Consider the following 56,145-nt stretch of genomic DNA (forward strand, 5'->3'; position numbering starts at 1 on the left):
CAGCAAACCGCAAAGCGCGGTGGTCAATGGCGTCAATGTGCTGGTCTACGGCATGCCGCGTTCGTATCAGCTGGATTACGACCAGGGTGGTGAAGTCGAGGGCTATTGGGGAACCTGCGGCGAGACCAGCGTGGCCAACGTGACCTTGATGGGCGGCCATGCGGTTTCCGAAAAGGAAGTGGTCCAGCGCGCCATCAAGGAAAACCTCTGCGACACCGCCGCCGAGTCCGCCGATACGCGCGGCGCCACCTCCGAAGACGACCGGCAGGCCTTGCTGCAGGACTTCGGTTTTGCGGCCAGCGTCGAGGAGGAACTCGATCTCAAGGCGGTGGCTCAGAGCATCAAGGACGGCAAGGGCGTCATCATCAGCGTGAGCGCCAGCAAGCTCTGGGATCTGCACGAAGAGAACGAGGACGCCAGCGACCACGCCATCACGGTCACCGGCGTCGCCTGTTCAGCTGCCAGCGGCAAGATCGTCGGCTTCTATATCGCCGACTCCGGGCGCGGCCTGGCCAGCGACATGTGCCGCTTCGTCTCGCTGCAACGCTTGCGCGCGGCCACCAACGTCTACGGGGCCGATACCGTCACCACCGATGACCCCATCAAACTGCGCAACCAGAACCTGGACGCCACCGGCAATGAACTGGACAACATCCTGGTCGGCAATCGCGGCAACAACGCCCTCACCGGCGGCAAGGGCAACGATCTGCTCATCGGCGGCGCCGGCAACGATACCTATGCCTTTGCCAAGGGCGACGGGCAGGATGTGCTCTACGACCACGATGCGACCAAGGGCAACCTGGACACCCTGAGCTTCAGCGACGTCAAACAGACCAACCTCTGGCTCAGCAAGGCGGGCAATGACCTGCGCATCGATGTGCTGGGCACGACGGATCAGGTGCTGGTCAAGGACTGGTATGTGGGCGGTGACAGCGGCAGCGACAACCATGTCGAACGCATCAAGACCGCCGATGGCAAGACCCTCTACGACAGCGACGTGGACAAGCTGGTGCAGGCCATGGCCAGCTTTGCCCCGCCTGCGGCCACCCAGACCAGTTGGCCGGAGACCGCAGGCGGCAATGGCAAGGTCTTGCTGACGATCAGCCACTGAGCCCGAGCGTCGGCCGCCAAGCCGCGTACTGCCTCAGCTGCAGGCGCTCCGGGTGCTGCTCTCGGGCAGCACCCGTGGTTGGCTGACACCAGTCACTTCACCGCGCTGTTGCCGCCATCGGCGTAGAGCGCCGTACCGGTGACGAAGCTGGCCATGGGACTAGCCAGGAACAGCGCCGCCGCGGCGATCTCCTCGGGCTGCGCGATGCGCTTCATGGCGTGCAATCCGGCGGCCCACTGCTTCTGCTGCGGGTCGCCGCCCATGTCGGTGTCCACCCCGCCAGGCAGCAAGGCATTGGCGCGGATTCCCTGGACGGCGTAGTCGGCGGCAATGCCCTTGACCAGGCCCATCAGGCCGGCCTTGGCCGCACCATAGGCCGCCATGCCCGGAAGGCCAGCGCTGCTGCCCACGAAACTGGAGGTAAAGACGATGGCGCCTGCCCCGCGCGCCAGCATGGCGGGGATCTGGCAGCGCGCGCCCAGGAAGGCCGACGTCAGATTGGCGTGCAAGGTGTCCTGCCATTGCTGCGGCGATATCTCCGCCAAGGGCTTGCAGGCCCCCACCGCGCCCGCATTGTTGATGGCGATATCGAGGCCGCCAAATTCGTCCAGGGCCATGGCCACGCCACGCTCGTGCGTGGCCGCCTCGCCCACATCGCCGGCCACTACGCTGGCCCGGCCTCCCTGCGCACAGATGAGGGCGGCGACTTGCTCCAGCGCGTCTTGCCGCCTGGCCGTGAGGATGAGCGCAGCCCCGTGCCGGGCGAACAACAGGGCCGTAGCTCTTCCTATCCCGGCAGAGGCTCCCGTGATGAGGGCGACTTTTCCTTGCAGCGTGTTCATGAGTGCATCTCCTGATGTTGACGTTCAAGCCCACATCCTGAGGCCGCCGGCGATGCCCTGCACTCCGCTTCTTGCTTTCGATGACGGCGGCCATCGCCAGTCTTAGCTGCTACAATCCGCGCCTTTGCTGGCCATCGCGTCCCGCATCCCACTGACAAACTGACAAGGCCCCGCCATGCCCACCCAGGAAGAATTCGACGCCCTGAAACAAAGCCACAACGCCCTCCTGAACAAGTTCATCGAGAACAATACGGCCGACCAGATCCTGTTCTCCACCCTCTTCACGGCGGCGGCCGTCCTGTCCAAGGATGGCAAGCAGTTCACCGAAGGCGCCATGGGCATCGCCCGCTCGCTGGCGGCCCAGCTCGGCGCCGGCGGGGCCATGCCCAAGGCGCTGCTGGAGACCGTGGAAACCCGCATCGCCACCATCGAGGCGCTGCTCAAGGACAAGTTCGACTGATCCCCGCCACCGCCCTCACGCAGGAGCCGCCCTCATGGCCGTGGACCATTACGAGAACTTCCCCGTCGCATCGCTGCTGCTGCCGGCCCGCCTGCGCCCGGCCGTAACGGACATCTATGCCTTTGCCCGCAGCGCCGATGACATCGCCGACGAAGGCGACGCCGCCCCTGAAGAACGCCTGGCCGGTCTGCACGCCTACGAGGCGCAGCTGGACCTGATCGCCCGGCAGCAGCCCTGCGCCACCCCCATGTTCGAACGGTTGCGGCACACCATCGCCCGCCACGAGCTGCCGCTGCAACCCTTGCGCGACCTGCTGTCGGCCTTCCGCCAGGATGTGGTGACCACGCGCTATGAGCACTACACCGATCTGCTCGACTATTGCCGGCGCTCGGCCAATCCGGTCGGAACGCTCATGCTGCATCTGTACGGCGCGGCCAGTGAGGAGAACCTGCGCGACTCGGACGCCATCTGCAGCGCGCTGCAATTGATCAACTTCTGGCAAGACATTGCCATCGACTGGCAAAAGCAACGCATCTACCTGCCATTGGAAGATCTGGCGCGGTTCGGCGTGACGCCAGAGGATATTGCCGCCGGTCGCTGTGACGGTCGCTGGCAGCAGTTGATGCGCTTTGAAGTCGAACGCGCCCGCGCACTCATGCTCGCCGGCGCGCCGCTGGCCAAGCGCCTGCCAGGCCGCATCGGCTGGGAACTGCGTCTGGTGGTGCAAGGCGGATTGCGCATCCTGGCGCGCATCGAGCGCGTCCAGGGTGATGTGTTCGGCCATCGCCCCAAGCTGGGCAAGGCCGATTGGCTGGCGGTAGGCGGGCGCGCCCTGACGATGTAGAACAGCGTCGCAGGCGCGCAGCCCGCGCCGGGCGCTTAGACCAGCAGGGCCGCCGTGAGGCTGCGGATCTGCTCTTCGGAATCGTCCAGCAGTTCGCGCAGGGAATGATCGCCGATGTAGTCATCCACCAGGTTCTCGCCCCCCACGCCGGCCTCGGCCACGACGCTGCGCTGCAGGGGCGAAGGCACGGGAGAAAGCTCCTTGGCCAGCAACAGCACGTCGCCGATGGTCTGCGGCGGCAGCACGCGCACCCCATGCCACAGCGATTCGATGGCGTCGACCACCGGCTGGGGCACGCCCAGCTTCTTGAGCACGGCGCGGCCGATCATCTTTTCGCCGTATTCCATCCAGTCCTCGGTACCGCCGTCGAGCAGCCCCGGGAAATCGTCGGTGCGCGACAGCAGGTAGAAGCCCCCGACCTCGTGCACGATGCCCGCGAACATGGCGGTCTCGGGGTCAGCTTTGGTCAGCTTGGCGGTAAGCACGTAGGCAGTGGCGGCCACGTGGGCGCAATGCTCCCACAACTGGGCCGACTTGATCCGCATGCCGGGATTGTTGATGGTGCGGCCGAGCTGGCGCACGATGACCGACGTGGTGATGGTGTTGAGGGTGCGGAAGCCCAGCCGCATCACGGCCGCCCGCACATTGTTGATCTCGCCGCCGGAGCGGTTGTAGGCCGCCGAATTGGCAATGGCCACCGTGCGCGCCGACACCAGCGGCTCGGCCATCACCAGCTTGGCCGCCAGTTCGAGGTGGCAGTCCGGATCAGCCAGCGCCTTCTGCAGCTTGATCGAGGCGCTGACGTTGGCGGGGAATACCAGCTCCCCACGACCGGCCTGTGAGGCGATATTGCGAAAGATTTCCAGTCTGTCCATGATGTCTCCAGCCTCCAATGCACCTGTGGTTTGCCAATCCGGATGATTTTGCTGCACTGCATCGTCCGGCGGCCGCGCTGTTACGGTCCTGCTCTACTGCAAGCCTGCTTGGGTCTTGTTGCGGTCTTGTTCCGCTGTTGTTCCGCTGTTTGCTCCGCTGTTTGCTCCATTATCGGCATGGTTCACCTCTTTTTGATGCCATGCGACTTTGTTTTCTGCAATCCGGCTGCTCTGAGCTTAATGGACAACGCGGGTAGCTGCAATACGGCAATCTGTCACCGGCCTGACACATTTGCCCTGCCGGGTACACTCGGCTAGCATAGCGCCTTTGCCGGACTTTGCCGCCCAGTCAGCTCCGGCCACGCATCCACCGCAGCCACGCCACCCATGTCTCCAGACGAATATTGCCAGCAGAAGGCCGCCGCCAGCGGTTCCAGTTTCTATTACAGCTTCCTGTTCCTGCCGCCGCAGCGCCGGCTGGCGATCACGGCCCTGTATGCCTTTTGCCGCGAGGTCGACGACACCGTCGATGAAATCGAGGACACCATGGTGGCGCGCACCAAGCTGATGTGGTGGCGCAAGGAGATCGCCGCCATGCTGGAAGGCCAGCCCACCCACCCGGTCACCAAGGCGCTGCATCCGCATGTGGCGACCTATGGGCTCAAGGGCGAGCACCTGCAGGCCATCATCGACGGCATGGAAATGGACCTCGACCAGAGCCGCTACCTCGACTATCCGGGGCTGCAGCGCTATTGCTGGCACGTGGCCGGCGTGGTGGGCGTGCTCTCGGCCAGCATCTTCGGGCATACCCAGCCCGGCACCCTGCTCTTTGCCGAAAAGCTGGGCCTGGCTTTCCAGCTCACCAACATCATCCGCGACGTCGGCGAAGATGGCCGCAAGGGCCGCATCTACCTGCCCGTCAACGAACTGCAGCAATTCAATGTGACCGCAGCCGACATCCTCAACGCCCGCCACAGTGAGCGTTTCGAGGCACTGATGAAGTTCCAGGTCGAGCGCGCCCAAGCCGTCTATGACGAAGCCTTCGCCTTGCTGCCCAGGGAAGATCGCCGGGCCCAGCGCCCCGGCCTGATGATGGCGGCCATCTACCGCACCCTGCTGGACGAAATCGCCCGTGACGGCTACCACGTCCTCCACCAGCGTATTTCGCTCACCCCCATCCGCAAGCTCTGGCTGGCCTGGAAGACCTATGTCTTCGGCTGACCAGCCTTTCGTCCGATGAGCAACGCCCCGCGCCACTACGCCGTCATCGGCGCCGGCTGGGCCGGCTGCGCCGCCGCCGTGGCGCTGGCGGCCGGCGGCCACCGGGTCAGCCTGTTCGAGGCCGCGCGCACCCTGGGCGGCCGCGCGCGCCGGGTCGAACTGGAGGAGCGGGTGGTGGACAATGGCCAGCACATCCTGCTGGGCGCCTATCGCGCTACCCTGGCGCTGATGAAGCAGGTCGGTGTGGATTCCGCCAGCGCCTTGCTGCGCCTGCCCCTGCAGATGCGCTATCCACTGCAAGGCAACGCCGAGGGCATGGACTTCGTGGCGCCGCGCCTGCCTGCGCCCTGGCATGTGGCCGTGGCCCTGCTGCGCGCCAAGGGCCTCACGCGGGAAGACAAGATGGCGCTGGCGCGCTTTTCGACCACGGCGCGCTGGATGGGCTGGCAGTTGCACCAGGACTGCAGCGTGAGCGAACTGCTGGCGCGCTTTGATCAGACGCCGCGAGTGATCCGCCTGATGTGGCGGCCGCTCTGCATCGCCGCCCTGAACACGCCGCCTGAACGGGCCTCGGCGCAGGTCTTCCTGAACGTGCTGCGCGACAGCCTGGGCGCGCGCCGCGCCGCCTCCGACATGCTCATCCCCCGGCTGGACCTGAGCGCCCTGCTGCCCGACGCCGCCGCCGCCTACCTCGCCAAGCGCGGTGGCCTGGTACAGGCCGGCGTGGCCGTGGCGCACCTGCTGCCGGGCCAGCAGGACACCACCTGGCGGCTGCAAGACCGCGCCGGTGAAAGCCTGGGCGAATTCGCCGGTGTGGTGCTGGCCACCGGCCCCGAGGCAGCGGCGCAGCTGCTGCAGGGCCTGCATGACACCAGCCGGCTGGAGAGCCTGCAGCACGAACCGATCACGACCTGTTACCTGCATTACCCGCAGGGCGCGCGCCTGCCGGCCCCCTTCCTGGCGCTGGCCGACGACCCGCAGCGCCAGGCCTGGGGCCAGTTCGTCTTCGACCGCGGGCAACTGGGCGGCGAGGCGGGTTTGCTGGCCGTGGTGGTCAGCGCTGCCGGGCAAGCCATCGCCGATGGCCAGGCCGCGCTCACCGAGGGCGTCACCCGCCAGCTGGCCAGCGACTTTGCCGATCCGACCCTGGCGACGCCCGGCTGGAGCCGGGTCATCACCGAAAAGCGCGCCACCTTCGCCTGCACGCCCGGCCTGGTCCGTCCCGACAGCGCCGACCTGCCCGCCGGGCTGGCGCTGGCAGGCGATTATGTCGCCGGCGACTACCCAGCCACACTGGAAGGTGCGGTGCGCAGCGCCATGGCGGCGGCGCGGCGGGTGGCGGGCTGAAGCCTGCGCGCCCACAAAATTTTCATGGATGGCGGCAAAGGGATTCACCCCATCTGTGGCGGTGATGCACTACGATACTGGGCAATCTGCAATGCTCAGCAGCCCCGATTCCGGTTCGTGCCTGCCCGACCATCGCCCGGCGGCATCCAGCCGCGTTTGATATCTACGGAGAAAATAATATGCCGGTCATGACCTGTGTCGAAGACTTCCGCCTGCTCGCCAAGAAACGGGTCCCCAAAGCGTTTTACGACTACGCCGACAGCGGCTCCTACACCGAGAGCACCTATCGCGCCAACAGCAAGGATCTGGCGGCGCTGAAACTGCGCCAGCGGGTGGCCATCAATGTCGATGAACGCAGCACCCGCACCACCATGATCGGCCATGACGTCACCATGCCGGTAGCCATCGCTCCCACCGGCCTGACCGGCATGCAATGGGCCAACGGTGAAATGCTGGGCGCCATTGCCGCCGAGAAGTTCGGCATTCCCTTTACGCTCTCGACCATGAGCATCTGCTCCATCGAGGACGTGGCCAGCGTGACCACCAAGCCATTCTGGTTCCAGCTCTACGTGATGCGCGACCGTGGTTTCGTGAAATCGCTGATCGAACGCGCCAAGGCGGCCAAGTGCTCGGCCCTGGTGCTGACGCTGGACCTGCAGATCCTCGGCCAGCGCCACAAGGACCTGAAAAACGGCATGTCGGTGCCTCCCAAGCTGACCCTGGAAACCCTGCTGGACCTGGCCAGCAAGCCCGGCTGGGCGCTGCGCGCGCTGGGCGGTCGCAAGACCTTCGGCAACCTGGCCGGCCACATCAAGGGCGGCGAAGGCGCCGGTGGTGTGCAGACCCTCTCCAAGTGGACCGCCAGCCAGTTCGATCCCACGCTGAACTGGGACGACGTGGCCTGGATCAAGCAGCAATGGGGCGGCAAGCTGATCCTCAAGGGCATCCTCGACGTGGAAGACGCCAAGCTGGCCGTGCAAAGCGGGGCCGACGCCATCGTGGTGTCCAACCACGGCGGCCGCCAGCTCGATGGCGCGATGTCGTCCATCGAAGCCCTGCCGGCCATCGCCCAGGCCGTGGGCGACCAGATCGAAGTCTGGTTCGACGGGGGCATCCGCTCCGGCCAGGACGTGCTCAAGGCCGTGGCCCTGGGCGCGCGCGGCACCATGATCGGCCGCGCCTTCCTCTACAGCCTGGGCGCCATGGGCGGCGAAGGCGTTTCGCAGATGCTGGAGATCATGCGCAAGGAACTCGATGTCAGCATGGCCCTGACCGGCACCAAGGACATCAAGGACGTCGGCCCGCAGATCCTGATCCCTTGATTCCCTGATCGGCCGTCAGACCGATCAGGCCCATCAGCCCCATCAGACACAAGGTCCCGGTCCACCGCGAGGTGGCCGGGACCTTGTCATTGAGGCCGCTGCCAGGACGCCGCTGGCGGCCTGCGGCACAGCTTACTGACGGGGCTTCTGGTTGAGCACGTCGATCACGCCATCCTGGCCGTAGCGCTTGGCCAGGTCCATGGCGGTCAGGCCATCCTTGTTCTTCAGGCTCAGGTCGGCGCCATTGTCGCGCAGCACCTCCACGGCGGCCACACGCCCGCGCATGGCGGCCAGCATGACCGGGGTCATCTTGTCATCGGGCGACTCGCAGTCCACATAGGCCGAGGCATCCAGCAAAAGCTTGACGATCTCGGAACTGCCATTGATGGCGGCGTAGTGCAAAGCCGTCCAGCCGGGCCGGTTGACCTCGACCTCACGCGCCAGCAGCAGCTTGACGACCGGTGCATTGCCGTAGAACGAGGCCAGCATCAGCGGGGTATCGCCATTGGTGGCCTGGGCTTCGAGATTGACGTCGGGCGCATTGACCAGCACGTCGAAGGCTTTCATCGAATCTTCGCGGATGGCCAGCATCAGGCCGGTGTAGCCGCGCTTGGGCTCGATCAGGTTGGGCCCCATGCCGCGCTGCATCAGTTGCTTGAGGAAATAGACATTGTCCATGCGGATGGCCTGGAAGTATTCCTCATAGGCCCCGGCCCGGGCTGCACCCGGCAACAGCAGCGAGGTGTAGAGAACGATGCGGCCGAGGCCGCGGCAACGCAGGCGTAGCTTTTCCAGCAGGGTCATGGCTTGATTCCGAACAGCTTGAAGAAATTCTCAGAAGTCTGGCGCGCCACCTCGGCCGCCGACGTGCCGCGCAGGTCGGCGATGAACTCGCCCACATGTCGCACATAGCCCGGCTCATTGGTCTTGCCGCGGAAGGGCACCGGCGCCAGGTAAGGGGAATCGGTCTCGATGAGCATGCGCTCCAGCGGGATCGCGCGGGCCACCTGTTGCAGGTCCTTGGCCGACTTGAAGGTCACGATGCCCGAGAACGAGATATAGAAGCCCAGCTCGATGGCGGCGTCGGCCACTTCCTGGGATTCCGTGAAGCAATGCATCACGCCAGCCGCACCGCCGGCTTGCGGGCTTGCGCCCTCTTCGCGCAGGATGCGGATGGTGTCCTCGGAGGCGGCGCGCGTGTGGATGATGAGCGGCTTGCCCGTGGCGCGGGAGGCGCGGATATGGGTGCGGAAACGCTCGCGCTGCCACTCCAGGTCACCTTGCAGGCGGTAGTAGTCCAGCCCGGTCTCGCCGATGGCGACGATGCGCGGATGGTCGGCCAGGCGCACCAGCTCATCCACGCTGGGCTCGGGCGTATCCTCGTAATCAGGATGCACGCCCACCGAGGCATAGACATGGGGATACTGCTCGGCCAGCGCCAACACCTGCGGGAAGTCGGGCAGGTCCACCGACACGCACAGGGCGTGGCTGACCTGGTTCTCGGCCATCTTGCCGAAGATTTCCGGCAGACGCGCCGCCAGGTCGGGAAAATTGATGTGGCAATGGGAATCGATATACATGGCCGCTATTGTAAAGCCATGCCGTCCGGCTGTCCTGCCTCAGCCCACCTCAGCCCACCTCAGCGCGCCACGGGGCGCTTGGCGAGCTTGCGCTGCAAGGTGCGCCGGTGCATGTTCAGCGCCCGCGCCGTGGACGAGATATTACCCTCGTGCTCGGCCAGCACCCGCTGGATGTGCTCCCACTCCAGCCGCTCCAGCGACAGCGGCGAGGCCTCCTCCACCGGCAGCGGCGTCTCGGCGGCTTGCTCGCCGTTGCCGCTGTGGCTGAGCGCCGAGAGGATGGAATCCACATTGGCTGGCTTGGCCAGGTAGTTGTCGGCCCCTGACTTGATCGCCTGCACCGTGGTGGCAATGCTGGCGTAACCGGTCAGCACCAGCAGGCGCGCATGAGGCAGCGCCTGGCGCAGCGGCGAGACCCACTGCAGACCGGAATCCTTTTCCAGTTGCAGGTCGATGGTGGCGTAATCGAAACGCTCGCGGCGGGCCGCTTCCAGCGCCGCTTCGCCGCTGTGCGCCACGGTCGCACGAAAACCGCGCCGCGCCAGCGAGCGGGCCAGGGTGCCGGCAAAGACGTCGTTGTCGTCGAGGATCAGGAAAGCTGCGCTCATCGTCAAATCTGCAAATGATATAAAGAATATAAAACTCAATCAGCCGGCCCCGGACTCGGCATGGCGCTCAGTGGCAGGCGCAACTCCGCACAAGTCCCCTGCCCCGGCGTGGAATAGAGGCGCAGCTTGCCGCCCAGATGGGCGGCGCTGGCAAAGGCCAGCATCAGGCCGATCCCCGAACCGCCCGAACTGCTGGCCACCGGGGCGCGGCCCAGGCGCTGCAACAGCTCGGGAGCGATCCCGCTGCCGTTGTCGGCGATCTCAATGATAGCCGCCTTTTGCGCCGGCCTGCCCGCGGGCTCATCGGCGGCGCGCATGCGGATGCTGACCCGGCCCTCAGACCCGCGCTCGCGCACCGCATGCGCGGCATTGTCCAGCAAGGTCAGCAATATCTGCGACAGGTCTTCCAGGCGCGCCGCTACCCAACCGGGCTGGTGCACCTCGGCGCTGAGCAGGACGGCCGGATGGCGCAATCGCCATCCCTCCAGCAAGGTCGTCAGCCACGGCGTGATGGGCGCGCTGTCCTCATTGCGGGTCTGGGCGTCGGCGTCCTGGCGCATGCTTTCCAGCGCCGCCTTGCAGACGGCGATCTGCTCCTCGACCACGCGCAGCTCTTCGTCATAGGCGGCCAGCGCCGGCTGGGTGGCCATGTCGCGCCGCAGTTCTCCGGCGATCACCGCGACCGTGGACAAGGGCGTATTGAGTGCATGCGCCGCGCCGGCCGCCTGGGTCCCCAGCGCCAGGATGCGCTGGCTCTGCAATTGCCGCTCGCGGGCGCGCGCCAGCTCGGTCTCGCGGGAACGCACCGCAGCAGCGATACGGCTGACGAACCAGGTGATGAGCAGTGCCGAAATCGAGAAATTGATCCACATTCCGGCCAGGTGGTAGGCCATGGCCTGCCCCTGGTCGTGGATGTGCAAGGGTTCATAGACATAGACCAGCCCGGAATACGCCCCCAGCGCGCACAGCGCCAGCAACAGTGCGTACGGCCAGGCCAGGCTGGCCGCCCCGGCCGCCAGTGCAGGCAGGTAGAACGAGACGAAGGGATTGGTCGACCCGCCCGAAAAATACAGCAAGGCGGTCAGCACCGCCAGATCCAGCAGCAACTGCAGGAACAACTCGCGCTGTTCAGCCGGCCGTGTCCAGCGCAGCCGTAGCCAGGTTGCCCCGTTGAGCAGGGCCTGCAGGCCGATCAGCGCCAGCAGTTGCGGCACCGGCAACGCGATGTGCAGCCAGCCATGCGCCCCCGCCAGCACCAGCAATTCGCCGGCCACCATCGCCCAGCGCAGCCAGAACAGGCGCGACAGCAGCACATGCTGGGTCGGGAACGGCGAGGCAGGCGAACGCAGGCGGGGAGAAGAAAACATGCGGAGATTATACGACCCACGCAGTGAGGCAACTATCTCTTCGGGTAAGCGCCGGATTCTCAAAAGTAACGTAAAATTGCCAAATTAATGCCAATGATAATCATTAGTATTTACCATTTTTTACGTTCCCCTCCTGTTGTTGAAATTTCCTTAGCCTTCCATGACTTCCTCTACCCCGCTCACGCTTCATCCCCTGGCCGCCGCTGTGGCGCTGATCTTCCTCGCCCCGCTGCCAGCCCTGGCTCAGGCCCAGGCCACCGCCCCGGACCAGCAAACCTTGCCCACTGTCACCGTCAATGCCTCGGCCGACGCCTCCGCCGATGGCCTGCCCGCCGAATTCGCCGGCGGCCAGGTCGCACGCGGCAGCCGCCTGGGCGTACTGGGCAACGTCGACAACCTCGACAGCCCGGTGCGCTCGGTCGCCTACACCCAGCAACTGATCGCCGACCAGCAGGCCCATGGCGTGGGCGACGTGCTCAAGAACGATCCGGTGGTGCGCACCACACGCGGCTTCGGCAACTTCCAGGAGTCGTACATGATCCGCGGCTTCATCGCCAACTCGGACGACCTGATGTACAACGGCCTGTTCGGCATCCTGCCGCGCCAGTATGTGGCCTCCGAGATGATGGAACGGGTCGAGGTGCAGTATGGCGCCAGCGCCTTTCTCAACGGTGCAACGCCCGGCGACGCCGGCCTGGGCGGGACCATCAACATCGTCCCCAAGCGTGCGGCCAATGAACCCTTGACCGACCTCACCCTGGGCTATGAATCAGGCAACAGCCAATACGCAGCCCTGGATGTGTCGCGCCGCTTCGGCCCGCAAGAGCGGCTGGGCGTGCGCATCAATGCCGCGCGCCATGCCGGCGGCACGGGTGTGGCCAATGAAAGGCGCGAGACCAACCTGTTCTCGCTGGGCGTGGATTACCGGGGCAATGATTTCCGCCTCTCGGCCGACCTGGGGCTGCAGGAAAACAACCTGTCCAACGTGCGCCCCAGCGTCACCATCGGCGCCGGCCTGACCAGCCTGCCCGTAGCGCCCAGCGGCTCTGCCAATTACGGCCAGCCCTGGTCATATTCCAATGCGCGCGACCTCTTCGGCACCGTACGCGGCGAGTGGGATCTCTCGTCCAGCACGACCGCCTGGGCAGCCTTTGGCGCACGCCAGGGAACGGAAAACAATTCACTGTCGGGCGTGCGGGTGACCAATGCCAGCACCGGCGCCGCCGCCACCTACCGCTTCGACAATGCCCGCCAGGACGACGTGGCCACCGGCGAAGTGGGCGTGCGCACCCACCTCCAGACCGGGGCGGTCTCGCACAAGCTGGTCGCCGCCGCCTCAGCCTATTCGCTCAACTCGCGCAATGCCTACGGGCTCTCCCCATCCTACGCGTTGGCCACCAATCTCTACAACCCGACCAACTACGCCCAGCCTGCGCTGACCTCGCTGGGCAACAGCCTGGCCGATCCGCAGACCACCATCAAGACCAATCTGCTCAGCGCCGTGGTCTCCGACACCCTGGGCTTCTACGATGACCGTGTGCTGGTCACGGTAGGGGTGCGCCAGCAGCAGCTCAAGTCGGACACCTACGCCTACAACACCCAGGCCAACACGGCCCACTACGACCAGAGCGCCACCTCGCCCATGGCGGGTGTGGTCTTCAAGCTGACCAAGACGCTGTCCGTGTACGGCAACTACATCGAAGGCCTGCAACAAGGCAAGCAGATCACCGATACTACCGCGGCCAACTATGGCCAGGTGCTGGCCCCGTACAAGTCCAAGCAAAAGGAGGTCGGCGTCAAGTATGAACTGGGCGGCCTGGGCCTGGGCGCGGCCTTCTTCACCACAGACCGACCGCTGTCCTACAAGGATGCGGTCACCAACATCGAAGCCACCAATGGCAAGCAGCGCAACCGTGGCGTGGAACTGACCGCCTATGGCGAAGTGACCAAGGGCGTGCGCCTGCTGTCGGGCCTGACCTTCCTGGACGCCAAGCAGGTGCAGACCAACAGCAGCGCCAACAATGGCAAGTACGCCATCGGCGTGCCTCGGGTGCAGGCCAATGCCGGCCTGGAAGTCGATGTGCCGGGCGTGCGCGGCCTGACCCTCAATGGCCGCGCCACCTACACCTCGACCCAGTACGTCGATGCAGCCAACCAGCTGGAAGTGCCGTCCTGGGTGCGCTATGACCTCGGCGCACGCTACCTGACCGACATCGGCGGCCACGCCGTGACCTTGCGCGCTTCCATCGACAACGTGGCCAACCGCAACTACTGGCAGTCTGCCGGCGGCGCCTCCAACTCGGGCTACCTGGTGGCGGGCAATCCGCGTACGTTCAGCACCTCGGTCTCGGTGGCCTTCTAAGCACAGCGCTCAAGACAAATCGCCCGGCCCCATGACATGGGGACCGGGCGATGTTGCGCGCTGCGGGCGAAAGGTGTCAGTCGAACAGGCCAGCGTAATCGATCAGCATTTCCTCGATGAAGAGCTTGGCCGACAAGGGATGGTCGGCAATGGCGCGGCGATCACCCATGCCGCGCAAAGCCCTGGAGAGGGCCAGCGCATCGACCCGCTCGGCCAGCCGGCCCAGCTCCTTGCCATAGCGCGGATAATAGCGCACCACGCCGGCCGACTTCAGCGACAGCAGGTCATACAGCCAGCGCTGCACCCAGCCGACCAGATCGGCGGCGGGCGTCTTCTGCAATTTGTCGGCGGCGCGCAAAGCGCCATCCACGCCGGGCTGCGCCAAGTGACGCAGCAATTCATCCAGCGCCTCACGGCCTTCGCCCTGGGCCGCTTCCAGCGCGGCCAGCGGAGCGCCGCCCTGCTCGGCCAGCCAGGCATCGGCGTCCTTGACGCCCTGCTGCTTGAGCCAGGCCAGCGCCTCGCCATGGCCGGGCGCGCTCAGGGCGAACTTGCGGCAGCGGGAGAGGATGGTCGGCAGCAAGCGATCCAGGCGATTGGACAGCAGCAGGAACATGGTGCCCGGCGGCGGCTCTTCCAGCGTCTTGAGCAAGGCATTGGCGGCGGCGGTATTGAGCGCCTCGGCCGGATAGAGCATCACCACCCGCAAGCCCGAACGGTGGGTGGAGACGTTCATGAAATCGGCCAGCGCACGGATCTGGTCGATCTTGATGTCCTTGGAAGGCGCCTTGCTGGCCTTGGCGGTCTTCTTTTCTTCGCCAGCCTCGTCATCGGCCGTTTCGTCGTCCAGCACTTCCGGACGCACGCGCCGGTAGTCCGGATGATTGGATTGCGAGAACCAGTTGCAGGAGGCGCACACCCCGCAGGCATGGGCCTCGGGCGTGGGCGATTCACACAGCAGCGACTTGGCGAAGGCTTCGACGAACTGCGTCTTGCCCGTGCCCGCTGCGCCGTAGAACAGCAGCGCATGCGGCAGCCGTTCGCGCAATTGTTGCAGCTGGCGCCAGCTCTCGCCCTGCCAGGGCAGCAACACGTCGGAAGAAGTCAAGGACATGCGATCTCCCTTACAGCGCGGCCACGATGGCGCGCAGGTCTTCCTGGATCACGGCGATGGGACGCGTGGAATCGATCAGGCGGAAACGATGCGGGAACTGCGCAGCGCGGCGCAGGTATTCGGCGCGGGTGTTGGCGAAGAAATCGGCTTTCTCCTGCTCGAACTTGTCCAGCGTGCGCTCGGCATCCAGGCGCGCGCGCGCCACTTCCAGCGGGACATCGAAGAGCAGCGTCAGGTCCGGCTGCAGATGCGGATGGACCCATTGCTCCAGGCGATCCAGCTTGTCCAGCGCCAGCTTGCGTCCCCCGCCCTGGTAGGCGAAGGTAGCATCGGTGAAACGGTCCGAGATGACCCAGTCACCGCGCGCCAGCGCCGGCTCGATCACCTGCGCCAGATGCTCGCGGCGCGAGGCGAACATCAGCAGGGCCTCGGTTTCCAGGTGCATCTTGTGATGCAGGACCAGCTCGCGCAGGCGTTCGCCCAGCTCGGTGCCGCCGGGTTCACGGGTGGCGACCACGGTCAGGCCGCGATCGCGCAGCAGCTGCGTGACGAAAGGAATATGGGTCGACTTGCCGGCGCCGTCGATGCCTTCGAAGGTGATGAATTTGCCTGATGCCATGAAGGAATCGCTACTCAGTGAAAACGGTAAAGGAACAAGGACAGACCTCAGCGCTGATAGCGGTTGACGGCCTGATTGTGCTCGTTGAGGTTGCTGGAGAAATGGCTGGTGCCATCGCCACGCGCCACGAAGTATAAGGCTTCCGTCTTGTCCGGGTTCAAGGCCGCCGCCAGCGAGGCCGCCCCCGGCAAGGCGATGGGCGTGGGCGGCAGGCCGGCGCGGGTGTAGGTGTTGTAGGGCGTGTCGGTGAGCAGGTCGACCTTGCGGATCTTGCCCTGGTAACGCTCGCCCATGCCATAGATCACCGTGGGATCGGTCTGCAGCAGCATGCCGGTGCGCAGGCGATTGACGAAGACACCCGCGACCATGCCGCGCTCGGACTTCTGGCCGGTTTCCTTCTCCACGATGGAGGCCATGATCAGCGCCTCGTAAGGCGTGCGGTACGGCAGCGACAGGTCACGCCGGGTCCAGGCTTCGTTCAACTTCTTGCTCATCAGCGCAAAGGCCTGCTTGTAGACCTGCATGTCGCTGGCGCCCTTGGCGAAGAGATAGGTATCGGGGAAGAACAACCCTTCCGGATAGGTATATTCATTGGTCAGCTTGGCCAGGATCTGCTGGTCGGTCCAGGTGGCGGTATCGTGCTTGAGCGCGGGCTGCTCGGCGATGGCTTTACGCATCTGCTTGAAGGTCCAGCCCTCGATGACGGTCAGCGCTTCCTGGGCAAACTCGCCGCGCACCAGTTGCTGCAGCAGGCGCTGCGGCGTGTAGCCGGGCTTGATCTCGTAGCTGCCGGCCTTGATGCGGGCGCCTTCGCCCGACAGGCGCGCATACAGGGCAAACAGGTCGGGGTTGACCGGCACGCCGGCCGCGGCAATCTGCTGGGCGGCGCCGTTCACACCGGCGCCCGGCGTGATGGTAAAGGCGATGACCTGCCCGCTGGGGTCCACGATGGGCTGCTTGGACCAATAGACGCCGGCTCCCGCCACCAGGGCGGCCAGCACCAGCAATGTCACAAATAACTTCTTCATACCAGAGGCGAAATCCTTGTTGCTCCGACGCGTTTTTTCGGAGATCACTATAATCGAGGCATCAATGATAATCGCTGGCACGACAGTTGCCTAATTTGCCGGACAGACCGACCTGGCAAGATGTAATCCGTAAAAGATTTCCTATGACCGAAATGACTTCATCGCCCTCTGCCTGGCGCGACTTCCTGGCGCAACAAGGCGCCCAGTTCGAGGCCGACAGTGCCGAACCTGTGGATCATGCCGACGTGATCGGCTTCGCCCCCACGGCTGCGGCGCCGCAAAGCCTGGAAAGCTTCATGGCGCCGCTGACCTCGCTGGGGCTCATCGCCGTCACTGGCGAGGACGCCGCCAGCTTCCTGCACGGCCAACTCACCAATGATGTGCAGCATCTGGACACCGGCTCGGCGCGCCTGGCCGGTTATTGCTCGCCCAAGGGGCGCTTGCTGGCCACCTTCCTGATGTGGCGCGACGATCAGGCCAGCTGGCTGCAGCTGCCGCGCAGCCTGCAGCCGGCGATCCAGAAGCGTCTGCAGATGTTCGTCATGCGCGCCAAGGCCAAACTGGCTGACGCCAGCACCGAGCGCGGCGTGCTGGGCCTGGCGGGCCCGGCCACCGCCAATGCACTGGCCGAGTGGTTCCCGGTATTGCCGGCGGCCCCCTATGACAAGATCGACAACAGCCACGGCACCCTGATCCGCCTGGCCGACGCCGCCGGCAGCCCGCGCTACCAGTGGATCGCCGCCATCGACACCCTCACCGCCGCCTGGCCCAGGCTGGCCCAGCATCTCACGCCGACGGCCAGCCTGGCCTGGCGTCTGTCGGAAATCCGCGCGGGTGTGCCGGGCATCGTCGCCGCCACCCAGGAGCAGTTCGTGCCGCAGATGATCAATTTCGAATTGATCGGCGGCGTCAATTTCAAGAAGGGCTGCTACCCCGGCCAGGAAATCGTGGCGCGCAGCCAGTATCTGGGCAAGCTCAAGCGTCGCACCATGCTGGCCACCATCGACAGCGCCGCCGCCCGTGCCGGCCAGGAAGTCTTCGCCGCCGCCGATCCCGGCCAGCCCTGCGGCATGGTGGTCAATGCCGAAGCGCTCGATGACGGCCACGCCCTGGCCCTGGTGGAAATGAAGCTGGCAGCCGCCGAGGACGCCGTCCACCTGGGCGCGGCCGATGGCCCTGCGCTGCACTTCCATGCCCTGCCCTATGAGCTGGCCGATCCGCAATAAGCGGCGCGCCCTCTAGCAACCACCGCAGCCACCCGCAGCCATAGGGACGCATCCATGGATCTCTACATTTATTACCGGGTCGGGACCGCACAGGCGATCAGCCTGTTCGGCAAGATCAAGGGGGTGCAGGCGATGCTGCAGGCGCGCCTGGGCATCGCCGGCGCGCTCAAGCGTCGCCCCGGCGAACAGGACGGCCTGCAGACCTGGATGGAAATCTACCCCGACATTCCGCCCGCGCAAGCCGATGCGTTCAGCCGGACCCTGGCGCAGGCCCTGGCGGACTGCGGCGCCGCCGACCTCATCAGCGGCGAGCGCCACGTCGAACAGTTCGAGGATGTAGCGCCATGTGCCTGATCATCTTCGCCTGGAAAGTCATCCCCGGCATGCCCCTGATCATGGCGGCCAACCGGGACGAGTTCTATGCCCGCCCGGCCGTCGATGCCGGCTGGTGGAAAGACCATCCGCACATCTACGCCGGACGCGACCTGCAAGGTGGCGGCACCTGGCTGGGCGTGACGCGGGACGGGCGCTTTGCGGCGCTGACCAATGTGCGTGCGCCCTCGGAACGCCGAACGGACGCGCCCACCCGTGGCCAGCTGGTCGCCGACTACCTGGCCGGCAACCTCGATCCCCAGGCCTATCTGCGCCAGATCGAAGCGCAGGCGCAGCAGTACAACGGCTTCAACCTGTTGCTGGGCAATCGCGACACCATGCTGTGGTATTCCAACCGCGGCCAGCAGGACCCGCGCAATGGCCAGCCGCTGGACTATGGCGTCTATGGCGTCTCCAACGCCTTGCTGGACACGCCCTGGCCCAAGCTCACCCGCGCCAAGGCGCAGTTCGCCAGCCTGCTGTGCCAGGGAGCGCCGGAAGAAACCTTCTTCGAGATGTTGACCGACGCCACCCGCGCCAACGACTGCCGCCTGCCCGACACCGGGATCGGGCTGGAAAAGGAAAGGATGCTCTCCCCCATCTTCATCCGCTCGCCCGACTATGGCACCCGCTGCTCGTCGGTCGTGCGCGTGCCCATCGTGGGCGAGCCGGTGCTGACCGAGCATGTGGTGGATCCTATGGCGATGCAATATTCTGCCGAGCCGGCCACCGACAAGGCCTGCCGGATACCCTGCAAGCCCAGGCTGCAGGAAGCTTCACCCGAGGCCGGGCAGGAAGGCTGAGAGCCCCGCCGCGCCTGATCTGGGCGGTTCAGTTGTTTCCAGCGTGAAATAACCAAACCGTATATCTGATATTTGGAAGATAAATTGGCCTGATTTGATGCGGAGCAGTAAAGTAACACCTGTCTCCTCCAATTTCCTCCTAAAGAATTGGATTCAAGCCCACACCGCAAGGTTGTGGGCTTTTTTTTCGCCCTTCCTATCCCTACGGCGCCGGCTGAGGGGTCTGCCCCTCTCAACCCTTGCCAGGCTCGCTCTCAGCGCAACTTCCGGCGCCTCAACCACGCCAGCAAGCGCTGCGGCTCATCGGTCTGGATGATGCTCACACCTTGCGCAATGAGCTGGCCCCACACCTGTTCCGGATCATCCACGGCCACCGTATCGAGGTACGGCCCGGCCAGGTCCATGGGGCGGCCGCTGTCGATGTCCAGCGCCATGGTATTGACCAGCATCCGCACCGGCCTGCCCGCCAGCGCCCGACCAGCCGCATCGACCACGCTCGGATCGCGGAAGATCAGTTGCAGCACCGTCGGCTCCTGCCGCGCCATGACCTGCAGCTGCGCGCTGCGCGATGACGCCCCCGTCTTTTCGTCGAAATACAACGTCTGCACCGCAATGCCCAGGGACCGCGCCCAGGCCACCTGCTGCGGGTCGACCCCAGGATTGATATTGAGCAGCACGTCGCGCGCGGTATCGGTCTCCAGGATGGCCGCGACCATCGCACCGATATCGGCATCCTTTACATCCAGATTGAGCACGATGCGGCCGCGCGCCACGGCCAGCGCCTGCTGCAGCGTCGGCACCCGGCGCGACGTCAGCGTCGCCCCCTGGCGGCCGCCGCGCGTGTACAGCCGCAGGTCCTGGATCTGCGCCAGCGTGAGCTCGGTCACCGCGCCGCGGCCGTTGGTGGTGCGGTCCACGGTCTGGTCATGCATCAGCACCAGCGCACCGTCTTGCGTGGTGCGCACGTCGATCTCGCCGATGTCGATGCCTTCGGCGATGCAGCGCCGGATGCCGTCCAGCGAATTTTCCGAGGTCTCGGTCCAGCAGCTACGGTGCGAAGACACCAGCACGGGGCCGGTGGGCGTGGTCAGCGCCGATTGGCGCCAGGTGAGGGAATCGGCGTGAGCTGGGTCCATGAGCAGGCAAAAGTTACAAGTGGCGAGAAGGGAGAGAATGGCGAAAAAGCGGCCAAGAGAAGGCATGAGATCGTCCTGGTAGATGAAGGAGGAAAGACACGGGCTGCACTCCCGCAGCCCGCGCAGCAAGGTCTAGCTGACAAAGAAGGAGGGACGCCCCGTTTCCACATGGCCCGCCAGCCGGCGCGCAAAAGCGGGCCGGTCTTCGGCCTGGACCAGCAGGTCGTACCAGTGGTGACTGCTGGCCAACGGCCAGCGTTCTGTGGCCGACTGCCCCGGTGCGAGCGTCACGGTGCGCGTGGCCTGGCCATGCGCCTGATCGCGCAGCACCAGGTGCAGCGCCTGCCGGCCCGGATTGAGCAAGGCCAGCACCAGTTCGCCGCGTTCGCCGTCATGGCGCGCCTGCACCACCGGCTCCACGCCACCCCCACGCTCCAGGCTGCCGCGCAGCTCGCGCAGGAAACCATTGGGGCCATACACCTTGAGGTCATAGCCGCCGACAGGCCCCACGCCGCGCCATTGCGCCGTGAGCGACTTGCCGGGTTGCACCGTGAAGGTCTGGTAACGCTCGCTCTCTTGCCGCGCATAGACCTGATAGACCACGCCAGCCTTGCCGGGATTGAGGAAATCGAGTTGCAGCGCGTCCTGATCCGGCACGACCCGGTCATCCACCGCCAGCACGTAGGGCAAGGCCCGCGCCGGCCGCATGCCGCGCTCCTGCTGCGGCATCGCCGGGCTGGACGGGGCGACTGGCGCCGGCAAACGGGCCTGCGCATCCGACAGGGCGCGGTAGGCCGAGGTGTCCGGCAACACCGGGCTGGCTGCATCGCGGCGGCTGAAGTCGAAGGCCGAGGTGAGGTCGCCGCACACCGCGCGCCGCCAAGGGCTGATGTTGGGTTCATGGACGTCGAAGACCTGCTCCAGGAAACGGATCACCGAGGTATGGTCGAACACCTCCGAACAGACATAGCCGCCCTTGGACCAGGGCGAGATCACCATCATCGGCACCCGCGCGCCCAGCCCGGCAGGCAGGTCATCGGCCGGATTGACGTAGTCGCCCTTGCGGTGGAATTCGGCGCTGGTCTCCACCGTCGACAAGCCCTGCCCGGCGTGCAGCGGCGGGGTGGGCGGCACGACGTGGTCGAAGAAACCATCGTTCTCGTCGTAGTTCACCAGCAGCACCGTGCTGCTCCAGAGCGCCGGATTGGCGGTGAGGATGTCGAGCACCTGGCTGATGTAGTGCGCGCCATAGCCCGGCGTGCGGTCGGGATGCTCGCAACTGAGCTTGGGCGGCATCAGCCAGGACACCTGCGGCAGCTTGCCACTGTTGACGTCGCGCGCCAGGTCGGCCAGCGTGAACTTGCTGCAGGCTTTCTGCCACAGGGGCGAATCGGGGGCCGCGTTCTGATACTGGGCGAAGAAATACTGCAGCACATTGAAGTCGCTGGGGTAGTCGCCGTGGTCCTTGTGCAGTTCCTCGGTCCCCTGGTAGACCTTCCACGAGACGCCATGCTGCTCCAGCCGCTCCGGATAGGTGGTCCAGCCGAAGCTGTCGGCGCCGCTGCGGCGTTCGCCCGGCACGCCCGAACAGCTGCCGGTGCGCGGCTGGAAGGTCATCGGGCCGCCTGCCCTGCCCTGCAAATCGATGCCGCCGCTCATCAGGTGGAAGCGGTTCGGATTGGTCGATCCCAGCACCGAGCAATGGTAGGCGTCGCAGAGGGTGAAGGCGTCGGCCAGGGCGTAATGGAAAGGCAAGTCCTCGCGGGTGAAGTAGGCCATGGTCACCGTATCCTTCTTGGCTTCGATCCACTTGTCATAGTCGCCCCGGTTCCAGGCGGCGTGCTGGTCCTTCCAGGCGTGCGGCAGGTTACCGCCGGCGCGGCCGGCGCTGGTGGTGGCCATCTCCATGCGGTACGGGAGCACCAGCCGCCCCTGCCCATCGCGCTGGTGAAACACCGGGCTGCCGTCGGGCAAGGGCCGCGGGATGGGATCGGCAAAGCCGCGCACGCCCCTCAGGCAGCCGAAATAGTGATCGAAGGAGCGGTTTTCCTGCATCAGGATGACCACATGCTTCACGTCCTTGATCGTGCCCGTGGGCGACGCGGGCGCTACTGCCAGCGCCTTGCGGATGCTGGCCGGCAAGGCCGTCAGCGCCAGCGCCGCGCTGCCCGTGCGGGCGGCGCTTTTGAGGAAATGGCGGCGGTCCTGGGATTTTCTTTTCATCGGCGAATCTCGCAATCCTGGTTGGCTCAATCTCAGTTCAGGCTGAAGCGCAGTTCGACCTCGCCCAGCACCGGCTCATCGGTGCGCGAGAACTTCCATTGCATCAGCGCCTTGGTCGCGGCCTGGTCGAACAGCTTGGCTGGCTGGGCGCGCACGATCTGTACGGCGCTGACCGAACCATCCTTCTCGATGCTCACGTGCGCCACCACCACGCCCTCGGTATTGCTGGCCAGCGCCTTGGGTGGATACTCCGGCTCGACCCGCCGCAGCGGTACAAGACCGCGCCGGACCTCGCCGGGCTGGGCCTTGGGGGCAGGCGCGGCAGCCACCGGCGGCGCGCTGGCGGCGGGAGCAGGCGGCGACGGCGGGCTCCGCACCACCGGCGCAGGGGCATCCTGGGCAGGGACGTTCGGGGCCGCCGTTACCGGCGTCGGCTTGGGTGTGGGCGAGGGTTTGGGCGGCGTGGGCTTCGGCGGCGGCTTGGGTGTCGGCGGCGTGGACGCTGGCGGCGCCGGCAAGGGCGGCGCCTCGGCGATGGTGACCAGCTTCATCACCTTGACCGGTTCCGGCGCCGGTGCAGGCGGCTGCGCCTTCGGCCAGGCCAGCAGCGCGATGGCGCACTCCACCGCCAGCGCCAGGCCGATGGCCAGCGGCCAGCGCAGTGCGCTACCCGCAGGAACGGCGGGCGGCGGCTCCGACCGGAAAGAAGACGATGGGCCAGACAGCGGCAAGGTCAGGGAATGACGCATATCGACCTCAATGCTTGGCGGCGATGCCGATGTCTTCGATGCCAGCAGCGCGCGCCACATCCATCACATGCAGCAGGTTTTCCAGCGACACCTCCTTGTCGCCGGCCACCAGCACTTCCAGCTTGGCCGTCTGGGCGCGCTCCTTCAACTGGGCTACCAGTGCATCATGCTCGAGCGGCTTGCCTTCGAAGAACATCGCACCGGTCTTGTCGACCACGATGGTGAGCGACTTGCTGGGCAGCGTGGCGGCGCTGGCCGCTTGCGGCACGTTGATCTTGAGCCCGCTGACGTCGATCATCTTGAGCATCGTCACCATGAAGAAGATCAGCAGGAACATCATGATGTCGATCATCGGGATGATCTCGATATGCGGCTCATCGGACTGCAGGTAGCGGGTGCGGCTCATGATGCGGCTCCTGCATAGGCCACGTCGGCGGTGCGCTTGGGCGCGGCCTTGCCCTGCCCGGCAGGATGCGCCTCGGCGTTGTGGCGCAGCACGATGGACTCTTCCAGCAGGCAGTGCTGCTTGATGAAGACCAGCTTGATCAGGTCCAGCTCCAGCAGGGCCAGGCGCACCCGCTTGGAGAAATAGCTGTTGGCCGCCACCCCGGCGATGGCCACCAGCAGGCCGCAACCCGTAGCCAGCAGGGAATGGCCGATGCCGTTGGTCACCGCTCCGCTGCTGCTGCCGGCGGTGCCCAGGACGTTGAAGGATTCGGTGATGCCGATGATGGTGCCCAACAGACCAATCAGCGGCCCCAGCGTGATGGCTGCGCCCAGCAGCCACAAGGCCCGGTCCAGTTCCGGCATGGTGCGCACGATGGCCTCGTCGATGTAGCGGTCCATGGCTTCGCCCGAGGCCAGTGCGCGCGACTCGACCGCCGCATGCAGGGTCGGCCCGAACACGGTTGCGCGGTAGCGCTGGGCGATGTCCTGCAGGGCGGCATCATTGCGATGATCAGCGCGCATGAGCGCCTGGTCGATCTGCTTGCCCGACGGCAGGCAGCGGGCAAAGAAGATGAAGCGCTCGACCGAGACGGCCAGCACCACCAGCAATAGCAGGGCCAGGATGGGAATGATGCCCATCGATTGGCGGCTCAGTTCCAGCAGTTGTTCAAGATTGGACATGGCAGTTCCTTACAGGGGAGGTACGAAGGGTGAGTCAAACAAAACAGGGGCGCATAAGGCGTCACAGGTCATAGGTCACAGGTCCTTGGGGCTGTAGTTCAGCCCCACCCAGATCATCCGGCCCATGGAGAAGGTGTCCTTGAGCAGGTCCTTGTTGGGACCGGTGACGCTGGTCACGGGCGAATTGGTCAGGTTGGCCACCTCGGCAAAGGCGCGCCATCCCTGGCCCAGGTCATAGCGCGCCTGCAGGTCGATCTGCTTGCGCGCCTGCCAGTAGACGTCGCGGCTGGCCAGGCTGGAATCGACCAGGCGCAGGCTGCGGCCGGTCCAGTTGTAGGCGGCCGAGACATCCAGCTTCTGGTAGTTGTAGAAGACGGTCAGGTTGCGGATCTGGTCCGGCTGGTTGACCAGGTTCTGGATGGTGCGGGTGCCGCCGTTACTGGCAGCGGCGTTCAGGCGTCCATCGAAGAAGCTCAGGTTGGCGCTGAAGCCCAGGCCTTGCAGGGCCGGGCTGATCCAGCCCAGCGAACCCTGCACGTAGCTCAGTTCCACCCCGTTGATGCGGGAGCTGGAGGCGTTGACCGGCTGGCTGATCGAGGCCGCGCGCGTGGCGCCGTTGTAGAACAGGCTGCCCTGGCTGGAGAGGGTATAGATCTCGTTCTTGATCTTCTTGTTGAACAGCGCGACCGACAGCAGGCTGGAACGCGGCAGGTACCACTCGGCAGAGGCGTCGAGGTTGGTCGATTCACGCGGCTTGATGTCCGGGTTGCCCTGGGTCACGGTGACCGAACCATCGGTGTTCTGGTTGATCGTGGTGTTGGGTGCATAGGCGTCGAAGTTGGGACGGCCAATGGTCTTGCTGGCGGCCAGCTTGAGCTTGACGTCGTCGGTGGCGCTGAAGATCAGAGAGGCCGCCGGCAACAGATACCTGTAGCTGGAATCCTTGGTCTGCGAGGCCCAGGTGGTGGCGCCATTGCTGACATTGCGCACATTGCCGGTGGTGGAGTGGTTGGTATTGTCCTGGCGCAGACCGAACAGCCCGCTCCATTGATCCGTGCGGTAGGACGCCATCGCGTAGAGCGCGGCGGTCTGTTCGCTATGCGAATAATTGCTTTGCAGGCTGTTGACGCTGTTGCCACTGCTGGCGGCGATCTGGCCCTGGTTGGCCGCGAACTGCTGCCAGGCCTGGCCGCCGTTGACCAGGATGAAGGGCAGGCCGCCGCTGTAGGGCATGATGGTGCTGGAGACCGACCCGTTGCCGGCCAGCGTCAGGCCGCCGGACGTCGGGTAATACTGGTTGTTGACGTAGTCATAGCTATGCTCAAGACGCCGGTAATCCACACCCACGCCCGCGCCCAGGCCGCGTGCATCCTGGTCCATGTTCCAGCGGTAATCCAGCTTCACGTCACCGACCTGGTCATCGATCTTGACCATTTCCTTGCGCCAGTAATAGGCCTGCCAGTTGTTCAGGTTGGTGAAGTTGGACGGATTGTTCAGCGCCACCGAAGGCTCGAAACCGGAAGTGTTGTAGCTCATGCCCAGCGCATTGGTGCCGCTGAGCACAGGCGCGGAACCGGCGCCGGGATAGGCAAAGTTGGCGAAGATGTACTTGGCCAGTTCGCGCGGCTCGCGATGCTTGGCTTGCGAGAAGGACGAGCGCAGAGACAGCACCTGGCTGTCGTCCAGCTTCCAGTCCAGTCCGCCCTGCAGCACCGAGGTGGTGCGCTTGATGGTCGAGGCGGCATAGCCGGCCTCGGCCTCGCCAAGCGCGAACTGTCCGCTGGTGGGCGTCTGGTTCTGGACCGGGTTGTTGCCGGTGCTGCGGCTGTCGTCGATGAAGGTCTCGTTGCGCAGGATGTGGGTGGAATCGCTGTTGTAGCCAAAGCCCACGAAACCGTTCAGATCCGGCGTGAAGCGCCCTTCCAGCTTGGCGTTGAAGCCGCTGGTCTCGCTGTTCTTCAGATGTTGCCAGTACTTGAACTGCTGCGGCACCGGGAAGCCATTGCCGGTATTGGGGCCGCCCGAAGAGGCCGGATTGGCGATGCTGCCGTTGGCGTTGTAGTAGTTGTAGAAGATGTTGTCGGTGGTCATGTGACCGATGGAGACCGTGTTTTCCTTCTCGAAGTTGGCCGAGATGACATAGCCGAAGCGCTGGTCCGGACCAAAGGTATTGCTGAAGGTCACATCCGATTTCTTGGCCAGCCCTTCCGCGCCCGAGGCCACCTTGCCGGTGCCGGCGGCATGGCCGACTGCACCGGTGGCGCTGAAGGTGGGCTTGCCGCCATTGTCGAAGGCGCTGCGGCTGACGATATTGACCGAGCCGCCCACGGCATTGGGGTCCATGTCGGGCGTCCAGGTCTTGAATACCTGGACTTCCTTGACCATCGAGGCCGGCAGCATGTTGGTGCGGGCGCTACGGGTGGTCTGGTCGACCGACGCCATGGGCGCGCCGTTGATGGTGACGTTGTTGTAGCTGCCATCCAGGCCGCGGATGGCGATGAACTGGGCCTTGTCACGTCCGTTCACGTTGTCCGGATTGAAGGTGACCGATACCCCAGCCACGCGCCGAACCACATCGGTCACCGTGGAATCGGGCAGGCGCTCCACCTGTTCCCGGGTCACGCTGTCCATGACACGGTCTTCCACCTGCTTGCCCGCCACCGCCGCACTGGTCTGGCTGCGCTTGCGCGTGACCACCACGCTGTCGAGGCGCTTGACGCTGCCCTCCTGCGTCGCACTGCCCGGCGTGGCCTCCCCCACCGGCGTCTCATCGGCGGCCTGCGCCAGCAGCGGCAGCACCGACAGGATCGCCAGGCTCATCAATGTCAGTGACAAACGTCGGTAATGCTGACTCCCACTACGGTAAGACATGGTATTTCCCCTGAAAACGAATCGTGGCAAGAAGGCAGGCGCAGCCGGACCGGCTATGGCGACCGGGTGCGAGGCCGGTTATCATGAATAGAACGTTCTAATTCCAGAAAGAAAAAAATGGCAGTCTTTACAAGAAGTCTCTGCCATTATTCTTTTTATGCAACTTTTCCTGCGTTGCTTTACATTAGAACGTTCTAATAGACTCGTATTTTCTCCAAGTTTTATGACCCCGTGATTACATCCAGCACCCCTGTCGCAAAAACATATTTGGCCGCGATCCGGTCCGGTGGCGCATAGCCTCATATATGATTGCGCAGCCCGGCCTGCTCTCCTGGCCGGGGCATTTCGACGCCGACCTGCCATGACCCCGACCCTGCCCCACCTGCACCGATCACTCTTGACCTCGTCTTCACTGCTTCGTCTGTCCCCGCCATGAGCCGCCTCACCATCAAGGACGTCGCCAAGGCCGCCGGCGTCAGTTTCCAGACGGTCTCGCTGGTGCTGAACCATCCCGAGAAAGTCGCGCCCCGAACCCGCGAGCTGGTGCAGGCGGCCATTGACGCGCTCAACTTCATTCCCAACGTCGCCGCCCGTTCGCTGCGCAATATCTCCACGCGCACCCTGGCCTGCGTGATGTTCAATGGCTCTTCCTATGACGAGCGCTCCGAACGCACCCAGGACACCCACTATCACAACGTCGTGCAGACCCTCACCCGCGCCGCCGACCGCGCCGGCTATACGCTCTTGCAGCGCAACCTGATGCGCGAAGACGAGGCCTCGCTGGTCTATGTGCGCGACCTGTTCCTGGCCGGGCGCATCGACGGCATGATCGCCATGGTCAATCGGGCCGGCAATCCGGTGGTGAGCGAACTGCATCGGCTGGGCTATCCCTGCGTGGTCTATGGCATGGCCGATCCGGCCTGTCATCACGTCGTGCAGTCGGACCGCCAGGCTGGACTGGCGGTGGTGGAGCACCTCTATCGCAGCGGCTGCCGCCGCATCGCCCTGGTCACCGGGCCGCAAAAGGATCACCAGCCCGGCAAGTCGCGTGAGCAAGGCGTCCCCACCTCCAGCGAGGCGCGCTATTTCGGCTACCTGGATGGGCTGGAAAAATGCGGCCTGACGCCGCGTCCGGAATGGGTGGTCACCGGCGACTGGTCGCTGGAGAGCGGCTACCGCGCCGCCGCCCAGCTGTGCCATCAGGCCGAGCGACCGGACGCCATCTTCCTGGGCAACGACCGCATGGCCCTGGGCGCGCTCAAGGCGCTCTACGACCTGGGCGTGAAGGTGCCGCATGAGATCAGCGTGGTCGGTTTCGACAACATGCGCTATGACGACTTCAGCATTCCCTCGCTCACCAGCGTGGACGCGCCCATGCTGGAGATGTGCGAGTTCGCCGTGAAGCTGCTGCTCGAACGCATCGAGCAGCGCCAGGAACAGCGCAGCCAGTCCGCCGATCCGGCCGCCGCCCAGGCGGCGCTGGTGCAGAAGATGTTTTCCACGCATCTGGTGATCCGCGACAGCACGCGCCCGGTCATGTGAAGAATCATCGCCATCAAGGCCGCCAGCGCGGCCGCTCCACACCAGCGGGCTTGATCAGCCTGATACTCGGGCTGCTCCTGCTGCTGGCCATCCCGCGCGCGCCAGCAGCCAGCTTCGAGTTCTGGAGCAGCCACGCCGGCGCCATGGCGCAGGCCGTCAGGCAGTTATGCGCGGGCTTCAATGCGGCCCAGCAGCAACATCAGGTGCGATGCGTCGTCCCCGGCACCTACGAGCAGACCATGCAGAAGACCATCGCCACCTATCGCGCCGCGCAACAGCCGGCGCTGGTGGAGATCTACGATGTCGGCACGCTGGACATGATGCTGAGCGGCGCCATCGTGCCGGTGCACCAGCTGATGGCCGACCACGGCTATCGCGTGGACTGGCAGGATTACCTGCCCGCCATCCGCGGCTATTACACCGATGCCCAGGGGCAGTTCGATTCCCTGCCCTTCAATGTGTCCACCGCCGTGCTCTATCTCAATACCGACCAACTGCGCCAGGCCGGTATCAGCACCCTGCCCTCCACCTGGCGCGAGCTGGAGCAGACCGCGCGGCAATTGCGCGCCGCCGGCCAGACCTGCCCGCTGGTGAGCGACTTCAATCCCTGGATCCTGCTGGAACAGGTCAGCACCATCGAAGGCGCACCCATTGCCGACCACGACAACGGCCACCAGGGCCTGGCCGCGCACTACCTGTTCGACCAGGGATTGCACCTGCGCTTCATGCAGCAGCTCCAGCGCTGGCACCAGCAGCACCTGCTGGTGGAAGCCGCCGCCACGCGCACCGGGCGCCATACGCTGGCCTTCACCACTGGCGAATGCGCCATGCTGTTCGATTCCACCAGCGCCTGGCACGCCATCGCCCGCAGCGGCTTGCCACACGTGGCGGTTCGCCCCCTGCCTATCCATGCCGACGGCCAGCGCCACAACAGCGTGCCGGGTGGCGCCTCGCTGTGGGTGATGAAGGGATTCGACCGCCAGGTCTATGCCGCCGTGGCCGCCTTCATCGCCTATCTGCAGCAGCCGCAGAACCAGCGCCTGCTGGCCCGGCAGACTGGCTACCTGCCCGTCACGCGCCAGGTGGCAGCGCAGATCATGGACGATCCCGACCACTATCCAGCCGCGGTCGTGGCCGGCATCCATTCCCTGGACGCCGCCAGCCAGCCCGGCGTCGGGCCGCGCCTGGGCTTCTTTCCGCAACTGCGCCTGGCCTGGACCGAGCAGGTGCAGATGGCGCTATCCGGCCAGCAGGACATGGCCCAGGCCCTGTCCAAAGCGCGCCAGCGCGGCGACGCATTGCTGCAGCGGTTTCGCCTGACCTATGCGGGGCCCGATCCGGCTCCATCACCCTGACAAGCCAGAACATGGACGCCCGCCCTGCCTTCCCCACCCGCTGGTTTCCGCTGCTGCTGGCCACGCCGCAGATGCTGATCGTGTTCCTGTTCTTCCTGTGGCCGGCGGTCAAGGCCATCGCCTGGTCCTTCTATCTGGTGCGCCCGTTCGGCAATGGGTCGCGCTTCGTCGGGCTGGACAATTACCTGCGCATCCTCACCGATGACAGTTTCTACGCCTCCCTGCGCGCCACCCTGGTCTTCACCGCCGGCAGCACCTTGCTGGCCGTGACCATCGCCCTGGCGCTGGCCGCCTGCCTGGAACTGGACGTGCGCGCCAAGCGCCTGCTGCGCAGCATCTTCATCTGGCCCTATGCGGTGGCCGGGGTGGTGGTGGGGATCGTGCTGAAGGTGCTGATCAATCCGGTCACGGGCCTCTTGGCCTTTCTCAACCAGCTCTGGCCGGGCGTCTGGGCGCCGCATCTGATCGGCGCGCAGGCCATGCTGGCGCTCATTGCCGCCTTTGCGTGGACGCAAGTACCCTTGAATTTCATCCTGTTCTCGGCGGCCTTGCAGCGCATCCCCGCCGATCTGATGGGCGCAGCCGCCATCGACGGCGCCGGTCCATGGCGACGCTTTATCGACATCCAGTTGCCGATGATCGCACCGGCCCTGCTGCTGGCCGGCGTCATCAATGTGATCGAAGCCTTTACCCACGGCTTTGGCCTGGTCGACGCCCTCACCCAGGGCGGCCCTGGCCGCAGCACGGCCATCCTGGCCTATCAGATCTATTCGGATGGATTCATCGGGCTGGACCTGTCGGGCTCCTCGGCGCTGTCGGTCGTACTGATGCTGTTCATCGTTGCGCTGACGCTGTTGCAGCTGCGCTTTTTCCGTCAGGGAGCAGGACGATGGTAGAACGTCACCCGCGCATGACCGCGCTGGCCTACTGCGTGCTGGGACTGGGTCTGCTGCTGGCCCTGGGGCCGCTGTACCTGATCCTGTGCTCGGCCAGCGTCACCAGCCAGGCGTGGATCAGCCAGGGCATGCCGCTCACGCCCGGTACCGCGCTGCTGGAGAACCTGCGCGAGGTGGCCCAGCGCATCGACCTGTGGCGCTATCTCTTCAATAGCCTCCTGGTGGCCAGCCTGGTCGTGAGCGGCAAGCTGCTGCTGTCTTCCGTGACGGCCTTTGCGGTGTCGTATTTCCGGCCACGCTGCCGGGGACTGATCCTGGTCCTGTTGTTCAGCGCCCTGCTGCTGCCGCTGGAGGTCCGCATCGTGCCGACCTACGCCGCCGCCTCGGATCTGCTGGAACCACTGCGCAGCCTGCTGCAAGCGCTGGACCTGTCCGGCCAGCAGGCCGTGCCATCGATCAGCCTGGTCAACACCTATGCGGGCTTGTCACTGCCGCTGGTGGCCTCGGCCACCGGCACCTTCCTGTTCCTGCAGTTCTACCGCACCATCCCGCCCGAACTGGTGGAAGCCGCGCGCATCGATGGCGCCGGTCCGTGGCGCTTCTACGTCGACATCCTGCTGCCGCTGTCGAAGACCAATTTCGCGGCCCTGGGCGCCATCGTCTTCATCAGCACCTGGAAAGACTACATGTGGCCCCTGGTCATCACCAGCCACGAGCAGATGCGCACCATCACCCTGGCCATGGCCAGCTTCCTGCCGGTCGAATCCGGCCAGATGCCGCAATGGAACCTGCTGATGGCCGCCGCCCTGGCCGCCATCGCCGTTCCCGCCGTGTTCGTGGTGGCGGCGCAGCGCTGGTTCGTCAAGGGCATCGTCGGCACCGAAAAATAACAAGGGCCTGTCCGGCAAGGACAGGCCCTTCTTCACGTCAGCGCCAGCGAGGATCAGGCGCGCAGTGCCAGCGCTTCCAGCAGCATCTCGGCGACGCGCTCGGAAGACTGGGGATTCTGCCCGGTGATCAACTGGCCGTCACGAATGGCGAAGACCTGCCAGTTGTCGGTCCCTTCGAACACCCCGCCCAGCTCACGCAAGCGGCTCTCCAGCAGGAACGGCACCACGCTGGCCAGGCCGACTTCGCGCTCTTCGGCATCGGTGAAGGAATTGACCCGCAGCCCCTGCACCATGGGCTTGCCATCGGCGCGCACCGCCGAGACCAGTCCGGCTGCGCCATGGCAGACCGAGGCGACGAACTTGCCGCCCGCATAGGCTGCCTCGACGATGGCCTTCACATGGGCGTCGCCCGGCAAATCCCACATGGTGCCGTGGCCGCCAGGGAAGAACACCGCATCGAAACCCTCCACCGTCAGTTCGCCCAGCGGGCGGGTGTGGGCGATGACTTCCTGCAGTTGGGCATCGGCCAGCATGCGCTCGACGATGGCGTCGTTTTCGCCACGCGGCTTGACGCTGCCCGGATCGATCGGCGCCCGGCCGCCTGCGGTAGAGGCTACCACCACCTCGGCGCCGGCATCGACCAGGGCGTAATAGGGGGCGGCCAGTTCCTCGGCCCACAGGCCCGTGGGTTTGTCGGTGTCCCCCATGCGGCTGCTGGAGGTGACGATCATCAGGATCTTGGCTTGGCTCATGTTGTTTCCTTTCAGAAAGGGAGATCGGGAGGCCGAAAGACTTGCCGTGGCAAGACGTCGGCGGCATCAGTGACACTTTATTCACTTCGCTCAAGCAGATAAACTGCCTTCCCATCAATTCATTTATTACATCAGTGAACAAATGCGCAGTTTCGACCCCGTCCAGCTAGGCAGTATCGAATTGTTCTGCAAGGCCGCCGAACTGGGCAGCTTCACCGCCGCCGCCGAAGCGCTGGGCCTGACCCCGGCCTCGGTGAGCCGCTCCATCAGCCGGCTGGAATCCCGCCTGGGCGTGCGTCTGTTTGCTCGCACCACGCGGCAGATCCGCCTCACCCGCGAAGGCGAGCTGTACCGCGACCAATGCCAGCAGGCGCTGGAACAGATTGCCGACGCCGAGCGCATCCTCACCGGCCAGCAGAAGGTCCCCAGCGGGCTCTTGCGCATCAGCGTCGGAACGCCCTATGCCCATTACCGTTTGTTGCCCTTGCTGCCGCGCTTCCAGCAGGCCTATCCGCAGATCGAGGTGGAACTGAGCATTGCCAACCGGGTGGTGGATTTCGTCGAGGAAGGCTATGACCTGGCCATCCGGCTGGGCGTGCCGCCCGATTCCCGCCTGATCGCCCATACCCTGGAAGAGGCCACCCTGGGCCTTTTCGCCGCCCCCGCCTACCTGGCCCGGCGCGGCCAGCCGCGCAGTATTGCCGAGCTGGAACAGCATGATTGCATCCAGTTCATCCTGCCCAGCAGCGGTCGCGCCATGCCCTGGATCTTCAAGGACGCCCAGGGGCGCGACATGGATTTTCACTTCAAGAGCCGCCAGCGCATCCATGATGACGTGCTGGGCTGCGTGAACTGGGCCATCGCAGGCGGTGGCCTGTTCCAGATCTATCATTTCATCGCCGACGCCGCCGTGCGTCGGGGAGAGCTGGTCGAAGTGCTGCAGCAGGCCGGCTATCGCACCCGCCGCTTTTCCATCCTGTATCCGCACAACCGGCATCTGTCGGCGCGGGTGCGGGCGTTTGTAGAATTCCTGCGACAAGCCGTGGCCAGTCCTTAGCATCACCACCCCAAAACACATCGGCCCCATCACCGCGCCAGTTGGCGCAGGAATGGGGCCGATGAAGCAAGCGAGGCGGGAGTAGCTCCCTCCTCTGCTTATCTGCTTAGTGATGCATCTTGGCGTCAGTACGATCCAGGATGGATTCCGGCGCTTGCGCGTCTTCCACGGTCTCGTTGTTCAAGACCTTGGTCAGGCGCTCGCTGTCGAGCTCACCGCTCCACTTGGCCACCACCAGAGTCGCCACGCCGTTGCCGATGGTATTGGTCAGCGCGCGGGCTTCGGACATGAAGCGGTCGATACCCAGGATCAGCGCCAGGCCGGCCACCGGCACGTGACCCACCGCCGACAGCGTAGCCGCCAGCACGATGAAGCCCGAACCGGTGATGCCAGCTGCGCCCTTGGAAGTCAGCAGCAGCACGCCCAAGAGCGTCAGTTCCTGCACGAAGGTCATGGGGGTGTTGGTCGCCTGGGCGATGAAGACAGCCGCCATGGTCAGGTAGATCGCGGTGCCGTCCAGGTTGAAGGAGTAACCCGTCGGGATCACCAGACCGACCACGGTCTTCTTGGCGCCGGCGTTTTCCATCTTGGCCAGCATGCGCGGCAGCACCGATTCCGAGGACGAGGTGCCCAGCACGATCAGCAGTTCTTCCTTGATGTACTTGACGAACTTCCAGATCGAGAAGCCGTGCAGGCGGGTGATGATGCCCAGCACCACGAAGATGAACAGCAGGCAGGTCAGGTAGAAGGTGCCCATCAACTTGGCCAGCGAGAACAGCGAACCCACGCCGTACTTGCCGATGGTGAAGGACATCGCACCGAAGGCGCCGATCGGGGCCACCTTCATGATCGCGCCCACCACCGAGAACAGCACGTGCGAGATCTTCTCGATGAAGTCGAACACCAGCGTGCCACGGCCACCGAACTTGTGCAGGGCGAAGCCGAACAGCACCGCCACCAGCAGCACCTGCAGCACATCACCCTTGGCAAAGGCGTCCACCATGCTGGTGGGGATGATGCCGAGGACGAAGTCGGTCACAGAACCCATCTTGCCCGGCGCGGTGTAGGCGGCGATGCTCTTGGTATCCAGCGAAGCCGGATCGACGTTCATGCCCACGCCCGGTTGCAGGAAGTTCACCAGCAACAGGCCGATGATCAGCGCCACGGTGCTGACGACTTCGAAGTACAGCAGCGCCAGGCCGCCGGTCTTGCCGACCTTCTTCATGTCTTCCATGCCGGCGATGCCGATGACGACGGTACAGAAGATGACCGGCGCGATGATCATCTTGATCAGCTTGACGAAGCCATCGCCCAGCGGCTTCATGGCTTCACCCGTGGATGGGTAGAAATGGCCCAGCAAGATGCCGATCACGATGGCAACCAGGACCTGGAAATACAGCGATTTGTAGAGGGGCGGTTTTTGCGCCGTCATAGTCTTTCTCCTTAAACATCGATTATCAGCCGGCCCGCCTGGACCCGCCTCCTGCCATTAGCGGATCATCGTCCGTTCTGGCTTGTTATCTGTCCGGGAGAACTCCCCCTCCCCGGTTCGGGCGCAAGTATCGCGCAGTCATCCCCGTGCCGGTATTGTGGGAAACCACATAAGCTCAGGAAACAGGGCTGCAAGCAGTTCTTTTCTTCATTCTGCGCTGCAACAAAGTTCGTTATAGTGAATGCTGGGGTAGTTCCCGCCAACAACAAGGAAAACATCGTGCAAGGAAAACTGTCGGTCACCGCCCGCCTGGGGCTGCTGCTGGCGCTGCTGTGCGCCAGCGTCCTCCTGCTGGCCTGGCGCGACATGCTGGGCATGGCCTCCAGCAATGACAAGCTGAAATACGTCTATGAAGACCGCACGATGGCGCTCATCCACATTGCCCGGGTGCGCGATGCGCTCTACCAGAACCGCGACCTGATGGGGCGCGCCCTGATGATGGCCAACCTGCGCACCGATCCCAATGCCGACGACAGCGTCTCGGCGGCGCGCATCAAGCAGAACCTGGGGGGAATGGCGGCGCTGGACGCCAGTTTCCGGGAAGGATGGAAGGCCTACCGCGACACCCGCCTCAGTCCGGAAGAAACCACCCTGGCCGGGCGCTTCGAAGAGCGCTGGCAGACCTACCTGAGCGAACGCGACCAGATCATCACGCTCATCGCCAACGGCGAACCGCTGCAAGCCAATCGCCGCTGGACCGCGCTGACCACGCAACTGGCCGATCTGGCCGGCCTGCTGTCGAAGCTGGGCCGGCTGCAGGAAAGCCTCACCGGCAGCGCCTACGAAGAGGCCCGCAACGAATACCAGCGCCTGCGCACCCACAACCTGGAGATCGCCGGGCTGACGCTGGCGCTGGGCCTGGCGCTGGCGCTATGGATCATCGCCGGCGTGCGCCGCGAACTGGGTGGAGAGCCGGCCTATGCCGCCGATATCGTGCGCCAGATCGCCGATGGCAACCTGTGCGTGGAAGTCAATCTGCGCAGCAACGACCGCAGCAGCCTGCTCTACGCCATGCACACCATGCGCGCACGCCTGACCGAGATCATGCGCAATGTCACCCTCTCGACCCAAGCGCTGGGCGTGTCGTCACGCCAGCTCAACGCCACCGCCCATGCACTGGCGCAGGCCTCCAGCGAGCAGGCTGCGGCGGTGGAAGAAGTCCATGGTGCCATCGCCAGCATGAACCAGGCCATCCAGCAGACCGGAGAACATGCCCGTCGCACCAACCAGATCGCGGTCGCCGCCGCCAGCGACGCCGACAAGAGCGGCGCGGCCGTGCAGACCACGGTCGACGCCATGCGCGGCATTGCGCGCCAGGTCGGCGTGATCGACGACATTGCCTACCAGACCAATCTGCTGGCGCTCAATGCGGCCATCGAAGCGGCCCGCGCCGGCGAGCATGGACGCGGCTTTTCGGTGGTGGCGGCCGAGGTGCGCAAGCTGGCCGAACGCAGCCAGAGCAGCGCCCACGAGATCAGCGTGATCGCCCAGCAAAGTGTGGAGCTGGCCGAGCAGACCAGCCAGCGGCTGGTGGAAGGCACCCTACAGGGGATACGCCAGGCCTCCCAGCAGATCAACCAGATCACGCTGTCCTCGCGCATGCAGGAAGAAGGCGTGGCCGAAATCGGCGTGGCCGTCACGCAGTTGAACGACACCACCCAGCGCAATGCGGCCGCCTCCGAGGAGCTGGCCATCACCGCCGAGGCGATGGCGGAACGGGCGCGCGAGCTCAACGCCCAACTGGCCTACTTCCGCCTCGAGCAGAGCCAGCAAGGCCAGCCCGGCCAGCGTCCTGCAGCTGCTTAACCCGGCGCCAGCGAAGCGCGCATGGTGATGTGTTCGATGCCGGCCTCGAGGAAGATCTCGCCTTCCTGCACGAAACCGTGGGCGGCATAGAAAGGCGCTGCATGCGTCTGCGCATTGAGCACCACTTCGCGGTCGCCGCGCGCGCGGGCGGCCTGCATCAGCGCCTGCAGCACCGCCCCACCCACGCCCTTGCCGCGTCCGGCCTTGCGCACGGCCATGCGGCCGATATGGCCGTCGGGCAGCAGACGGCCGGTGGCCAGCGGCTGGCCTGCCTCGTCATAGGCCACGGCGTGGATGCAATGGGCATCCATCTCGTCGAGCTCGATCTCGGCCGGAACCTGCTGCTCGTCCACGAAGACGTCGAAACGGATAGGCTGGGCGTGGGCGCGCATGGCGTCCCAGCTGCCGGTGATGATGTTCATGCGGGTACCCTGCATTGAAATAAGAACGGAAAGAACTGGAAATCAGCAATCACGAGGTCTGGCAAGCCGGACACGGATTCAGTCATGCTCCAGCTTGCGCGAGATATCGAGGCGGCGAATCAGCTTGAAAGTGCCCATGGCCTTGGCCACCAGCCGCTCGCCCTGCCACAGTTCGGCCTGGCAGAAGCACATGGTGGTGGAACGGTGATAGGTATGGCCGCGCGCCACGATGGTGTCGCCAGCGCGACCCGCCGGCTGCAGGAAGCTGGTGCTCATCTCCACCGTGGCCGAGGACTTGGCGTCAGGCACGCCGGCACGCGCCGACAGACCCATGGCCACGTCCAGCAGCGTCATCGAGATGCCGCCCTGGGCCACCTGCCAGCTGTTCATGAACTCCGGCTTCAACAGCAGCGACATCACTGCGCGGTCGTCGCCGTATTCCAGCACCTCCACGCCCAGGGCCTGCAGATAGGGATTGCCCTGCGGGAAAACCTCGGTCAGCGCCAGACTCATCGTGCCGGCCTCAGACTTCGTAGTCCATGCACTGGCGCGCTTCGCGCACCGCGCCGATGAAAGGCTTGATGGCCACGTGGTCGGGATGTTCCTGGTAGGCGTCCAGCGCCGCGCGCGAGGCGAACTCGGAATAGAGCACCACGTCATAGGTCGCTTCCAGACCCGGCTGGGCCACCACGGCCTCGAACTTCAGGATGCCCGGCACCACGTTGGCGCAGCTGTCCAGCAGTGCCTTCATCTTGCGCAGGTTGGTGGCCTTGTCGGCGCCTTCCGCATGGTCCTTCAGCTTCCACATCACGATATGCTTGATCACGTTGGTTCTCCCTGATTCCTGGAAAATGGGCAAACCGACATGATAAGCCAAAGCGCCCGCCTCGGCCGCGCCCTGGCTCAGCTGCGCGCAGCGATCTTCATGAAGGAACCGACCAGCCGCCCCTCGCGACGCTCGGCCAGGCAATAGACATAGGTATGGGTGCTGACCGGATCGCCCTCGATGCGCACCATGCGAAAACGCTCATCGGGCACGAATTCGGCCTCCGACACCGCGCCCAGGCCCAGCCCCCGCGCCACCGCCTCGCGCAGCGCCTCGCGACTGCCGATCTCCATGACCACCTGCACTTTCACACCAGCCTGCTGCAAGGCCTTTTCCAGCGCCAGGCGGGTGGTGGAACCCTGCTCGCGCATGAGCATGGGCTGCTGGTCCAGCTCGGCCAGGGTGACCGAGTCGCGCTGGTAGAACGGATGGCTGCGGTGGGCGAACAGCACCACCGCATGGTCGGCGTAGGGCAAGGCGTGAAAGCGCGCATCATCGGTGAAGCTGGCCAGCACGGCCACGTCGGTCACGTAGTTTTCCAGGTCCGCCAGGGTCTGCGCCGAATTGCCCAGGCGGATCGACAGCTCCACCCGGGGATAGCGGGCGCGATAGGCATCGACCATCTCGATGACGTGGAAAGGGCCGACCGCGCCGATGCGCAGATGCCCCACATGCAAGGCCCCGGAATTGACCAGCAGGTTCAGGGCGTCCAGTTCCAGTTCGGCGATGTTCTGCGCGATCGGCAAGAGCCGTTGCGCAGTCTCCGACAAGTCCACCCGCCGGCCCCGGCGGAAGAACAGTTCGACATTGTGCTCGCGCTCCAGCGATTGCACCTGGGTGGTCAGGGTGGGCTGGCTCACGCCCAGGGCGCGCGCTGCCGCCGAAAAGCCGCGATGGCGCGCCACCGCCAGGAAGGCGCGCAGTTGCGAAGGGGTCATCTATAGATCCTGCCAATAGTTCCTACCGATTTTGGCGATTATATCGATAACAGGCCCGTCACAATGCCGCTTTAAGCTATTCACTGTCGATGGCGGCGTCAATGACGACGCCGCCACGCCTACCCCAGGAGAATCCCGTGAACACCGCCCTCGCCTCCCGCGCCTGCCCCGCCCTGCAAGCCGTCATCTTCGACTGGGCCGGTACGCTGGTCGATTTCGGCTCGCTGGCGCCGACCCAGATCTTCGTCGATGCCTTCGAGAGCTTCGATATCGAGATCAGCCTGGCCCAGGCGCGCGGCCCCATGGGGCTGTCGAAGTGGCAGCACATCCGCCTCTTGCTGGACGAGCCCGCCATTGCCGCACAATGGCAAGCACGCACCGGCAGGCCGCCCGCCGACAGCGATGTCGACGCCCTCTATGAGCGCTTCATGCCGATGCAGATCGCCAAGGTCGGCCAGTACTCCCAGCCCATCGACGGCGCCGCGCAGGTGCTGGCCTGGCTGCGCGGCCAAGGCCTGAAAATCGGTTCCTGCTCCGGCTATCCGCGCCAGGTGCTGGACGTGCTGCTGCCGCTGGCGGCCGCCGCCGGCATCCGCCCCGACCACGTAGTGGCCGGTGATGAACTGGCCGCGGGCGGCCGGCCCGGTCCCTACATGGCGCTGGCCAATGTGCTGGCCCTACGGATCGACGACGTGGCGGCCTGCATCAAGGTGGACGATACCGTGCCGGGGATAGAGGAAGGCTTGCGTGCAGGCATGTGGAGCGTGGGCGTGTCGCTGTGCGGCAATGAAGTCGGACTCACCCGCAGCGAACTGGACAGCCTGCCGCCAGCGACGGCCAGTGAACTGAACCGGCAGGCGCAGGACCGTCTGCGCCAGGCCGGCGCCCATTACGTCATCGACACCGTCGCCGGATTGCCCGAGGTGGTGGCGCATATCCGCGCGCGCCTGGCGCGCGGCGAGCGGCCCTGACGCCCTGCCCGCCCTGGCGGGGCTCAGTTACTTCGGCTGCGGGCGCTGCGCTTGGTCGTGGTAGCGCTGGACGGCTTGGCGGGCTTCAGCGACTTGGCTGATGTGACTGACTTGGCCGCCTTGCTCGGTTGCGCGGGAGCCGCCGCCTTACGCTGCGTCCTTGCCGGCGTCGGCGCAGGCTTGGCCTCGGTGCGCCGAGGCGAAGACGCGCGTGGCCGCTTGACGGGAGCCGCTTCCAGCTCGCCGGCCGGCACCGTGACCTCATCGCTGCCCGCACCGATGGCCGACGTCAGCTTGCGCGCCAGCGCAATCACCTTGTCCGGATTGACATCGAGCGTGCCGATGAGCAGCTCGATGATTTCCGAACGCGGATTGGCCAGTGTCGGCTCGATCATCATGACCGCCGCCGACAAGGCCAGCGCCCGCTCGCGGCTGGCCGCATCGGGCAGCATCTGTCCCAACGCATTGAGCGCCTCCACGGGCGCCACGGCGGTGATGCGCGCCTGTTCCTTGAGCAGTTGCACCCAGTTGGTCTGCGCCGAGACACTGGCGTGCATGTTCGGCAATTGCGCCAGTAGCCGCGCCAGGCGCAGGCTGCGCCGTTCGAACACACCAATCGAAATCATGCCGGCGATGACGATGCGGCAGACCGCCTCGGCAAAGCCGCCCTCGGCAATCTGGCCGATCACGGTCTCGCGATACCGCCCCAGTTCCTGCTGCGCCCAGCGCTGGGCCAGCTCGGCATCGGGCTCGCGCGGCGGCAGCCAGGCGCCCAGCCCATTCGGACCGAACATCTGGCGCGTCATGCGCACTGTGCGGGCGTCGCGCTGGTCGCGCCAGGCGTTGAGCTCATCGGTGATCTTCTGCGCCATGCGGGCTTCGTACTGCTTCAGCGGATGCTGCGGGTCCAGTTGCACCCGTTGCGCCCGTGCCTGCGCGGCCTGCTGACGGATGAAGGCGGCCGCCGGATGGGCGTCCGAGAACAGTTGCCGCTGCATGCGCAAAGGGTTCATGCGCATCAAGGCGTTGGCGCTCTCGCGGGTGGCCGTCATGCGCACCCAGGGGCGCACCCAGGTCTTGTAGAACTGCGCATTCATCTGCGACCACTGGCTGATGGTCGAGAAGATCGCCTCTTCCTCGCGTCCCTCCGGATTGAGCTTGCGCAGGTCTTCCATGGTGCGGTGTTCGTAGTGCACCGTATAGTCGCCCGGCTCCAGGACGTCCCAGCGCTGGGTGGGACGGCCATCCTTACGTTCCAGCTTCATCTCGTAGAGGCCGGGCGGCAGGCTTTCGATCACGTCCAGCGAGCTGACCAGCTGGTCATGTTCCTTCAGCGCCACCGAGCCGCCCACGAAGATGCCCAGGTGACCCACGCTCTCATGCAGCACGTAGATGATGGTGCGGCCCGCCGCCGCGATGGCGCGCTCGTCGCCCCAGGTATCGATGATCCAGTTCAGCGCCTGCGGCGGCGGAGTGATGTTGTCGCCCCAGGAGGCGAAGACCACGATGGGCGCGCTGATCTCGCGCAGGTTCACCGGCTTGCCCCGCACCTGCAGTTCGCCCCGCGCCAGCTTGTTGCCGACGAAGAGGTTTTCGGTGATGGCCTCGATCTCGGCCCCGGTCATGCGGAAGAAGCCGCCCCACCAGCGTTCGAACTCCAGGAAGCGCGCCGCCTCCTGGTCCACGCCGGCCCACAGGTTGTAGTACTTGTTCCAGAAGGTATTGGCTGGATTGAGCTTCTCGAAGTTCTCCACCAGATAGGCCCCATCGAAGCGGTCCGCGCCCAGGTCAGCGGCCAGCGACGCCAGCCAGGTGCCGCCCAGGTTCGCGCCGCTGTAGCGCATCGGGTTCAAGGTCGAGCTGCCGGCCCAGTAGGAGGCCGGCGCGCCTACCATCATCAGCGGCCCGAACAGCTCCGGCCGCACCGCGTCCAGCGTCATCATGGCCCAGCCAGCCTGGCAATTGCCGATCACCACCGGCTTGGCCGAGCATTGCGGATGGCGGCGGATCACCTCTTCCAGGAAGCGCGCCTCGGCATCCATCACCGTCACCAGCGTCTGCCCGTCCTCGGGCTCGGGACGGAAGGTGACGAAATACACCGTATGGCCGGCCTTCATGGCCATGCCCACTTCTGAATCGAACTTGAATCCGCCAATGCCCGGCCCATGTCCGGCGCGCGGATCGACCACCACCACCGGCCGCGCCTGCGGATTGACCGGCAGGCCGGCAGGCGGCTGTAGCCTCAGCAAGGCGTAGTTGCAGGCTTGCGGCAGGTCGTGGCCGTCCAGCACCACTTCATGGGCAAATTTCAGCAGCGGCGGGGTGCCCTGCTCCAGGTGCTCCAGGTAGTCGTTGCCACGGTCGAGCAGCGTATCGAGGAACAGGAAACTGCGCTGCAGGCAGTCCTGCAGATAGGCCGGCACGTCGCCCCAGGAGGCGCTGGCCGCCACCGGCTGGTCGTCGTCGGGGTGCGCATGCCCATCATTGGGCGCGGCCGATACCGGTTTCTTGCGGTTGATCATGACTGCACTCCGAAGCATTGGATAGCGTCATGATACGGACAAAGGCCAGGGCAAATCGACCGATCTCTGCCACAATGGAGCCGCAATTCGCGGTATTGCCTTTGAGAAGCGACACAAACATTGCACGGAGGAATTTTCATGGAGCTCAAGAGCCTGGTGGACCAGCCTGGCAAATTGCCGACCGTTCCCAAGGTGGTACAGCAATTGATGGCCAGTTTCAACGCCGAGGACATCTCTGCCCACGAGATCGCCCAGCAGATCGCCACCGACCCTGCCCTGAGCGCCAAGGTGCTGCGGCTGGCGAACTCGGCCTTCTTCCACGCCTCGCGCACCATCGGCACGGTCGATGACGCGCTGCGCATCCTGGGTTTCATCATGGTCCGCAACCTGGTGCTGGGCAATGGCATGGTGGCGGCCTTCAAGAACACCCGCGGCATGGACCTGCACCAGTTCTGGCGGCACACCCTCTACACCGCCGTGGCCGCGCGCTGGCTGGCCATGCACGCCGGCATGGTCGGTGAAGACAATGGCGACGCCGTCTTCACGGTGGGGATGATGCATGGCATCGGCCAGTTGCAATTGCACGCCGTGGCCGCCAATGCGGTAGCGCCCCTGGACCGGCACAGCAATGTGCTCGACAGCGACCGCGCCGAACGGGAGAAAGAGGCCTGGGGTTTCCACTACGCCGATGTCTCGGCCGAGCTGGCCGCGATCTGGCACTTCCCGGATGCGCTGGTGACGGCGCTGCGCTCGGTGCCCGATCCGCTGGGCGCAGGCCGGTTCGATCGCGCCGCCGCCTGGGTCCACCTGGGCGGCTGGGCGGCGCGGGTGGCGATCCTGTCGCAGGATGATGAAAACGCGCAGGCCACTTACCCGGCTGCGGTCGGCAAGAAGCTGGGCGTGGACCCGGCGTGGATGCCGCTGCTGGTCAAGCATGATCCCGACAAGGCCGAACGGGCCATGCCGTCCCTGGGCGAGCTCGCCGCCGGGCTGGACGCGATGCTGGAATAAGGGGGGCCGATGGAGAACATCATCAGCCTGCTGCTGGGCCTGCTACGGTATCTGGCCTTCAATACTCTCTTCTACCTGCTCGGCTGCGGGCTGCTCAAGCTCATCACGCTGGGCCGTTATCCGCGCTGGCTGCCGCTGGGCAGCGGCCACTGGCGCCAACAAGCACAGGACTACGAACTGGTGGCGCTGTTCGGATTGCTCGCCAGCGTGGCCCTGCTGGTGCTGGGCGCGCGGCTACTGGGCTGAGCCTGCGGCTCAGGTCGCGCAGATGCTGCAGCTGTGTCCCTTGCAGTTGTGCAGCACACTGCTGCGCCCTGCGCCCGCGTGCGTCCCTGGTCCGGTCGCGCCCTGCCCGGCCAGTTGCTCAGCGCCATTGCGCGGCTGCCAGCGGTACTTGACCTGCAAGCCGACGTGACCGCCCGTGGGCATGGGCGAAGCGGCGGTACGCTCTTGGCAGTAAGGGCAAACTGTCTCGCCATGCAGTGCCTGCAAGGAAATCAGGCGTTCGAAGATGCCTTCGCAATGGCTGCAACGGATATCGTACAAGGGCATGGCGCTTCCTCCAGCAATTCAGCATCACATCAAAAAACCCGGCCAGGCCTGCGCCCGGCCGGGAACACACACGTCACTGCGAACAGCGAACAGCGAAAAGCGCTAGCCCTTGCGGCCCCAATATGACTTGTCGTTCAACATGCCCTTGGGCGTGATGTCCTGATCGAAGATCGAGGTCGGCAAGGCCACCGTGCAGGCGCAGTTGGGGATATCGACGATGCCGCCGATGCGCCCTTCCACCGGCGCGGCCGTCAGCAGCATGTAGGCCTGGCTGCCGGTGTAGCCGAAGTGGGTCAGGTAGTCGATGGCCTTCAGGCAGGCCTGGCGATAGGCCACGGTGGCGTCGAGGTAGTAGTTCACGCCGTTTTCCACGCTGATGCCCTCGAAGGTCAGCCATTGCTCGTAATGCGGCTTGACGATGCTGGGCATGAAGATGGGCGAGGTGATGTTGTACTTGGCCATGCCGCCCTTGATGAGGTCGAAGCCGACGTGACTCACGCCATCCATCTCGATGGCGCCGCAGAAGCCGATCTCGCCATCGCCCTGCGAAAAGTGCAGGTCGCCCATCGAGAAACCCGCGCCCTTCACATACACCGGGAAGAAGATGCGGGTACCCGCCGACAGGTCCTTGATGTCGGTATTGCCGCCATGCTCCCGCGGCGGCACGGTGCGCGCCGCCACCTTGGCCATCTCGTCGAACTTGGCCCCGGTCAGGCCGCGCAGCACGGCGGTGCTGGGGTTCGGTGGCTGCGCCAGGCCCTTGGCGGCCAGCGGAGCTTCGCGCCGGTTCCATTCGGCCAGCAGGTCATGCGAAGGCAGGCAACCCATCAGGCCAGGGTGGGTCAGGCCAGCGATGCGCACGCCCGGAATATGACGCGAAGTGGCATACAAGCCCTTCAGGTCCCAGATGGCCTTGTCGGCTTCGGGGAAATAATCGGCCAGGAAGCCACCGCCGTTTTCCTTGGCGAACACGCCCGAGAAACCCACCGGCGTGACCGGCTTGATGTCCAGCAGGTCGATCACCAGCAGGTCGCCCGGCTCTGCGCCCTCGACGTGGAAGGGACCGGTCAGCGGATGGGCGCGCGTGAGGTCGACGTTCTTGACGTCGGAGACATCGTCGGTGTCCTGGATCTGGGCGTCCAGGAAGTCCAGCGACTCGATCAGGATGGATTCGCCCGGCTTGACCGAGGCCAGGAACGGCAGGTCCGGGTGCCAGCGGTTGTGACCCAGTTCAGCCTGCTCTGCCAGCGGGACGCCGGGCTTGATCTTGAAGTGTTGCATGCGATCTCCTTGGTGGTGGATAGGTTCATGGCTTGATGCCAGCCTGCATTGCTGCTGCCGTTCGTCCTGAGTAGCCGCAACGCGGCGTATCGAAGGCGCGCCAGCGGTTGGCAAGCGGCATGAGCGCCTTCGATACGACCCTTTGGGTCTACTCAGTCCGAACGGACATCAGTTGCCAACCCGAATGACTTATCAAGCTGCCGGCTCGGTAGGGATCCCCGGCATCGGGCATTCGGGCGTGCCGGCGCTGTTGCGGGTCAAGGCCTCGACCTGGGCGCGGGCAGCCTGCGGGTCATTGACCCAGGTGCGATAGAAGTCGAAGGGGCACTCGGCCACGCCGGCCGGCGACTCGCCCGAATTGATCTTGCCGGTATAGCCGCGATGCAGCAGCTTGTAGAGGTGGTTCTGCGACTGCCAATTGCGACGCGCATCACGGATGGCCGAGATCGACAGCTCGGCATACTGGATACCCATTTCCTCGGTACCGCACTCGCCCAGCGTGCGGCCATCGAAGCCGACGATGGCCGAGTGGCCGAAGTAGGAATAGACGCCATCGAACCCGGCCGCATTGGCCACGGCCACATAGAGGTTGTTCATCCACGCCATGGCCTTGGAGACCATGATCTGCTGTTCCTTGGCCGGATACATGTAGCCCTGGCAGCGCACTACCAGTTCCGCGCCCTTCATGGCGCAATCACGCCAGATCTCGGGATAGTTGCCGTCATCGCAGATGATGAGGCTGATCTTCAAGCCCTTGGGGCCGTCGCAGACATAGGTGGCATCGCCCGGATACCAGCCCTCGATGGGCGTCCACGGCATGATCTTGCGATACTTCTGCACGATCTCGCCCTGGTCGTTGATGAGGATCAGGGTGTTGTAGGGGACCTTGCGCGGATGCTCTTCATGGCGCTCGCCGGTCAGGGAAAACACGCCCCATACACCTGCAATGCGGCAGGCCTCGGAAAAGATGCGGGTCTCGTCGCCGGGGATGGCGGCGGCGGTCTCGAACATCTCTTCACGGTCATACATGATGCCGTGGGTCGAGTACTCGGGGAACACCACCAGATCCAGCCCCGGCAGGCCCTGCTTCATGCCCACCAGCATGGCGGCGATCTTCTGCGCGTTTTCCAACACCTCGCTGCGCGTATGCAGACGCGGCATCTTGTAGTTCACCACGGCCACGCCGACGGCGTCCTTGCTGCTTGAAATGTCTCCATGTCGCATGGGCTTGCTCCTCTGAAAAGACGGTCGATTCAGACCGACAGGTATTTGCTGATGGTGGGCGCGTCGACGTTCTCACGCGTGTCTTCGTAGACGAAGCGCCCCTTGTCGATCACCAGGAAGCGGTCCGCAATCTCCAGCGTGAAGCTCAGCACCTGCTCCGAGACCACGATGGTGAGCGCGCGGATCTTGCGGATTTCCTTCAGGCTCCTGGCAATGTCCTTGATGATGGAAGGCTGGATGCCTTCGGTCGGCTCATCCAGCAACAGCACGCGCGGATTGGTCGCCAGCGCCCGTGCAATGGCCAGTTGCTGCTGCTGGCCGCCGGAGAGATTGCCGCCCTTGCGGGTGCGCATGTCATAGAGCACCGGGAAGAGCGAATACAGTTCATCGGGCACCTTGCCCTTGGCCGCCGCAGGCAGGCCGGTCTGGATGTTTTCCAGCACCGTCATGTGCGAAAAGATCATGCGCCCCTGCGGCACATAGGCCACGCCGCGCTCGACACGCTGGTGGCTTTCCAGGCTGCCCAGTTCCACGCCATCGATGCTGATGCTGCCGCCGCGCAGCGGCAGGATGCCCATCAGGGTCTTGAACAGCGTGGTCTTGCCCATGCCGTTGCGGCCCATGACGGCGACGATTTCTTCCTTGGCCACCGACAGGTCGACGTCGTGGATGACCTTGCTCTGGCCGTAGCCGGAAGCGAGTTGCGAGACTTTGAACATGGCAGGCTCCGAGGGTGAGGAAAGTTCAGTGACCGAGGTAGACATCGATCACCTTGGGATCGGACTGCACCTTCTCCATGCTGCCTTCGGCCAGGATCTTGCCCTGGTGCAGCACGGTGACCTTGTGGGCGATGCTCTTGACGAAATCCATGTCGTGCTCGATCACCACCACCGAACGGCCCTGGCTGATGCGGCCCAGCAGCTCGGCGGTCTTTTCGCGTTCGGACACGCTCATGCCGGCCACCGGCTCGTCCAGCATCAAGAGCTCCGGCTCCTGCATCAGCAGCATGCCGATCTCCAGCCACTGCTTCTGGCCGTGCGAGAGCAGGTCGGCCTGGGTGTGCAGCTGCTCTTCCAGGAAGATCTCGGCGGCCACCGCCTCCACCCGCGCCACCACATCCGGCGAGCGCTTGAAGGTCAGCGCACCGAACACCTTGCGGCCACGGGGGAAGGACATCTCCAGGTTCTCGAACACGGAGAGGTTTTCGTAGATGGAAGGGGTCTGGAACTTGCGTCCTACCCCGACGCGCACGATGGCGTGCTCGCTCATCTTGGTCAGTTCATGGTTGTTGAACTTGATGCTGCCGGAGGTGGCCCGGGTCTTGCCGCAGATCAGGTCCAGCACCGTGGTCTTGCCCGCGCCGTTGGGGCCGATCACCACGCGCACCTCATTGCGTTGCACGTAGAGATTGAGCTTGTCGACGGCCTTGAAACCGTCGAAGGACACGGTCAGGTCTTCGATGGCCAGGACCGGATGGGCGTCCGATTCGAAACCGATGGCGTTCTCGCTCATTTGCTGGCCTCCAGGGTAGCGCCGGGCTCGATGCCGTCACGCTTGGTGTCAGGGGTGGATGGACGGGGCGTGGTCTTGAGCGGCTCGGCAGCAACGGCAGCCTTGGCGTTGGGTTCGCCGCGCAGCTTGCCCATCAGGCGTTTGCCCTGGGTCTGCCACAGTCCGGCCAGGCCATTGGGGAAATACATCACCACCGCGATGAAGAGCCCGCCCATCAGGAACAGCCACAGTTCGGGGAAGGTCTCGGAGAAATAGGTCTTGCCGAAGTTCACCAGCAGCGTTCCATACACCGCACCCAGCAGCGACATGCGCCCGCCCACTGCCGCAAAGATCACCATTTCGATGGAAGGCACGATGCCCACGAAGGAGGGCGACATGAAGCCCACCTGCAGCGTGAACATGGCCCCGCCGATGGCCGAGAACATGGCCGCCGCGCAGAACACGAAGACCTTGAAGCTGGCCACGTCATAGCCGGAGAAACGCACCCGCTCTTCCTTGTCGCGCATGGCCACCAGCAAGCGGCCCAGCTTGGAGCCCAGCACGTAGCGACCGAACAGGATGCAGCCAAACAGCAATCCGGCATTGACGAAATACAGCACTAGCTTGGCGTGGTCGGTGCGGATATCCCAACCCATCAGGGTCTTCAGGTCGGTGATGCCGTTCACGCCGCCGGTCAGGCCTTGCTGGCCGATGATGAGGATGGAGAGGATGGCGGCGATGGCCTGCGTGACGATGGAGAAATACACGTCTCCCACGCGGCGCTTGAACATCGCCATGCCGATCAGCATGGCCAGCACGGTCGGCACCGCCAGCACCGCAAAGATGGTGAAGGCAAAGCTGTGGAACGGCTCCCACATGGCCGGCAAGGCGGTGATCTGGTTCCAGTCCATGAAGTCGGGAATGCCCGGCGTGGACTGGATCTTGGTGCTGATGGGGTCGGAGGCTTCGAGCTTGAGGAACATGGCCATGCAATAGCCGCCCAGGCCGAAGAACACGCCCTGCCCCAGGCTCAGGATGCCGCCATAGCCCCAGCACAGCACCAGGCCCACGGCGACGAAGGCATAGGACAGGTACTTGCCCACCAGATTGAGCCGGAACATGTCCAGCGTCAGCGGAAACACCACCAGCAACAGCGCCGCCATCACCAAGAGGCCAAGCGCACCGGAGCGCCCGCCCAGCAGTTTTTCATAGGCTGCATTCATCATCGGACCTCGCACGAATTGTTTGATCTGTAGGAAGCGCTCATCACTTGCGCACCTTCACCGAGAACAGCCCTTGCGGACGCAGCATCAGGATCAGGATCACCGCCGACAAGGTCAGCACCTTGGCCATCGAACCGGTCAGGAAGAATTCCGCCGTGGACTGGGTCTGGGCAATCGAGAAGGCCGAGGCAATGGTGCCGATCAGGCTCTGCGCGCCGCCGAAGACCACCACCAGGAAGGTATCGACGATGTAGAGCGAACCGCTGGTGGGACCGGTGGAGCCGATCGTGGTGAAGGCCGCGCCAGCCACGCCAGCCACGCCGCAACCCAGTGCAAAGGTGGTGCGGTCGACCTTGCGGGTGTTGATGCCCACCGCCCCGCTCATGACCCGGTTCTGCATGGTGGCGCGCACCTGCAGACCCCAGCGCGAACGGAACAGCAGCACGAAGATGGCCCCCGTGAGCAGCACCGTCAGTCCCATCATGAAGAGGCCATTCAAGGGGATGTCGATGTCGTCGGTCGGCTTGAAGGAACCCATGAGCCAATCCGGCAAGGTGGCGCTGACTTCCTTGGCGCCGAAGATGGAGCGGAATGTTTGCTGCATCGCCAGCGACAGGCCCCAGGTAGCCAGGAGCGTATCCAGTGGACGTTTGTAGAGGCGGCTGATGAGCAGCAGCTCGGTGAGATAACCGACGCCATAGGCCACGGCGAAGGACAGCACGATGGCCACGAAGAAATAGAACGGCTGCAAGGCCGGCGCATAGGTCGTGGTCAGGTGCGACAGCAGGTAGGTGATGTAGGCCCCGATGGTGAGGAATTCACCGTGGGCCATGTTGATCACGCCCATCTGCCCGAAGATGATGGCCAGGCCCAGCGCCATGAGCAGCAGCACGCAAAAGACCGAGAGGCCATTGAAGCCCTGCATGGCGAAGATAGCGCCGAATTCGGATAGAGAAACCATGTTGACTCCCGACGGGGCAGAGTTGCAGATTGGAGCAAGGGCGGCAGCGCCCGCATGTCACTACAGACGCCGCCGCTTTGCTGCACAGAAGGTCGAGGCAAGCCGCGACCGCTTGGGTTGGCGTGGCGAAATCACACGCCCACCGTTCGGACTGAGTAGCGGCGCCAGCCGCGTATCGAAGACGAGAGAACGAGGCGCTCCTTCGACAAGCTCAGGACAGGCTTCGATACGGCCCTGCGGGCCTACTCAGGACGAACGGGGAGGCGACGATTCCGCCCAGTTGCCACCCCTCCCCTTACTGGTAACCCTTGGGGAAGGGATTCGGCTCGATCAGCTCGGACTCGTAGACCACCTTGAACTGGCCATCCTTCTGCGCCTCGCCGATGCGGGTCTTGCTCCACAGGTGATGGTTCTCGTGGACCTTGACGTAGCCTTCCGGCGCAGTCTTGAGTTCGATGCCGGGCGACGCCGCCACCACCTTGTCGACGTCGAAGCTACCGGCCTTTTCCACCGCTGCCTTCCACAGCCAGGGGCCGAGATAGGCGGCTTGTGTCACGTCGCCGATGACCGAATTGGCGCCGAACTTGGCCTTGAATTCGGCCACGAATTTCTTGTTGTTGGCGTTGTCCAGGCTCTGGAAATACTTCATCGACGCGAAGAAGCCTTCCACGTTCTCGCCGCCGATGCCCAGCATTTCATCCTCGGTCACCGAGATGGTCAGCAGGTTCTGGGTCTTGGCGGTCACGCCGGCCGCCTTCAACTGCTTGTAGAAGGCGACGTTGGAGCCGCCCACCACGTCGGCAAAGATCACGTCCGGCTTCTTCAGCTTGATCTTGTTGATCAGCGAACCGAATTGGGTGTTGCCCAGCGGGTAGTATTCCTCGCCCACCACCGAGCCCTTGAGCACGTTCTCGATGTGCTTGCGGGCGATCTTGTTGGAGGTGCGCGGCCAGATGTAGTCCGAGCCGACCAGGAAGAAGGTCTTGGCCTTCTTTTCCTTGGCCACCCAGTTCAGGCCGGCCAGCACCTGTTGCGTCGCCTCCTGCCCGGTATAGAACACGTTCTTGGATTGCTCCAGGCCTTCGTAGAAGGTCGGGTAGTACAAGAGGCCATTGTCCTTCTCGAACACCGGCAGCACCGCCTTGCGCGACGCCGAGGTCCAGCAGCCGAAGACGGCCGCCACGCGGTCGTTTTCCAGCAGTTTCTTGGCCTTTTCGGCGAAGGTCGGCCAGTCGCTGGCGCCGTCTTCCTGGATGATCTTGATCTTGCGCCCCAGGATGCCGCCCATGGCATTGATCTGGTCGATGGCCAGGCGCTCGGCCTGGATAGAACCGGTCTCGCTGATGGCCATGGTGCCGGTGGCCGAGTGCAACTGGCCGACCGTGACTTCGGTATCGGTGATGGCCAGCTTGGTGGTGTTGACCTTGGCGGTCGGATACTGCTGCGCCGAGGCCATGCCCGGCAGGGCCGCTGCTGCCGCCCCGGCAGCCAGGCCCATGAGGATCTTGCGGCGTGGGAACGAGGGCGGATGGGAAGACGAGGAATGCGACATGCGGTACTCCTTTCGGGCGTTGTTGTTGGACTCGTGGTGACAGCTGCGTGGCGGCAACAAAAGCAGGGAACGGCACGGCGGGACCGCTGGATGGCTGCGGCGGCCTGTCGTTCTGGGACGCAGAATAGGAGTCGCGGTGCGGCGCAACAATACGTTGATTGACGTAAGCTCCGGTGCGCAGGGCGGAGGCGCACTGCACAGCTTTTGAACGCGGCGCGCCTGCTCTTGGTGCAGACCTCCGCGGCCGGCGCGCAACAGGCCCGCGCTGGCGTGCTGCATTGTGGTGAAAGCGTGCGACGCAGGGCCAAGGATCTACGTCATTTGACGTATGCCCTTGGCGGCGCAATGGTTTGAAAATTGCTTGTCCGCATGGGCAGTCATTGCCCCCTAGCCACCCCTAGCCATCCCTAGCCACCCAGCCGCCAGAGCCAACGTGACCCATCCCGCCACACAACGCATCGTCAAGGTCCGGCGCGACTACAACACCTGGGTCGCCAACGAAACCCTGGAAGACTATGCGCTGCGCTACACGCCCCTGTCCTTCCGCCGCTGGTCGGAGTTCCGCCTGGCCAATACGGCCCTGGGGGCGACTTCCTTCCTGGCGCTGGAAGCCATCAGCGGCGCCATCACTCTGAGCTATGGCTTCACCAACGCCTTCTGGGCCATCGCCTGCGTGGTGCTGCTGTTCTTCCTCACGGGCTTGCCGATCTGCTACTACGCCGCCCGCTACGGGGTGGACATGGACCTGCTCACGCGCGGGGCCGGCTTTGGCTACATCGGCTCGACCATCACCTCGCTGATCTACGCCAGCTTCACCTTCATCTTCTTTGCGCTGGAGGCGGCCATCATGGCCCAGGCCATCGAGATCTACTTCGGCCTGCCGCTGGTCTATGGCTATGTGCTGTGCTCCATCATCATCATCCCCATGGTGGCCTACGGCATCACCCTCATCAACCGCCTGCAGATGTGGACCCAGCCGCTGTGGCTGGTGCTGCTGGTGCTGCCCTATGTCTGCGTGCTCTACAAGGAACCGGATGCGCTGTCCAACCTGATGAGCTTTGCCGGTCGCGCCGAGGAAGGCAGCTCCTTCAACCTGACGCTCTTCGGCGCAGCCGCCACGGTGGCCTTCTCGCTCATTGCCCAGGTGGGGGAGCAGGTCGACTTCCTGCGCTTCCTGCCGCAGAAGACGCCGGCCAACCGGGGCCGCTGGTGGAGCGCCCTGCTGCTGGCCGGTCCCGGCTGGATATTGCTGGGCGGAGCCAAGATGCTGGGCGGCGCGCTGCTGGCCTTCCTGGCCATCCAGCATGAGGTGCCGATGGCGCGCGCGGTGGAGCCGACCCAGATGTACCTGGTGGGCTACCAGTATGTGTTTGGCAATCCTGCCCTGGCGCTGGGGGCGGTGGTGCTCTTCGTGGTGGTGTCGCAGATCAAGATCAATGTGACCAACGCCTATGCCGGCTCGCTGGCCTGGTCCAATTTCTTTGCGCGCCTCACGCACAGCCATCCGGGCCGGGTGGTGTGGCTGGTCTTCAATGTATTGATCGCGGTGCTGCTGATGGAGCTGGGCGTGTTCAATGCGCTGGAACATGTGCTGGCGCTCTACAGTCTGGTCGCCATTTCCTGGATCGGCGCGGTGGTGGCCGACCTGGTCATCAACAAGCCGCTGCGCTTGAGTCCCGCCCACATCGAATTCAAGCGCGCCCACCTGTATGACGTCAATCCGGTCGGGGTCGGCGCGATGGCCATCGCCACCCTGCTCTCCACGCTGGCCATGTCGGGCGTGCTGGGCAAGACGGTAGCAGCCATGGCGCCCTTCATCGCCTTGGGAACAGCGCTGGCCAGCGCCCCGCTGATCGCGCTGGCCACCGGCAGCCGCTACTACATCGCCCGGCGCGATACGCTGGCCGAACAGAACTATCGGCCCGTCACGCCTGGCCAGGCGCAACCGGTGCTGGCTTGCGCGATCTGCGGCAATGCCTTCGAGACGCCTGACATGGCCCATTGCCCGGCCTACCAGGGCGCCATCTGTTCCCTGTGCTGCTCGCTGGATGCGCGCTGCAAGGACCGTTGCAAGACGCCACGCGCGCGGCTGCCCAACCAGATCCTGCACACCCTACGCCAGCTCATCCCGGCGCGCTTCGCCGTCAAGCTCAATACCCGCATCGGCCATTACCTGAGCGTCTTCGGCCTGCTGGCCGGGGGCCTGGCGGTGGTGCTGTGGATGCTGTACTTCCAGCAGATGGCCGACCTCTCCGGCAGCGGCCTGGACGCCCCGGCCTCGCTGCGCAGCGTCTTCATCAAGCTGTTCTGCCTGTTGCTGGTGGTGGTCGGAGTGGGCGCCTGGTGGCTGGTGCTGACCAATGAGAGCCGCGCCGTCGCCCAGGAAGAATCGGAACGCCAGACCAACCTGCTGCTGCAAGAGATCGAAGCCCACAAGCAGACCGACGCCGAACTGCAGCGCGCCAAGGAAGCGGCCGAATCGGCCAACCTGGCCAAGAGCCGCTTCGTGGCCGGCATGAGCCATGAATTGCGCACGCCCTTGAACAGCATCCTCGGCTATGCCCAGATCCTGCATGTGGACGCCACCATCCCGCCGGCGCGCAAGGACGCCATCGGCGTCATCCGCCGTAGCGGCGAACACCTGTTGAGCCTCATCGATGGCTTGCTCGACATCGCCAAGATCGAGGCCGGCAAGATGCGCCTGGCCTCCGACGAACTGGCGCTGGAAGCCTTCCTGGAACAGATCGTGGGCATGTTCGCACCGCAGGCAGAGCAAAAGGGCTTGCACTTCCGCTTCGACAAGAGCGGCCGCCTGCCGCAGATCGTGCACGCCGACCAGAAGCGGCTGCGCCAGATCCTCATCAACCTGCTGGGCAATGCGGTCAAGTTCACCGACCACGGCGGCGTCACGCTCAGGCTGCGCTACGCCCGCGAGATCGCCTACTTCGACGTCATCGATACCGGCATCGGCATTGCCGACGACGACCGGGAACGCATCTTCCTGCCCTTCGAACGCAGCAGCGCGGCCAACCTGCGCGAAGACATCGGTACCGGACTGGGCCTGGCCATCAGCCGCATGCTGGTGCACATCATGGGAGGCGAGCTGAGCGTGCAGAGCCAGGTCGGCCAGGGCAGCAGTTTCCATCTCAAGATCTACCTGCCGGAAGTCCATGTACCACGTCCGCGCATCAAGCTGGAAGACCAGATGTCGGGCTATGCCGGTCCATCGCGCCACATCCTGGTGGTAGACGACCAGGCTTCGCAACGGCGTCTGCTCAAGGACATGCTCATGCCGCTGGGATTTACGGTCAGCGAAGCCGACAGCGGCCTGGCCTGCATGGAGACGCTGGGCCACGCGCTGCCGGACCTGGTGCTGCTGGATATCGCCATGCCGCAGATGGATGGCTGGAGCGTGGCGCGCGCCATCCGCGCGCGCGGACTGGCGCAGCTTCCCATCCTGCTGGTCTCGGCCAATGCCTTCGAGAACCTGCACGAGCGCAACGAGCCGCCGCTGGTGAATGATTTCGTGGTCAAGCCGGTCTCGTATCACGAATTGCTGGGCAAGATCCGTCAGCATCTGCAACTGGATTGGGTAGCGGCGGCAGACGCACCGACGCCAGCAGCCCCTCCTCCAGCGCCGCAAGCCTTGATGCTGGTGCCCACGCAAGAGAAGCTGGCCACCCTGCTGGAACTGGGCAGCATCGGCTATGCCAAGGAAATCGTGCGCCAGCTCGACGCCCTCGAGCGCCAGGACCCGGCCTACCTGCCCTTCACCACCGAACTGCGGCAACTGGTCCGGCAATTCCGCCTCAATGAATATGTCACCCGCATCAAGGAGCTGATCCGACATGATCTCAACGACGTTCGATAGACACGTGGTCCTGATCGTCGATGACATGCCCGACAACCTGGCCATGTTGTCCGACGCCCTCGACGACAGCGGCCATATCGTGCTGGTGGCCACCGATGGCCTGAGCGCGCTGGAACGGCTGGACCACATCACCCCCGACCTGATCCTGCTGGACGCGATGATGCCTGGCATCGACGGCTTCGAGACCTGTCGCCGCATCAAGCAGGTCAGGCGCGTGGCGCATGTGCCGGTGGTGTTCATGACCGGCCTGTCGGAGACCGAGCATGTGGTCAGGGGCTTCGAGGTGGGCGGCATCGATTACG

Annotated in this window: 51 protein-coding genes (2 of these 51 only partly in view); 21 read left to right on the top strand and 30 right to left on the bottom strand. The window is 64.9% G+C overall.

Annotated elements, in window-relative coordinates; translation table 11 throughout:
- On the top strand, positions 1-1,111 hold the final stretch of the coding sequence (locus ACP92_RS25205; RefSeq protein WP_276325955.1) for a calcium-binding protein. Its footprint begins 1,208 nt before the window's first position; the window shows 1,111 of its 2,319 coding nt (coding positions 1,209-2,319); the start codon falls outside the window, past its left edge; it ends in the stop codon at positions 1,109-1,111.
- Between the two features lie 92 nt (positions 1,112-1,203).
- On the opposite strand, the gene ACP92_RS12920 is transcribed toward ACP92_RS25205, so the two are convergent.
- Positions 1,204-1,953 (bottom strand): SDR family oxidoreductase, encoded by a 750-nt coding sequence (locus ACP92_RS12920; protein WP_013234562.1) that lies wholly within the window; start codon positions 1,951-1,953, stop codon positions 1,204-1,206.
- Positions 1,954-2,128: 175 nt separating this feature from the next.
- Between ACP92_RS12920 and ACP92_RS12925 the strand changes: the two genes are divergently transcribed.
- Positions 2,129-2,413, top strand: a complete 285-nt coding sequence (locus ACP92_RS12925; RefSeq protein ID WP_013234563.1) for a hypothetical protein — start codon at positions 2,129-2,131, stop codon at positions 2,411-2,413.
- Between the two features lie 34 nt (positions 2,414-2,447).
- On the top strand, positions 2,448-3,257 hold the full coding sequence (gene hpnC, locus ACP92_RS12930) for a squalene synthase HpnC (RefSeq protein WP_013234564.1): 810 nt from the start codon (positions 2,448-2,450) through the stop codon (positions 3,255-3,257).
- A 35-nt stretch (positions 3,258-3,292) separates the two neighbouring features.
- Here the strand turns inward: hpnC and ACP92_RS12935 are convergent, their stop codons facing one another.
- Entirely contained in the window at positions 3,293-4,132 is an 840-nt protein-coding gene (locus tag ACP92_RS12935; protein WP_013234565.1) for an HDOD domain-containing protein, read from the bottom strand.
- A 387-nt stretch (positions 4,133-4,519) separates the two neighbouring features.
- On the opposite strand from ACP92_RS12935, the gene hpnD reads away from it, so the two are divergent.
- The 3 genes from hpnD to ACP92_RS12950 all read left to right on the top strand — a co-directional run bounded on the left by hpnD (position 4,520) and on the right by ACP92_RS12950 (position 8,022).
- A complete protein-coding gene (hpnD, locus tag ACP92_RS12940; protein WP_013234566.1) occupies positions 4,520-5,353 on the top strand; it encodes a presqualene diphosphate synthase HpnD in 834 nt (277 codons plus the stop codon).
- Positions 5,354-5,368: 15 nt separating this feature from the next.
- Positions 5,369-6,700 carry a hydroxysqualene dehydroxylase HpnE gene (hpnE, locus tag ACP92_RS12945; protein WP_013234567.1) on the top strand — a complete coding sequence of 444 codons (1,332 nt, stop codon included), beginning with the start codon at positions 5,369-5,371 and terminating at the stop codon, positions 6,698-6,700.
- Positions 6,701-6,879: 179 nt separating this feature from the next.
- Entirely contained in the window at positions 6,880-8,022 is a 1,143-nt protein-coding gene (locus tag ACP92_RS12950; protein WP_013234568.1) for an alpha-hydroxy acid oxidase, read from the top strand.
- A gap of 132 nt (positions 8,023-8,154) precedes the next feature.
- Here ACP92_RS12950 and ACP92_RS12955 read toward each other — a convergent pair whose 3' ends face one another.
- Genes ACP92_RS12955 through ACP92_RS12970 form a run of 4 tightly spaced genes read right to left on the bottom strand, consistent with a single transcriptional unit; the run spans position 8,155 to position 11,577 of the window.
- Positions 8,155-8,826 carry an ankyrin repeat domain-containing protein gene (locus ACP92_RS12955; protein WP_013234569.1) on the bottom strand — a complete coding sequence of 224 codons (672 nt, stop codon included), beginning with the start codon at positions 8,824-8,826 and terminating at the stop codon, positions 8,155-8,157.
- Positions 8,823-9,602, bottom strand: coding sequence for a TatD family hydrolase (locus tag ACP92_RS12960; RefSeq protein ID WP_013234570.1), 780 nt, complete (start codon positions 9,600-9,602; stop codon positions 8,823-8,825). The genes ACP92_RS12955 and ACP92_RS12960 overlap by 4 nt, the downstream gene beginning before the upstream one ends.
- A gap of 59 nt (positions 9,603-9,661) precedes the next feature.
- The gene (locus ACP92_RS12965; RefSeq protein WP_013234571.1) at positions 9,662-10,210 is read right to left on the bottom strand and encodes a response regulator transcription factor; all 549 of its coding nucleotides are present in this window, start codon (positions 10,208-10,210) and stop codon (positions 9,662-9,664) included.
- Positions 10,211-10,245: 35 nt separating this feature from the next.
- Positions 10,246-11,577 (bottom strand): ATP-binding protein, encoded by a 1,332-nt coding sequence (locus ACP92_RS12970; protein ID WP_013234572.1) that lies wholly within the window; start codon positions 11,575-11,577, stop codon positions 10,246-10,248.
- A gap of 160 nt (positions 11,578-11,737) precedes the next feature.
- Here ACP92_RS12970 and ACP92_RS12975 point away from each other — a divergent pair, with 160 nt between their 5' ends.
- Complete coding sequence (locus ACP92_RS12975; protein ID WP_013234573.1) at positions 11,738-13,939, top strand: TonB-dependent receptor; 2,202 nt, start codon at positions 11,738-11,740, stop codon at positions 13,937-13,939.
- A gap of 76 nt (positions 13,940-14,015) precedes the next feature.
- Here the strand turns inward: ACP92_RS12975 and ACP92_RS12980 are convergent, their stop codons facing one another.
- From ACP92_RS12980 to mltG, 3 genes are read right to left on the bottom strand one after another with little or no spacing between them, the layout of a single operon-like run.
- A complete protein-coding gene (locus ACP92_RS12980) occupies positions 14,016-15,053 on the bottom strand; it encodes a DNA polymerase III subunit delta' (RefSeq protein WP_013234574.1) in 1,038 nt (345 codons plus the stop codon).
- A 10-nt stretch (positions 15,054-15,063) separates the two neighbouring features.
- A complete protein-coding gene (gene tmk / locus ACP92_RS12985; protein ID WP_013234575.1) occupies positions 15,064-15,672 on the bottom strand; it encodes a dTMP kinase in 609 nt (202 codons plus the stop codon).
- A gap of 47 nt (positions 15,673-15,719) precedes the next feature.
- Positions 15,720-16,700, bottom strand: a complete 981-nt coding sequence (gene mltG / locus ACP92_RS12990) for an endolytic transglycosylase MltG (RefSeq protein WP_013234576.1) — start codon at positions 16,698-16,700, stop codon at positions 15,720-15,722.
- A gap of 143 nt (positions 16,701-16,843) precedes the next feature.
- Between mltG and ygfZ the strand changes: the two genes are divergently transcribed.
- The 3 genes from ygfZ to ACP92_RS13005 are packed head-to-tail and all read left to right on the top strand — an operon-like array spanning position 16,844 to position 19,101.
- Positions 16,844-17,926: a CAF17-like 4Fe-4S cluster assembly/insertion protein YgfZ gene (gene ygfZ / locus ACP92_RS12995; protein WP_013234577.1), complete on the top strand. Its 1,083-nt coding sequence runs from the start codon at positions 16,844-16,846 to the stop codon at positions 17,924-17,926.
- 54 nt (positions 17,927-17,980) lie between these two features.
- Positions 17,981-18,280 (top strand): DUF4936 family protein, encoded by a 300-nt coding sequence (locus tag ACP92_RS13000; protein WP_013234578.1) that lies wholly within the window; start codon positions 17,981-17,983, stop codon positions 18,278-18,280.
- Entirely contained in the window at positions 18,271-19,101 is an 831-nt protein-coding gene (locus tag ACP92_RS13005) for an NRDE family protein (RefSeq protein ID WP_013234579.1), read from the top strand. The genes ACP92_RS13000 and ACP92_RS13005 overlap by 10 nt, the downstream gene beginning before the upstream one ends.
- 254 nt (positions 19,102-19,355) lie before the next feature.
- Here ACP92_RS13005 and ACP92_RS13010 read toward each other — a convergent pair whose 3' ends face one another.
- The 6 genes from ACP92_RS13010 to ACP92_RS13035 all read right to left on the bottom strand — a co-directional run bounded on the left by ACP92_RS13010 (position 19,356) and on the right by ACP92_RS13035 (position 27,157).
- A complete protein-coding gene (locus ACP92_RS13010) occupies positions 19,356-20,237 on the bottom strand; it encodes a glycerophosphodiester phosphodiesterase family protein (protein ID WP_041310799.1) in 882 nt (293 codons plus the stop codon).
- Between the two features lie 132 nt (positions 20,238-20,369).
- Positions 20,370-22,460: a phosphocholine-specific phospholipase C gene (locus ACP92_RS13015; protein WP_013234581.1), complete on the bottom strand. Its 2,091-nt coding sequence runs from the start codon at positions 22,458-22,460 to the stop codon at positions 20,370-20,372.
- A gap of 32 nt (positions 22,461-22,492) precedes the next feature.
- Positions 22,493-23,209, bottom strand: a complete 717-nt coding sequence (locus tag ACP92_RS13020; protein ID WP_013234582.1) for an energy transducer TonB — start codon at positions 23,207-23,209, stop codon at positions 22,493-22,495.
- 7 nt (positions 23,210-23,216) lie between these two features.
- Entirely contained in the window at positions 23,217-23,615 is a 399-nt protein-coding gene (locus tag ACP92_RS13025) for an ExbD/TolR family protein (protein ID WP_013234583.1), read from the bottom strand.
- A complete protein-coding gene (locus ACP92_RS13030) occupies positions 23,612-24,337 on the bottom strand; it encodes a MotA/TolQ/ExbB proton channel family protein (protein WP_013234584.1) in 726 nt (241 codons plus the stop codon). Before ACP92_RS13030 ends, ACP92_RS13025 begins: the two co-directional genes overlap by 4 nt.
- Before the next feature lie 75 nt (positions 24,338-24,412).
- A complete protein-coding gene (locus ACP92_RS13035) occupies positions 24,413-27,157 on the bottom strand; it encodes a TonB-dependent receptor (protein WP_232284839.1) in 2,745 nt (914 codons plus the stop codon).
- 483 nt (positions 27,158-27,640) lie between these two features.
- Between ACP92_RS13035 and ACP92_RS13040 the strand changes: the two genes are divergently transcribed.
- From ACP92_RS13040 to ACP92_RS13055, 4 genes are read left to right on the top strand one after another with little or no spacing between them, the layout of a single operon-like run.
- Positions 27,641-28,750 (top strand): LacI family DNA-binding transcriptional regulator, encoded by a 1,110-nt coding sequence (locus ACP92_RS13040; protein WP_013234586.1) that lies wholly within the window; start codon positions 27,641-27,643, stop codon positions 28,748-28,750.
- Positions 28,751-28,800: 50 nt separating this feature from the next.
- Positions 28,801-30,105 (top strand): extracellular solute-binding protein, encoded by a 1,305-nt coding sequence (locus ACP92_RS13045; protein ID WP_041310801.1) that lies wholly within the window; start codon positions 28,801-28,803, stop codon positions 30,103-30,105.
- Positions 30,106-30,116: 11 nt separating this feature from the next.
- Complete coding sequence (locus ACP92_RS13050) at positions 30,117-31,001, top strand: carbohydrate ABC transporter permease (RefSeq protein WP_013234588.1); 885 nt, start codon at positions 30,117-30,119, stop codon at positions 30,999-31,001.
- Entirely contained in the window at positions 30,995-31,891 is an 897-nt protein-coding gene (locus ACP92_RS13055; protein ID WP_013234589.1) for an ABC transporter permease subunit, read from the top strand. Before ACP92_RS13050 ends, ACP92_RS13055 begins: the two co-directional genes overlap by 7 nt.
- A gap of 53 nt (positions 31,892-31,944) precedes the next feature.
- Here ACP92_RS13055 and ACP92_RS13060 read toward each other — a convergent pair whose 3' ends face one another.
- Positions 31,945-32,643 carry a type 1 glutamine amidotransferase domain-containing protein gene (locus ACP92_RS13060; RefSeq protein ID WP_013234590.1) on the bottom strand — a complete coding sequence of 233 codons (699 nt, stop codon included), beginning with the start codon at positions 32,641-32,643 and terminating at the stop codon, positions 31,945-31,947.
- A gap of 142 nt (positions 32,644-32,785) precedes the next feature.
- On the opposite strand from ACP92_RS13060, the gene ACP92_RS13065 reads away from it, so the two are divergent.
- Positions 32,786-33,700, top strand: coding sequence for a LysR family transcriptional regulator (locus ACP92_RS13065; RefSeq protein WP_013234591.1), 915 nt, complete (start codon positions 32,786-32,788; stop codon positions 33,698-33,700).
- Positions 33,701-33,806: 106 nt separating this feature from the next.
- Here the strand turns inward: ACP92_RS13065 and ACP92_RS13070 are convergent, their stop codons facing one another.
- Entirely contained in the window at positions 33,807-35,132 is a 1,326-nt protein-coding gene (locus tag ACP92_RS13070) for a dicarboxylate/amino acid:cation symporter (RefSeq protein WP_013234592.1), read from the bottom strand.
- Between the two features lie 279 nt (positions 35,133-35,411).
- Between ACP92_RS13070 and ACP92_RS13075 the strand changes: the two genes are divergently transcribed.
- Positions 35,412-36,998 carry a methyl-accepting chemotaxis protein gene (locus ACP92_RS13075; RefSeq protein WP_232284840.1) on the top strand — a complete coding sequence of 529 codons (1,587 nt, stop codon included), beginning with the start codon at positions 35,412-35,414 and terminating at the stop codon, positions 36,996-36,998.
- On the opposite strand, the gene ACP92_RS13080 is transcribed toward ACP92_RS13075, so the two are convergent.
- The 4 genes from ACP92_RS13080 to ACP92_RS13095 form a co-directional block, all read right to left on the bottom strand.
- Entirely contained in the window at positions 36,995-37,420 is a 426-nt protein-coding gene (locus ACP92_RS13080; protein ID WP_041310803.1) for a GNAT family N-acetyltransferase, read from the bottom strand. The genes ACP92_RS13075 and ACP92_RS13080 overlap by 4 nt on opposite strands.
- Before the next feature lie 78 nt (positions 37,421-37,498).
- A complete protein-coding gene (locus ACP92_RS13085; protein ID WP_013234595.1) occupies positions 37,499-37,933 on the bottom strand; it encodes a PaaI family thioesterase in 435 nt (144 codons plus the stop codon).
- A gap of 10 nt (positions 37,934-37,943) precedes the next feature.
- Positions 37,944-38,246: a Dabb family protein gene (locus ACP92_RS13090; RefSeq protein WP_013234596.1), complete on the bottom strand. Its 303-nt coding sequence runs from the start codon at positions 38,244-38,246 to the stop codon at positions 37,944-37,946.
- A gap of 77 nt (positions 38,247-38,323) precedes the next feature.
- Positions 38,324-39,184 (bottom strand): LysR substrate-binding domain-containing protein, encoded by an 861-nt coding sequence (locus ACP92_RS13095; RefSeq protein WP_013234597.1) that lies wholly within the window; start codon positions 39,182-39,184, stop codon positions 38,324-38,326.
- A gap of 137 nt (positions 39,185-39,321) precedes the next feature.
- On the opposite strand from ACP92_RS13095, the gene phnX reads away from it, so the two are divergent.
- A complete protein-coding gene (gene phnX / locus ACP92_RS13100; protein WP_013234598.1) occupies positions 39,322-40,155 on the top strand; it encodes a phosphonoacetaldehyde hydrolase in 834 nt (277 codons plus the stop codon).
- A gap of 23 nt (positions 40,156-40,178) precedes the next feature.
- Here the strand turns inward: phnX and ACP92_RS13105 are convergent, their stop codons facing one another.
- Positions 40,179-42,677 (bottom strand): DUF3141 domain-containing protein, encoded by a 2,499-nt coding sequence (locus ACP92_RS13105; protein ID WP_013234599.1) that lies wholly within the window; start codon positions 42,675-42,677, stop codon positions 40,179-40,181.
- Positions 42,678-42,815: 138 nt separating this feature from the next.
- Here ACP92_RS13105 and ACP92_RS13110 point away from each other — a divergent pair, with 138 nt between their 5' ends.
- Positions 42,816-43,688, top strand: a complete 873-nt coding sequence (locus ACP92_RS13110) for an HDOD domain-containing protein (RefSeq protein ID WP_013234600.1) — start codon at positions 42,816-42,818, stop codon at positions 43,686-43,688.
- A 9-nt stretch (positions 43,689-43,697) separates the two neighbouring features.
- Entirely contained in the window at positions 43,698-43,934 is a 237-nt protein-coding gene (locus tag ACP92_RS13115) for a hypothetical protein (protein WP_013234601.1), read from the top strand.
- A 9-nt stretch (positions 43,935-43,943) separates the two neighbouring features.
- Here the strand turns inward: ACP92_RS13115 and ACP92_RS13120 are convergent, their stop codons facing one another.
- The 8 genes from ACP92_RS13120 to urtA all read right to left on the bottom strand — a co-directional run bounded on the left by ACP92_RS13120 (position 43,944) and on the right by urtA (position 51,972).
- Entirely contained in the window at positions 43,944-44,240 is a 297-nt protein-coding gene (locus ACP92_RS13120) for an FmdB family zinc ribbon protein (RefSeq protein WP_013234602.1), read from the bottom strand.
- 102 nt (positions 44,241-44,342) lie between these two features.
- The gene (fmdA, locus tag ACP92_RS13125) at positions 44,343-45,521 is read right to left on the bottom strand and encodes a formamidase (RefSeq protein WP_013234603.1); all 1,179 of its coding nucleotides are present in this window, start codon (positions 45,519-45,521) and stop codon (positions 44,343-44,345) included.
- A gap of 192 nt (positions 45,522-45,713) precedes the next feature.
- On the bottom strand, positions 45,714-46,745 hold the full coding sequence (locus tag ACP92_RS13130) for an aliphatic amidase (RefSeq protein ID WP_013234604.1): 1,032 nt from the start codon (positions 46,743-46,745) through the stop codon (positions 45,714-45,716).
- Between the two features lie 29 nt (positions 46,746-46,774).
- The gene (gene urtE, locus ACP92_RS13135; protein ID WP_013234605.1) at positions 46,775-47,464 is read right to left on the bottom strand and encodes an urea ABC transporter ATP-binding subunit UrtE; all 690 of its coding nucleotides are present in this window, start codon (positions 47,462-47,464) and stop codon (positions 46,775-46,777) included.
- A gap of 25 nt (positions 47,465-47,489) precedes the next feature.
- Positions 47,490-48,257 carry an urea ABC transporter ATP-binding protein UrtD gene (gene urtD, locus ACP92_RS13140; RefSeq protein ID WP_013234606.1) on the bottom strand — a complete coding sequence of 256 codons (768 nt, stop codon included), beginning with the start codon at positions 48,255-48,257 and terminating at the stop codon, positions 47,490-47,492.
- On the bottom strand, positions 48,254-49,459 hold the full coding sequence (urtC, locus tag ACP92_RS13145) for an urea ABC transporter permease subunit UrtC (protein ID WP_013234607.1): 1,206 nt from the start codon (positions 49,457-49,459) through the stop codon (positions 48,254-48,256). The genes urtD and urtC overlap by 4 nt, the downstream gene beginning before the upstream one ends.
- Before the next feature lie 43 nt (positions 49,460-49,502).
- On the bottom strand, positions 49,503-50,420 hold the full coding sequence (gene urtB / locus ACP92_RS13150; RefSeq protein WP_041310807.1) for an urea ABC transporter permease subunit UrtB: 918 nt from the start codon (positions 50,418-50,420) through the stop codon (positions 49,503-49,505).
- Between the two features lie 295 nt (positions 50,421-50,715).
- Positions 50,716-51,972 carry an urea ABC transporter substrate-binding protein gene (urtA, locus tag ACP92_RS13155; RefSeq protein ID WP_013234609.1) on the bottom strand — a complete coding sequence of 419 codons (1,257 nt, stop codon included), beginning with the start codon at positions 51,970-51,972 and terminating at the stop codon, positions 50,716-50,718.
- Between the two features lie 433 nt (positions 51,973-52,405).
- Here urtA and ACP92_RS13160 point away from each other — a divergent pair, with 433 nt between their 5' ends.
- Positions 52,406-55,843: an ATP-binding protein gene (locus ACP92_RS13160; RefSeq protein WP_013234610.1), complete on the top strand. Its 3,438-nt coding sequence runs from the start codon at positions 52,406-52,408 to the stop codon at positions 55,841-55,843.
- On the top strand, positions 55,821-56,145 hold the beginning of the coding sequence (locus tag ACP92_RS13165) for a response regulator transcription factor (protein WP_013234611.1). Its footprint extends 632 nt past the window's final position; 325 of the gene's 957 nt are visible here — the first part of the coding sequence; its start codon is at positions 55,821-55,823; its stop codon lies off the right edge, out of view. Before ACP92_RS13160 ends, ACP92_RS13165 begins: the two co-directional genes overlap by 23 nt.

This window comes from Herbaspirillum seropedicae, from assembly GCF_001040945.1.
Taxonomy (GTDB): Bacteria; Pseudomonadota; Gammaproteobacteria; order Burkholderiales; family Burkholderiaceae_D; genus Herbaspirillum; species Herbaspirillum seropedicae.

What these genes read in the sequence shown, in the direction of transcription:
- ACP92_RS13025 (WP_013234583.1), bottom strand. Translation starts at nt 23,615, where the DNA reads ATGAGCCGCACCCGCTACCTGCAGTCCGATGAGCCGCATATCGAGATC.
- ACP92_RS13085 (WP_013234595.1), bottom strand. Translation starts at nt 37,933, where the DNA reads ATGAGTCTGGCGCTGACCGAGGTTTTCCCGCAGGGCAATCCCTATCTG.
- urtA (WP_013234609.1), bottom strand. Translation starts at nt 51,972, where the DNA reads ATGTCGCATTCCTCGTCTTCCCATCCGCCCTCGTTCCCACGCCGCAAG.
- ACP92_RS12935 (WP_013234565.1), bottom strand. Translation starts at nt 4,132, where the DNA reads ATGGACAGACTGGAAATCTTTCGCAATATCGCCTCACAGGCCGGTCGT.
- urtB (WP_041310807.1), bottom strand. Translation starts at nt 50,420, where the DNA reads ATGGTTTCTCTATCCGAATTCGGCGCTATCTTCGCCATGCAGGGCTTC.
- ACP92_RS13005 (WP_013234579.1), top strand. Translation starts at nt 18,271, where the DNA reads ATGTGCCTGATCATCTTCGCCTGGAAAGTCATCCCCGGCATGCCCCTG.
- ACP92_RS12960 (WP_013234570.1), bottom strand. Translation starts at nt 9,602, where the DNA reads ATGTATATCGATTCCCATTGCCACATCAATTTTCCCGACCTGGCGGCG.
- ACP92_RS13070 (WP_013234592.1), bottom strand. Translation starts at nt 35,132, where the DNA reads ATGACGGCGCAAAAACCGCCCCTCTACAAATCGCTGTATTTCCAGGTC.
- urtD (WP_013234606.1), bottom strand. Translation starts at nt 48,257, where the DNA reads ATGAGCGAGAACGCCATCGGTTTCGAATCGGACGCCCATCCGGTCCTG.
- hpnC (WP_013234564.1), top strand. Translation starts at nt 2,448, where the DNA reads ATGGCCGTGGACCATTACGAGAACTTCCCCGTCGCATCGCTGCTGCTG.
- ACP92_RS13115 (WP_013234601.1), top strand. Translation starts at nt 43,698, where the DNA reads ATGGAGAACATCATCAGCCTGCTGCTGGGCCTGCTACGGTATCTGGCC.
- urtC (WP_013234607.1), bottom strand. Translation starts at nt 49,459, where the DNA reads ATGAATGCAGCCTATGAAAAACTGCTGGGCGGGCGCTCCGGTGCGCTT.
- ACP92_RS12970 (WP_013234572.1), bottom strand. Translation starts at nt 11,577, where the DNA reads ATGTTTTCTTCTCCCCGCCTGCGTTCGCCTGCCTCGCCGTTCCCGACC.
- ACP92_RS13110 (WP_013234600.1), top strand. Translation starts at nt 42,816, where the DNA reads ATGGAGCTCAAGAGCCTGGTGGACCAGCCTGGCAAATTGCCGACCGTT.
- ACP92_RS13120 (WP_013234602.1), bottom strand. Translation starts at nt 44,240, where the DNA reads ATGCCCTTGTACGATATCCGTTGCAGCCATTGCGAAGGCATCTTCGAA.
- ACP92_RS13040 (WP_013234586.1), top strand. Translation starts at nt 27,641, where the DNA reads ATGAGCCGCCTCACCATCAAGGACGTCGCCAAGGCCGCCGGCGTCAGT.
- ACP92_RS12950 (WP_013234568.1), top strand. Translation starts at nt 6,880, where the DNA reads ATGCCGGTCATGACCTGTGTCGAAGACTTCCGCCTGCTCGCCAAGAAA.
- ACP92_RS13035 (WP_232284839.1), bottom strand. Translation starts at nt 27,157, where the DNA reads ATGAGCCTGGCGATCCTGTCGGTGCTGCCGCTGCTGGCGCAGGCCGCC.
- ACP92_RS13060 (WP_013234590.1), bottom strand. Translation starts at nt 32,643, where the DNA reads ATGAGCCAAGCCAAGATCCTGATGATCGTCACCTCCAGCAGCCGCATG.
- fmdA (WP_013234603.1), bottom strand. Translation starts at nt 45,521, where the DNA reads ATGCAACACTTCAAGATCAAGCCCGGCGTCCCGCTGGCAGAGCAGGCT.
- urtE (WP_013234605.1), bottom strand. Translation starts at nt 47,464, where the DNA reads ATGTTCAAAGTCTCGCAACTCGCTTCCGGCTACGGCCAGAGCAAGGTC.
- ACP92_RS13030 (WP_013234584.1), bottom strand. Translation starts at nt 24,337, where the DNA reads ATGTCCAATCTTGAACAACTGCTGGAACTGAGCCGCCAATCGATGGGC.
- hpnE (WP_013234567.1), top strand. Translation starts at nt 5,369, where the DNA reads ATGAGCAACGCCCCGCGCCACTACGCCGTCATCGGCGCCGGCTGGGCC.
- ACP92_RS13010 (WP_041310799.1), bottom strand. Translation starts at nt 20,237, where the DNA reads ATGGACCCAGCTCACGCCGATTCCCTCACCTGGCGCCAATCGGCGCTG.
- ACP92_RS13065 (WP_013234591.1), top strand. Translation starts at nt 32,786, where the DNA reads ATGCGCAGTTTCGACCCCGTCCAGCTAGGCAGTATCGAATTGTTCTGC.
- ACP92_RS13000 (WP_013234578.1), top strand. Translation starts at nt 17,981, where the DNA reads ATGGATCTCTACATTTATTACCGGGTCGGGACCGCACAGGCGATCAGC.
- ACP92_RS12925 (WP_013234563.1), top strand. Translation starts at nt 2,129, where the DNA reads ATGCCCACCCAGGAAGAATTCGACGCCCTGAAACAAAGCCACAACGCC.
- ACP92_RS12955 (WP_013234569.1), bottom strand. Translation starts at nt 8,826, where the DNA reads ATGACCCTGCTGGAAAAGCTACGCCTGCGTTGCCGCGGCCTCGGCCGC.
- ACP92_RS13130 (WP_013234604.1), bottom strand. Translation starts at nt 46,745, where the DNA reads ATGCGACATGGAGACATTTCAAGCAGCAAGGACGCCGTCGGCGTGGCC.
- ACP92_RS12965 (WP_013234571.1), bottom strand. Translation starts at nt 10,210, where the DNA reads ATGAGCGCAGCTTTCCTGATCCTCGACGACAACGACGTCTTTGCCGGC.
- ACP92_RS13095 (WP_013234597.1), bottom strand. Translation starts at nt 39,184, where the DNA reads ATGACCCCTTCGCAACTGCGCGCCTTCCTGGCGGTGGCGCGCCATCGC.
- ACP92_RS13105 (WP_013234599.1), bottom strand. Translation starts at nt 42,677, where the DNA reads ATGATCAACCGCAAGAAACCGGTATCGGCCGCGCCCAATGATGGGCAT.
- hpnD (WP_013234566.1), top strand. Translation starts at nt 4,520, where the DNA reads ATGTCTCCAGACGAATATTGCCAGCAGAAGGCCGCCGCCAGCGGTTCC.
- ACP92_RS12980 (WP_013234574.1), bottom strand. Translation starts at nt 15,053, where the DNA reads ATGTCCTTGACTTCTTCCGACGTGTTGCTGCCCTGGCAGGGCGAGAGC.
- ACP92_RS13050 (WP_013234588.1), top strand. Translation starts at nt 30,117, where the DNA reads ATGGACGCCCGCCCTGCCTTCCCCACCCGCTGGTTTCCGCTGCTGCTG.
- ACP92_RS13080 (WP_041310803.1), bottom strand. Translation starts at nt 37,420, where the DNA reads ATGAACATCATCACCGGCAGCTGGGACGCCATGCGCGCCCACGCCCAG.
- ACP92_RS12975 (WP_013234573.1), top strand. Translation starts at nt 11,738, where the DNA reads ATGACTTCCTCTACCCCGCTCACGCTTCATCCCCTGGCCGCCGCTGTG.
- ACP92_RS13020 (WP_013234582.1), bottom strand. Translation starts at nt 23,209, where the DNA reads ATGCGTCATTCCCTGACCTTGCCGCTGTCTGGCCCATCGTCTTCTTTC.
- ygfZ (WP_013234577.1), top strand. Translation starts at nt 16,844, where the DNA reads ATGACCGAAATGACTTCATCGCCCTCTGCCTGGCGCGACTTCCTGGCG.
- ACP92_RS13055 (WP_013234589.1), top strand. Translation starts at nt 30,995, where the DNA reads ATGGTAGAACGTCACCCGCGCATGACCGCGCTGGCCTACTGCGTGCTG.
- ACP92_RS12920 (WP_013234562.1), bottom strand. Translation starts at nt 1,953, where the DNA reads ATGAACACGCTGCAAGGAAAAGTCGCCCTCATCACGGGAGCCTCTGCC.
- tmk (WP_013234575.1), bottom strand. Translation starts at nt 15,672, where the DNA reads ATGGCATCAGGCAAATTCATCACCTTCGAAGGCATCGACGGCGCCGGC.
- mltG (WP_013234576.1), bottom strand. Translation starts at nt 16,700, where the DNA reads ATGAAGAAGTTATTTGTGACATTGCTGGTGCTGGCCGCCCTGGTGGCG.
- ACP92_RS13015 (WP_013234581.1), bottom strand. Translation starts at nt 22,460, where the DNA reads ATGAAAAGAAAATCCCAGGACCGCCGCCATTTCCTCAAAAGCGCCGCC.